At 72.0% G+C, this 56604-nt stretch carries 51 protein-coding genes and 1 riboswitch (2 of these 52 cut by a window edge); of the genes, 12 read left to right on the top strand and 39 right to left on the bottom strand.

The annotated features are described in order from the left end of the window. Window positions 1-917, top strand: partial view of an EamA family transporter RarD gene (gene rarD / locus ACIBR0_RS21555; protein WP_396718286.1) — the 3' portion only. It extends 94 nt beyond the left edge of the window; 917 of the gene's 1011 nt are visible here — the last part of the coding sequence; its start codon lies beyond the left edge, outside the window; the stop codon is at window positions 915-917. Between the two features lie 27 nt (window positions 918-944). Here rarD and ACIBR0_RS21550 read toward each other — a convergent pair whose 3' ends face one another. Beyond that, entirely contained in the window at window positions 945-1640 is a 696-nt protein-coding gene (locus ACIBR0_RS21550; RefSeq protein ID WP_396718284.1) for an anti-sigma factor family protein, read from the bottom strand. Next, window positions 1637-2203, bottom strand: a complete 567-nt coding sequence (locus tag ACIBR0_RS21545; protein WP_396718281.1) for a sigma-70 family RNA polymerase sigma factor — start codon at window positions 2201-2203, stop codon at window positions 1637-1639. The genes ACIBR0_RS21550 and ACIBR0_RS21545 overlap by 4 nt, the downstream gene beginning before the upstream one ends. A 181-nt stretch (window positions 2204-2384) precedes the next feature. Here ACIBR0_RS21545 and ACIBR0_RS21540 point away from each other — a divergent pair, with 181 nt between their 5' ends. Further along, complete coding sequence (locus tag ACIBR0_RS21540) at window positions 2385-4505, top strand: PhoX family protein (RefSeq protein ID WP_396718278.1); 2121 nt, start codon at window positions 2385-2387, stop codon at window positions 4503-4505. Window positions 4506-4609: 104 nt separating this feature from the next. Here the strand turns inward: ACIBR0_RS21540 and ACIBR0_RS21535 are convergent, their stop codons facing one another. Beyond that, window positions 4610-5392 carry an IclR family transcriptional regulator gene (locus ACIBR0_RS21535; protein WP_396718275.1) on the bottom strand — a complete coding sequence of 261 codons (783 nt, stop codon included), beginning with the start codon at window positions 5390-5392 and terminating at the stop codon, window positions 4610-4612. 154 nt (window positions 5393-5546) lie between these two features. Here ACIBR0_RS21535 and ACIBR0_RS21530 point away from each other — a divergent pair, with 154 nt between their 5' ends. Next, window positions 5547-6770, top strand: coding sequence for an MFS transporter (locus tag ACIBR0_RS21530; protein ID WP_396718273.1), 1224 nt, complete (start codon window positions 5547-5549; stop codon window positions 6768-6770). 103 nt (window positions 6771-6873) lie between these two features. Here ACIBR0_RS21530 and ACIBR0_RS21525 read toward each other — a convergent pair whose 3' ends face one another. From ACIBR0_RS21525 to paaA, 26 genes are all read right to left on the bottom strand, one after another. Beyond that, window positions 6874-7959 carry a polyprenyl synthetase family protein gene (locus ACIBR0_RS21525; RefSeq protein ID WP_396718270.1) on the bottom strand — a complete coding sequence of 362 codons (1086 nt, stop codon included), beginning with the start codon at window positions 7957-7959 and terminating at the stop codon, window positions 6874-6876. Window positions 7960-8056: 97 nt separating this feature from the next. Continuing rightward, entirely contained in the window at window positions 8057-9610 is a 1554-nt protein-coding gene (nuoN, locus tag ACIBR0_RS21520; RefSeq protein ID WP_396718268.1) for an NADH-quinone oxidoreductase subunit NuoN, read from the bottom strand. After that, window positions 9607-11142 carry an NADH-quinone oxidoreductase subunit M gene (locus ACIBR0_RS21515; protein ID WP_396718266.1) on the bottom strand — a complete coding sequence of 512 codons (1536 nt, stop codon included), beginning with the start codon at window positions 11140-11142 and terminating at the stop codon, window positions 9607-9609. Before ACIBR0_RS21515 ends, nuoN begins: the two co-directional genes overlap by 4 nt. A gap of 85 nt (window positions 11143-11227) precedes the next feature. Continuing rightward, a complete protein-coding gene (nuoL, locus tag ACIBR0_RS21510; RefSeq protein WP_396718333.1) occupies window positions 11228-13183 on the bottom strand; it encodes an NADH-quinone oxidoreductase subunit L in 1956 nt (651 codons plus the stop codon). A gap of 13 nt (window positions 13184-13196) precedes the next feature. Further along, window positions 13197-13496 (bottom strand): NADH-quinone oxidoreductase subunit NuoK, encoded by a 300-nt coding sequence (nuoK, locus tag ACIBR0_RS21505; protein WP_222954162.1) that lies wholly within the window; start codon window positions 13494-13496, stop codon window positions 13197-13199. Beyond that, window positions 13493-14263 carry an NADH-quinone oxidoreductase subunit J gene (locus ACIBR0_RS21500; protein WP_357031281.1) on the bottom strand — a complete coding sequence of 257 codons (771 nt, stop codon included), beginning with the start codon at window positions 14261-14263 and terminating at the stop codon, window positions 13493-13495. Before ACIBR0_RS21500 ends, nuoK begins: the two co-directional genes overlap by 4 nt. Next, window positions 14260-14901, bottom strand: coding sequence for an NADH-quinone oxidoreductase subunit NuoI (gene nuoI, locus ACIBR0_RS21495; RefSeq protein WP_396718263.1), 642 nt, complete (start codon window positions 14899-14901; stop codon window positions 14260-14262). Before nuoI ends, ACIBR0_RS21500 begins: the two co-directional genes overlap by 4 nt. A 1-nt stretch (window position 14902) precedes the next feature. Next, the gene (gene nuoH, locus ACIBR0_RS21490; protein ID WP_396718261.1) at window positions 14903-16249 is read right to left on the bottom strand and encodes an NADH-quinone oxidoreductase subunit NuoH; all 1347 of its coding nucleotides are present in this window, start codon (window positions 16247-16249) and stop codon (window positions 14903-14905) included. 64 nt (window positions 16250-16313) lie between these two features. Continuing rightward, window positions 16314-18836 carry an NADH-quinone oxidoreductase subunit G gene (locus ACIBR0_RS21485; RefSeq protein ID WP_396718258.1) on the bottom strand — a complete coding sequence of 841 codons (2523 nt, stop codon included), beginning with the start codon at window positions 18834-18836 and terminating at the stop codon, window positions 16314-16316. Continuing rightward, the gene (gene nuoF, locus ACIBR0_RS21480) at window positions 18836-20152 is read right to left on the bottom strand and encodes an NADH-quinone oxidoreductase subunit NuoF (protein ID WP_396718256.1); all 1317 of its coding nucleotides are present in this window, start codon (window positions 20150-20152) and stop codon (window positions 18836-18838) included. Before nuoF ends, ACIBR0_RS21485 begins: the two co-directional genes overlap by 1 nt. Then, window positions 20149-21318 carry an NADH-quinone oxidoreductase subunit NuoE gene (gene nuoE, locus ACIBR0_RS21475; protein WP_396718253.1) on the bottom strand — a complete coding sequence of 390 codons (1170 nt, stop codon included), beginning with the start codon at window positions 21316-21318 and terminating at the stop codon, window positions 20149-20151. The genes nuoF and nuoE overlap by 4 nt, the downstream gene beginning before the upstream one ends. Beyond that, window positions 21315-22640 carry an NADH-quinone oxidoreductase subunit D gene (locus tag ACIBR0_RS21470; RefSeq protein WP_396718250.1) on the bottom strand — a complete coding sequence of 442 codons (1326 nt, stop codon included), beginning with the start codon at window positions 22638-22640 and terminating at the stop codon, window positions 21315-21317. The genes nuoE and ACIBR0_RS21470 overlap by 4 nt, the downstream gene beginning before the upstream one ends. After that, the gene (locus ACIBR0_RS21465) at window positions 22637-23374 is read right to left on the bottom strand and encodes an NADH-quinone oxidoreductase subunit C (RefSeq protein ID WP_396718248.1); all 738 of its coding nucleotides are present in this window, start codon (window positions 23372-23374) and stop codon (window positions 22637-22639) included. Before ACIBR0_RS21465 ends, ACIBR0_RS21470 begins: the two co-directional genes overlap by 4 nt. After that, window positions 23371-24051, bottom strand: a complete 681-nt coding sequence (locus tag ACIBR0_RS21460; protein ID WP_396718245.1) for a NuoB/complex I 20 kDa subunit family protein — start codon at window positions 24049-24051, stop codon at window positions 23371-23373. Before ACIBR0_RS21460 ends, ACIBR0_RS21465 begins: the two co-directional genes overlap by 4 nt. Window positions 24052-24064: 13 nt before the next feature. Further along, the gene (locus ACIBR0_RS21455) at window positions 24065-24430 is read right to left on the bottom strand and encodes an NADH-quinone oxidoreductase subunit A (RefSeq protein WP_357030053.1); all 366 of its coding nucleotides are present in this window, start codon (window positions 24428-24430) and stop codon (window positions 24065-24067) included. 134 nt (window positions 24431-24564) lie between these two features. Further along, the gene (locus ACIBR0_RS21450; RefSeq protein ID WP_396718242.1) at window positions 24565-25839 is read right to left on the bottom strand and encodes a geranylgeranyl reductase family protein; all 1275 of its coding nucleotides are present in this window, start codon (window positions 25837-25839) and stop codon (window positions 24565-24567) included. Between the two features lie 136 nt (window positions 25840-25975). After that, the gene (locus ACIBR0_RS21445; RefSeq protein ID WP_396718240.1) at window positions 25976-26206 is read right to left on the bottom strand and encodes a hypothetical protein; all 231 of its coding nucleotides are present in this window, start codon (window positions 26204-26206) and stop codon (window positions 25976-25978) included. Window positions 26207-26286: 80 nt separating this feature from the next. Beyond that, window positions 26287-26997, bottom strand: coding sequence for a demethylmenaquinone methyltransferase (locus ACIBR0_RS21440; RefSeq protein WP_396718238.1), 711 nt, complete (start codon window positions 26995-26997; stop codon window positions 26287-26289). 110 nt (window positions 26998-27107) lie between these two features. Next, window positions 27108-27242 (bottom strand): LPXTG cell wall anchor domain-containing protein, encoded by a 135-nt coding sequence (locus ACIBR0_RS21435; RefSeq protein ID WP_396718236.1) that lies wholly within the window; start codon window positions 27240-27242, stop codon window positions 27108-27110. A gap of 275 nt (window positions 27243-27517) precedes the next feature. After that, complete coding sequence (locus tag ACIBR0_RS21430; RefSeq protein ID WP_396718233.1) at window positions 27518-28696, bottom strand: hypothetical protein; 1179 nt, start codon at window positions 28694-28696, stop codon at window positions 27518-27520. 287 nt (window positions 28697-28983) lie between these two features. Further along, on the bottom strand, window positions 28984-30174 hold the full coding sequence (gene mqnC / locus ACIBR0_RS21425; protein WP_357030064.1) for a cyclic dehypoxanthinyl futalosine synthase: 1191 nt from the start codon (window positions 30172-30174) through the stop codon (window positions 28984-28986). Window positions 30175-30338: 164 nt separating this feature from the next. Next, window positions 30339-31448, bottom strand: a complete 1110-nt coding sequence (gene paaE, locus ACIBR0_RS21420) for a 1,2-phenylacetyl-CoA epoxidase subunit PaaE (protein WP_396718230.1) — start codon at window positions 31446-31448, stop codon at window positions 30339-30341. Further along, window positions 31445-31921 (bottom strand): 1,2-phenylacetyl-CoA epoxidase subunit PaaD, encoded by a 477-nt coding sequence (gene paaD, locus ACIBR0_RS21415; RefSeq protein WP_396718228.1) that lies wholly within the window; start codon window positions 31919-31921, stop codon window positions 31445-31447. Before paaD ends, paaE begins: the two co-directional genes overlap by 4 nt. Next, window positions 31918-32643, bottom strand: coding sequence for a 1,2-phenylacetyl-CoA epoxidase subunit PaaC (paaC, locus tag ACIBR0_RS21410; protein ID WP_396718225.1), 726 nt, complete (start codon window positions 32641-32643; stop codon window positions 31918-31920). The genes paaD and paaC overlap by 4 nt, the downstream gene beginning before the upstream one ends. A gap of 55 nt (window positions 32644-32698) precedes the next feature. Beyond that, the gene (paaB, locus tag ACIBR0_RS21405) at window positions 32699-32989 is read right to left on the bottom strand and encodes a 1,2-phenylacetyl-CoA epoxidase subunit PaaB (RefSeq protein WP_357030074.1); all 291 of its coding nucleotides are present in this window, start codon (window positions 32987-32989) and stop codon (window positions 32699-32701) included. Then, entirely contained in the window at window positions 32986-34053 is a 1068-nt protein-coding gene (paaA, locus tag ACIBR0_RS21400) for a 1,2-phenylacetyl-CoA epoxidase subunit PaaA (protein WP_396718223.1), read from the bottom strand. Before paaA ends, paaB begins: the two co-directional genes overlap by 4 nt. Window positions 34054-34419: 366 nt before the next feature. On the opposite strand from paaA, the gene ACIBR0_RS21395 reads away from it, so the two are divergent. Both ACIBR0_RS21395 and ACIBR0_RS21390 read left to right on the top strand, forming a co-directional pair. Beyond that, window positions 34420-35379 carry a hypothetical protein gene (locus ACIBR0_RS21395; protein ID WP_396718221.1) on the top strand — a complete coding sequence of 320 codons (960 nt, stop codon included), beginning with the start codon at window positions 34420-34422 and terminating at the stop codon, window positions 35377-35379. Then, the gene (locus ACIBR0_RS21390; RefSeq protein ID WP_396718219.1) at window positions 35379-36335 is read left to right on the top strand and encodes a hypothetical protein; all 957 of its coding nucleotides are present in this window, start codon (window positions 35379-35381) and stop codon (window positions 36333-36335) included. The genes ACIBR0_RS21395 and ACIBR0_RS21390 overlap by 1 nt, the downstream gene beginning before the upstream one ends. A 36-nt stretch (window positions 36336-36371) precedes the next feature. Here ACIBR0_RS21390 and ACIBR0_RS21385 read toward each other — a convergent pair whose 3' ends face one another. The 3 genes from ACIBR0_RS21385 to ACIBR0_RS21375 form a co-directional block, all read right to left on the bottom strand. Next, window positions 36372-37223 carry a menaquinone biosynthetic enzyme MqnA/MqnD family protein gene (locus ACIBR0_RS21385; protein WP_396718216.1) on the bottom strand — a complete coding sequence of 284 codons (852 nt, stop codon included), beginning with the start codon at window positions 37221-37223 and terminating at the stop codon, window positions 36372-36374. A gap of 94 nt (window positions 37224-37317) precedes the next feature. Next, window positions 37318-37566 carry a hypothetical protein gene (locus ACIBR0_RS21380; RefSeq protein WP_357030084.1) on the bottom strand — a complete coding sequence of 83 codons (249 nt, stop codon included), beginning with the start codon at window positions 37564-37566 and terminating at the stop codon, window positions 37318-37320. Between the two features lie 5 nt (window positions 37567-37571). Further along, on the bottom strand, window positions 37572-38657 hold the full coding sequence (locus ACIBR0_RS21375) for an ADP-ribosyltransferase (RefSeq protein ID WP_396718214.1): 1086 nt from the start codon (window positions 38655-38657) through the stop codon (window positions 37572-37574). Between the two features lie 267 nt (window positions 38658-38924). On the opposite strand from ACIBR0_RS21375, the gene ACIBR0_RS21370 reads away from it, so the two are divergent. After that, entirely contained in the window at window positions 38925-40985 is a 2061-nt protein-coding gene (locus ACIBR0_RS21370) for a HelD family protein (protein ID WP_396718211.1), read from the top strand. 124 nt (window positions 40986-41109) lie between these two features. Next, on the top strand, window positions 41110-41883 hold the full coding sequence (locus ACIBR0_RS21365; RefSeq protein ID WP_396718209.1) for a VOC family protein: 774 nt from the start codon (window positions 41110-41112) through the stop codon (window positions 41881-41883). A 16-nt stretch (window positions 41884-41899) separates the two neighbouring features. Here ACIBR0_RS21365 and ACIBR0_RS21360 read toward each other — a convergent pair whose 3' ends face one another. The 4 genes from ACIBR0_RS21360 to ACIBR0_RS21345 form a co-directional block, all read right to left on the bottom strand. Continuing rightward, entirely contained in the window at window positions 41900-42694 is a 795-nt protein-coding gene (locus ACIBR0_RS21360) for an ABC transporter ATP-binding protein (protein ID WP_396718207.1), read from the bottom strand. Beyond that, window positions 42691-43812 carry a FecCD family ABC transporter permease gene (locus tag ACIBR0_RS21355; RefSeq protein ID WP_396718205.1) on the bottom strand — a complete coding sequence of 374 codons (1122 nt, stop codon included), beginning with the start codon at window positions 43810-43812 and terminating at the stop codon, window positions 42691-42693. Before ACIBR0_RS21355 ends, ACIBR0_RS21360 begins: the two co-directional genes overlap by 4 nt. 32 nt (window positions 43813-43844) lie before the next feature. Then, window positions 43845-44783, bottom strand: a complete 939-nt coding sequence (locus ACIBR0_RS21350; protein WP_396718203.1) for an ABC transporter substrate-binding protein — start codon at window positions 44781-44783, stop codon at window positions 43845-43847. Window positions 44784-44845: 62 nt separating this feature from the next. After that, window positions 44846-44983: riboswitch (adenosylcobalamin (AdoCbl) riboswitch) on the bottom strand. Window positions 44984-45122: 139 nt separating this feature from the next. Further along, entirely contained in the window at window positions 45123-47015 is a 1893-nt protein-coding gene (locus ACIBR0_RS21345; protein ID WP_396718201.1) for a M14 family metallopeptidase, read from the bottom strand. 213 nt (window positions 47016-47228) lie between these two features. Here ACIBR0_RS21345 and ACIBR0_RS21340 point away from each other — a divergent pair, with 213 nt between their 5' ends. After that, window positions 47229-48596: a C39 family peptidase gene (locus tag ACIBR0_RS21340; protein ID WP_396718198.1), complete on the top strand. Its 1368-nt coding sequence runs from the start codon at window positions 47229-47231 to the stop codon at window positions 48594-48596. A gap of 110 nt (window positions 48597-48706) precedes the next feature. On the opposite strand, the gene ACIBR0_RS21335 is transcribed toward ACIBR0_RS21340, so the two are convergent. Genes ACIBR0_RS21335 through mqnE form a run of 3 tightly spaced genes read right to left on the bottom strand, consistent with a single transcriptional unit; the run spans window position 48707 to window position 50681 of the window. Further along, a complete protein-coding gene (locus ACIBR0_RS21335) occupies window positions 48707-48991 on the bottom strand; it encodes a DUF4229 domain-containing protein (protein WP_396718196.1) in 285 nt (94 codons plus the stop codon). A 46-nt stretch (window positions 48992-49037) separates the two neighbouring features. Then, complete coding sequence (locus tag ACIBR0_RS21330) at window positions 49038-49460, bottom strand: hypothetical protein (protein WP_396718194.1); 423 nt, start codon at window positions 49458-49460, stop codon at window positions 49038-49040. A gap of 51 nt (window positions 49461-49511) precedes the next feature. Then, window positions 49512-50681, bottom strand: coding sequence for an aminofutalosine synthase MqnE (mqnE, locus tag ACIBR0_RS21325; RefSeq protein WP_357035041.1), 1170 nt, complete (start codon window positions 50679-50681; stop codon window positions 49512-49514). A gap of 239 nt (window positions 50682-50920) precedes the next feature. On the opposite strand from mqnE, the gene ACIBR0_RS21320 reads away from it, so the two are divergent. The 4 genes from ACIBR0_RS21320 to ACIBR0_RS21305 all read left to right on the top strand — a co-directional run. Next, window positions 50921-52525, top strand: a complete 1605-nt coding sequence (locus ACIBR0_RS21320) for a C40 family peptidase (protein ID WP_396718191.1) — start codon at window positions 50921-50923, stop codon at window positions 52523-52525. Window positions 52526-52684: 159 nt separating this feature from the next. Then, entirely contained in the window at window positions 52685-54190 is a 1506-nt protein-coding gene (locus ACIBR0_RS21315) for a hypothetical protein (protein ID WP_396718189.1), read from the top strand. A gap of 196 nt (window positions 54191-54386) precedes the next feature. Then, window positions 54387-56234: a DEAD/DEAH box helicase gene (locus ACIBR0_RS21310; protein WP_396718186.1), complete on the top strand. Its 1848-nt coding sequence runs from the start codon at window positions 54387-54389 to the stop codon at window positions 56232-56234. 99 nt (window positions 56235-56333) lie between these two features. After that, window positions 56334-56604: the beginning of a putative glycolipid-binding domain-containing protein gene (locus tag ACIBR0_RS21305; protein ID WP_357038568.1), read on the top strand. The gene runs 350 nt beyond the window's last position; 271 of the gene's 621 nt are visible here — the first part of the coding sequence; its start codon is at window positions 56334-56336; the stop codon falls past the right edge of the window.

Genomic DNA, 56604 nt, shown 5'->3' with positions numbered 1-56604 from the left:
GGGCGCTGGAGATCCTGGCCCACCGGATCGTCTGGTCGGTGGTCTTCGTGGCGCTCGTGCTCGGCGCGCTGCGCAACGTCGGGTTCCTGCGGGCGCTGGCCCGCCGCCCACGCACGCTGGCCGGGATCGGCGTGGCCGCCGCGTTGATCGCCGGCAACTGGGGCACCTACATCTACGGCGTCAACTCCGACCGGGTGGTCGAGACCGCGCTCGGCTACTTCATCAACCCCCTCGTCGTGGTGCTGCTCGGTGTCTTCGTGCTGCGCGAACGGCTCCGCCCCGCGCAGTGGGCGGCGCTCGGCACCGGCGGGCTGGCGGTGGCCGTCCTGACCGTCGACTACGGCCGGCTGCCCTGGTTGGCCCTGGTCCTGGCGTTCAGCTTCGCCGGGTACGGCCTGGTGAAGAAGAAGCTCGGGCTGCCCGCCGCCGAGGGCCTGTTCGTCGAGTCGGCGGTGCTGGCGCTTCCCGCGCTGGGGTACCTGGGCTGGCTCGCCGCCGCCGGTGAGGCCGCCTTCGGGCAGGTGTCGCTCGCGCACACCATCCTGCTGGTGCTGGCCGGCGCGGCCACCGCGATCCCCCTGCTGCTCTTCGCCGGCGCGGCCAACCGGCTCCCGCTCACCAGCCTCGGCATGATCCAGTACGTCGCGCCGATCCTCCAGCTCGGCTGCGGCGTGCTGATCTTCCACGAGCCGATGCCCCCCGCACGCCTGGCCGGCTTCGCCCTGGTCTGGCTGGCCCTGGCCGTCTTCACGATCGACGCGGTCCGAGCCGCCCGCCACACCCACCGCACCCGCGCCCACCCCCACCCCCACGCCACCACCACCACCGCCACGTCCCGCGATCTTGCACCTTCGGTCGCCGGATCGCGGAGAAAATCCCTTTCGCCGGGGCAGAAAGTGCAAGATCGCGGCGAGTGACGGGGGACGGGGGGGACCGGGGGGGGGTTAGCGGACGTTGTGGATTAGGACGGGGGTGTTGTCGGCTCGGAGGAGTTCTACGCGGACGAGTTCCGCGTCGGTGAACCTCGTCGCGCCGCTGATGCGCAGGTCGTCGCCGGGGGCGGCGAGCCAGGAGCCGATCTGCTCCGTGGCGCCGTCCGGGCCGTGCGCCACCAGCCGGAAGGTGTACGCCTTGCCGTAGCCGACCCTGGCGTCGTACCCGCACCGCATGGTCACCTCGGTCCCCCACTCGGTGCCGGTCAGCCCGATCTCGGCGTGCACCGGCACCGTGCCGGACACCGGCTGCATGGCGACCAGCCGGACGTCCCCGCCCGGCGGGACGGCCGGCTCCCGGGGCAGCAGGGCGGCCGTGCCGAAGCCGGCGAGCAGGGCCAGCGCGGCGGCGACCAGCGTCGTGAGGGCGTACCGGCGGCGGGTGGCCGACCGCTCGCGGCGCCGGCGTTCGCGGGCGGCGTCGAGCAGCGCGGGCATCCGCGACGACTCCGCCGGCGCCGGGAGGAACTGCTCCAGACCGGCCGGGTCGAGGCGGCCGAGCAGCCCCGGCAGCACGGCGATCTCGGCGACCGCCTGCCGGCAGTCGGCGCACCCGGCGAGGTGCCGCTCGTAGGCGGCCCGCTCCGCCGGAGCCAGCGCACCCAGCACGTACGCGCCGTCGTCGTGCGCGAACTCGCACCGGGTCATCCCGTCACCCCCATCTCGGCCAGGACCAACCGCAGTGAGCGCAGTGCGTAGTGCGTCCGGGACTTGACCGTCCCCGGCGGCACTCCCAGTCGCGCGGCCGCCTCGGCCACCGACCGTCCTCGGTAGAAGCACTCCACCAGAACTTCACGATGGGTGGGGCTCAGTCGGTTCAACGCCTCGGCGACGGTCCAGGCCTCCACGGCGCGCTCCGTCTCGTCCACGGTCTCCGGCGGCTCCGGCAACTCGTCGGTGAAGACCTCGCCGACCCGGGTGGATCGGCGGCGCCAGGCGTCGATGGCCAGGTTGCGGGCCGTCGTGAACAGCCAGGCGCGGACCGAGCCGCGCCGGGGATCGAGCGACTCCGGGTGCCGCCAGGCGCGCAGGAGGGTTTCCTGCACCAGGTCCTCGGCCCGCTGCCGGTCGCCGTTGACCAGGCGCAGGGCGTGCGCGTACAGCGCCTCCGCGTGCTCGTCGTGCAGGGCGCGGAGCAGTTGGGCGTCGTGGTCGCTGATGACGGTCTCCTCGCTGTCGACGCGAGTCCGGCGGTGCCTTCGCAGGGACATACGTGCGCGGCACCCGCATCGGTTCAGCCCCAGCTCATCGCGGTCGCCCCGGGCGAGTTGTTCATGCCGGGTTCACATCGAGGCCGACGACCGCTCACCGGCCCCTCCTAGCGTCCGGCGGGTACGCACGTCAGTTGCTGACCCCGGCGTGCGCCTGACCCCCTCCAGGAGGCTCCTCCACATGAGCGACCGTCCTCGGCTGCTCCCGCTGCTGGGCACCACCCGCCACGGCAGCCGTGACGCCATGACCTGTCTCTACCGGTGCGGCAACGCCTGCGACCACCCGGTGCCGAACACCTCCGACAACGCGTACTTCGGAGACGTCGTCAACGCGGAGGTCTCCCGCCGCGGCGTCGTCCGGACCGGCGCGGTCGGCGCACTGGTCCTCGGCTTCGGTGGCGCGGTGGCCGGCGCGCTGGCCGGGGCCGCTCCCGCCGCCGCCGCTCCCGAGGTGCCGGCCGACCTCGACGCCATCGGCTTCGGCCGGCCCGAGAAGGGCGTCGGCAACGGCGCGTTGACCTTCAAGCCGGTTCCGCCGAACACCCTCGACAGCTTCATCGTGCCCAACGGGTACGACCACGCCGTCGTGATCACGTGGGGTGACCCCGTCGAGCCGGGTGCCCCCGAGTTCGACCTGCACGGGCAGACCGCCGCCGCGCAGGCGAAGCAGTTCGGCTACAACAACGACTTCGTCGGGATCATCCCGCTCAACCGGCGTCGCGCGCTGCTCGTGGTCAACCACGAGTACACCAACGAGAACCTGATGTTCCCGGGCTTCACCAGCCAGGACGCCCTCTCGGTCGAGCAGCTGAAGATCGCGATGGCCGCACACGGCATGTCCGTCGTGGAGCTGGAGCGGGTCGGCGGCACCGGCCAGTGGCGACCGGTCGACTCGGGCCGCCGTCCGTACAACCGGCGGGTCACCGCCAACACCACCCGGTTCGAGCTGACCGGCCCGGCCGCCGGCTCGGCCTGGCTGCGGACCGCCGCAGACCCGAAGGGTCGTACGGTCGTCGGCACGCTGAACAACTGCGCCGGTGGCGTCACCCCGTGGGGCACCGTGCTCTCCGGCGAGGAGAACTTCAACCAGTACTTCGTCGGCGGCGACGCCGCGCCGGAGGACGCGAAGCCGAAGCTGGCCCGGTACGGCATCAGCACCACCGCCCGCTACCCGAGCGGCAGCCGGAAGTGGGAGCGTGCCGACGAACGCTTCGACCTGGCCAGGCACCCGAACGAGGCGAACCGGCACGGCTGGATCGTGGAGATCGACCCGCTGGACCCGGAGAGCCGCCCGCGCAAGCACACCGCGCTCGGCCGGTTCAAGCACGAGGGCGCCAACGTGATCGTCGCGAAGAGCGGCCACGTGGTGGCGTACATGGGTGACGACGAGCGGTTCGACTACCTCTACAAGTTCGTCTCCGACAAGAAGTACATGAAGGGCAACTCCTGGGTCGCCCGCCGGCACAACCTGACCCTGCTGGAGTCCGGCACGCTCTACGTCGCCAAGCTCGGCTTCACCAGCACCGGCGAGATCGACGGCTCGGGCGCGCTGCCGGCCGACGGCGCGTTCGACGGCACCGGCCAGTGGATCAAGCTGGTCAGCGGCAACCGCTCGTACGTCGAGGGCATGACCGCCGCCGACGTGCTCACCTTCACCCGGCTCGCCGGTGACAAGGTCGGCGCGACCAAGATGGACCGTCCGGAGGACGTCGAGCCGAGCCTGCTCACCGGCAAGGTGTACGTGGCGCTGACCAACAACACCGACCGGGGCAAGCCGGGCAAGGCCGCCGCCGACGAGGCCAACCCGCGCAACCTCAACAAGCACGGCCAGGTGCTGGAGCTGGTCGAGCACCGGGGCGACAACACGGCCGACACCTTCACCTGGTCACTGCCGATCGTGGCTGGCGACCCGACGGACGCGTCTACCTACTTCGCCGGGTACGACAAGACGAAGGTCTCCCCGATCTCCTGCCCGGACAACGTCGCCTTCGACGCCACCGGCAACCTCTGGATCTCCACCGACGGCAACGCGCTGGGCAGCAACGACGGCCTCTTCGCCACCGCCGTCGAGGGCCCGGAGCGGGGTCACCTCAAGCAGTTCCTGACCGTGCCGGTCGGCGCGGAGGCCTGCGGTCCGTTCATCACCTCCGACAACCGCTCGGTCTTCGTGGCCGTGCAGCACCCCGGTGAGCTCGACGGGGCGTCGGTCGAGAACCCCGCCTCGAACTGGCCCGACGGCGACTACGCCAAGCCGGCCGTCGTGGTCACCTGGCGTCTCGACGGCGGCCCGATCGGCAGCTGATCCCTCCCCGGGTCGGTCCGGCGCTGGACCGACCGGAAGGCCCCTCCCCCGGCCAGGGGGAGGGGCCTTCTCCGTCTCCGGGCAGCCGGTCGGCGGCCCGGCCGTCAGGCGTCGGCGGCGATGCTGTCCGCGATCGACCGGGCTGCGGTGAGCAGTTTCGCCCGGACCACCCGGGCCGACGTCATCATCTCGCCGGCCGGCAACGCGCACGCCAGGACCACCCGGCGCTCCATGTCCTTGTCCGGGCTGACCAGCACGGCGGCACAGGCCACCCCCTGGCGGTACTGACCCAGCTCCAGGTGCATGCCCCGCCGGTCACCGGCGGCCAGGTCCGCCTCAAACGCCTCCGGCGTGGTCAGGGTGGCGGAGGTGAACGGCCGCATGCCGTACTCCCGCAGGTAGCGGAAGCGCTGGTCGGCGGTGAGCGTGGCGAGCAGGGCCTTGCCCAGTGCGGTCGCGTGCGCGGCCTCGTCGAAGCCGGGCACGAGATCCTCCAGGTACGGCGAGCGGGGGCCCTCGGCGACCGCCGTGATCGCCACCTGGCCGCCGACGAACCGGCCCAGGAAGTGGCTGTAGCCCGTGTCCACCGCCGACCGGCGCAGGCACTCTCCGACGGCGGGCGGACCCCGGAACGCGGTGACGAGCTCCCGGTAGCGGTCCGCCACCTCCAGGCCGACGATGTACGTGCCGTCCTCCCGACGGATCACGTAGCCCTCGTACGCCAGGGTGCGGACCAGGTGGTACGTGGTGGCCACGGTCAGCTCGCAGCGCCGGGCGATCTGCTTGACGGTCAACCCCTTGGGGGCACGACCGACCGACTCGAGCACTCGTAGCGCGCGGGACACGCTCCGGATGAGGTCCGAAGGTTCCGCCAGGGGGTCGCGCACAACCACCTCCGCCGCCGGGGACTTACACCATATGAAATACATGCCTCCGGCGAAATGCCTGTTCGGGTGGAGGATGCCGAATTCTCATCCACGCCTTGTACCGCCACCGACACCCTCGGTTGTCGACGGAGCCCTCACGTAGGTTTGCCGGACCATGACCGACACCGCTCTCGCATCCGGCCCCGGCACCGCCCCGGCCCGCCCCGTACGCTCCGCGGCCGGTGCCGTGGCCGTCACGATCGCCTGCGTCCTCCCGGTCTTCCTGGTCGGCGGCCTCGCCGTGCAGATGAGTGAGGACCTCGGCTTCTCCCCCGCCGGTCTCGGCCTGGTCGTCTCGGTGTACTTCGGGGTGGGCGCGCTGGCCTCGGTGCCGTCCGGGAAGCTCACCGAGCGCCACGGACCGGCCGTGGTCGCGCGCGCCGGCATCCTGCTCTCCGCCGGCACCATGCTCGCCGTCGCGTCCGTGGCCCGCTCGTACCCGGTGCTGGTCGGGCTGCTCGCCGTCGCCGGCACCGCGAACGCCCTCGGCCAGCTTGCCAGCAACGCCGCCCTGGCCCGCCACGTGCCGCTCCACCGGCAGGGGCTGTCCTTCGGGGTGAAGCAGGCCGCGATACCGGTCTCCACGCTCCTGGCGGGCCTGGCGGTGCCCGCGATCGCGTTGACCGCCGGCTGGCGGTGGGCCTTCGTGGCGGCCGCCGTGGTGGCCCTGGCCGCGCTGCCCGCCGTACCGCCGAAGGAAGCCCGTCCCGACCGGAGGGCCGCACCGGCCCGTGGTGGCCGCGCCACCACGGCCCTGGTGGTCGTGGGGGTGGCGGCGACGCTGGCCGCCGCCGCCGCGAACGCCCTCGGGACCTTCGTCGTCGACTCGGCCGTCGACCGCGGCCTGGCTCCCGGCCTGGCCGGCCTCACCCTCACCCTCGGCAGCGCGGTCTGCGTCACCGCACGGGTCGGCGCGGGCTGGCTCGCCGACCGCCGGGCCGGCGGCCACGTGGCGGTCATCGCCGGCATGCTGGTGGTCGGCGCCGCCGGGCTCGCCCTGCTCGCGGTGGCCGGCCCGGTGCCGCTGACGGTGGGTGTCGTGCTCGGCTTCGGCCTCGGCTGGGCCTGGCCCGGCCTGATGAACTTCGCGGTGGTCCGGCTGCACCCGCAGGCACCGGCCGCCGCCACGTCGATCACCCAGACCGGCGTGTACGCGGGCGGCTGCCTCGGCCCGCTGGGCCTCGGCACGGTCGCCAGCCAGGCCGGCTACGAGACGATGTGGGCGGTAGCAGCACTCTCCATGCTGCTCGCCGCCACCCTGATGCTCCTCGGCAGCCGCCTCCTAACCCACCCCCACCCCCACCCTGACCCCCACCCCCACCCCCACCCATCGCGTTGATCAAGGGGTTTGCGTCATCCACCGGCCGGATCCCGGCGCAAACCCCTTGATCAACGGAGGAGGCGGAGGGCCAGGGGGGCGGAGGGGCGGAGGGGCGGGGGGATCAGCTGGTGCGGTCGGCGATGTAGTCGCAGAGGGACTCGAGGGCGCGGCGGGCCGGGCACTCGGGGAGCGGGGCGAGCTGCGAGCGGGCGTCCTCGGCGTAGCTGCGCACGGTCTCCCGGGCGCGCTTGAGCGCCGGGCTCTCCCGCAGCAGGCCGAGGGCCTCCGCGTGCAGGTCGTCGTCGGTGAGCGGGCCGGTGGCCAGGATCTCCCGCAGCCGCACCGACGAGGCGTCGGCGTCGTCCGAGGCCAGCGCGTACAGCACCGGGAGGGTGGGCACGCCCTCCCGCAGGTCGGTGCCGGGCGTCTTGCCGGACTGCACCGACTCGGAGGCGATGTCGAGCAGGTCGTCGGAGAGCTGGAAGGCCACGCCGATCGTCTCGCCGTAGCCGGCGAGCGCCTCGGTGTGCTCCGGCGTCGCACCACCGAACATGCCGCCGAAGCGGGCCGAGGTGGCGATCAGCGAGCCGGTCTTCTCCGCGATCACGGTGAGGTAGTGCGTCACCGGGTCGTCGCCGGCGCGCGGGCCGACGGTCTCGGCGATCTGGCCGTGCACCAGGCGGGCGAAGGTGCGCGCCTGGAGGCGTACGGCCTCGGTGCCCAGGTCCGCCGCGATGTCCGCGGCGCGGGCGAAGAGGTAGTCGCCGACCAGGATGGCCACCGAGTTGGTCCAGCGCGAGTTGGCGCTGGGGGCGCCCCGCCGCACGGCGGCCTCGTCCATGACGTCGTCGTGGTAGAGGGTCGCCAGGTGGGTGAGCTCCATCACCACCGCGGCCGGTACGACCTGCGCGCCGGTCGGATCGCCGAACTGGGCGCCCAGCGCCACCAGCAGCGGGCGGAAACGCTTGCCGCCGGCCTCCACGAGGTGCCGGGCGGCCTCGGTGACGAACGGGTCGGCGCTGGACACGCTGGCCCGCAGCTCGTCCTCCACCGAGGCGAGCAGACCCAGCACGGACGCCTCGACGCGCGGGTCGGCGAGATGCAGGCCGAGCGCGCCGAACTGACTCGTGCCCATCCGGTCCCGGCGACCGCCGGAGCCGGTGGCACCTGAACGCTCGCCAGCCGGATTCACCACGTCTTCAACCATGCCACACCCCTCAGACCTGCCCCTCCCCTGGGCGGGGGAAACGGCGCGGGGGCCGGCACGCCCGTGGCGTACCGGCCCCCGCGCGGAGGCGCGTCGGTCATCGGACAAATTCGGCGGCGCCGGTGGCCAGGTCCAGCAGCGGGGCCGGCGCGACGCCGAGAACCAGGGTGGCGATGACGCCGATCATCAGGGCGGCCGAGGTCAGCCCGCCCGGCACGGTCACCGTGGGGGTGGACTCGCCCGGCTCGGAGAGCCACATCATCACGACGACCCGCAGGTACGGGAAGGCCAGCACCATGCTGGTCAGCACGCCGGCGATCACCAGCCACGCCTGCCCGCCGTCGAGCGCCGGACCGAAGACCGCGAACTTGCTGGTGAAACCACTGGTCAGCGGGATACCGGCGAAGGCGAGCAGGATGAAGGTGAACACGCCCGCGTAGAACGGCGACCGGCGGCCCAGCCCGGCCCAGCGGGACAGGTGGGTGGCCTCCCCGTCGGCGTCCCGGACCAGCGTCACCACGGCGAACGCGGCGAGCACCGAGAAGCCGTACGCGACCAGGTAGAACATCGTCCCGGAGATGCCCTCGGAGTTCGGCGCGAGCACGCCGACGAGGAGGTAGCCGGCGTTGGCGATCGACGAGTACGCGAGCAGCCGCTTGATGTCGGTCTGGGTGACCGCGAGCACCGCGCCGATCAGCATGGTGAGCACCGCGACCACGCCGAGCACCGGGGTGAAGTCCCAGCGGGCCCCCTCGAAGGCCACGTGGAAGACCCGCAGCAGCGCGCCGAAGGCGGCGACCTTCGTGCAGGCGGCCATGAAGCTGGTGACCGGAGTCGGGGCGCCCTGGTAGACGTCGGGCGTCCAGACGTGGAACGGCGCGGCGGCCGCCTTGAACAGCAGGCCGATGGAGAGCATGGCCATGCCGGCGAAGAGCAGCACCGGGCTGGCCGGGGATTCGGCGACGGCGGCGTTCACGGTGGCGAAGTCGACGCCGGCCGGGCGCCCCGGGATACCGGCGGTGAAGCCGTAGACCAGGGCGACACCGAAGAGGAAGAACGCCGAGGCGTACGCGCCGAGCATGAAGTACTTCAGCGCCGCCTCCTGGCTCAGCAGGCGCCGGCGGCGGGCCAGCGCGCAGAGCAGGTAGAGCGGCAGCGAGAAGACCTCCAGCGCGATGAACATGGTCAGCAGGTCGTTCGCCGCCACGAAGATCAGCATGCCGCCGATCGCGAAGGTGGTCAGCGGATAGACCTCGGTGGCGCCGTTCTGCCCCTCGGCCTGCCGCCGGTCCTCGTCGGACTCGGCGGTGACCGCGGCCTGGGCCACGAAGTACCCGCCCCGCTCCACCGTGCGCTCACCGATGAGCAGCAGCGACATCGCGGCGAGCACCAGGATCGCGCCCTGGAGGAAGAGCGCCGGCCCGTCCACGGCGATCGCACCGCCGATGGTGACCAGCCGGTCGTCGGCGTGCAGGACGACCATGGTCAGCGCGGCGAGGACCGCCAGCAGCGCCAGCGACAGCTGGACGGCGTGCCGGTGCCGTCGGGGCACGAACGCCTCGACCAGGACGCCGAGCAGCGCGGCGCCCAGCATGATCAACGTCGGCGCGAGTGCCCCGTAGTCGATCGAGGGGAGTTGCAGCTCGTTCACTTCGCCGCCTCCTGGACGGTGCCGCCCGAGGTGGGGGCGGGATCGGTCCGGTCGATGTCCTGCATGGTCGCCTGCACCGCCGGGTTGATCACGTCGGTGACCGGCTTCGGGTAGAAGCCGAGCAGCACGATCAGCGCGATCAGCGGGGCGACCACGACCTTCTCGCGCAGGTTGAGGTCACGCTTCATGCCGTCGACCTCCGTCAGCGCTGGGTTGAGCGTGCCCTGCGTGGTGCGCTGCACCATCCAGAGCACGTACGCCGCCGCCAGGATGATGCCGAGCGTCGCGATCACCGCGACCGGCTTGTTCACCGTGAACGTGCCGATCAGCACCAGGAACTCGGAGACGAACGGTGCCGTGCCGGGCAGCGCCAGCGAGGCGAGACCGGCGAAGAAGAGCACCCCCGCCAGGACCGGCACCAGCTTGCCCGCGCCACCGAAGTCGCTGATCAGCGCCGAGCCCCGGCGGGCGATCAGCATGCCGACCACGAGGAAGAGCAGGCCCGTGGCGAGACCGTGGTTGACCATGTAGAGCACGGCCCCGGTGCCCGCCTGGGTGGTGAAGGCGAAGATGCCGACGCCGATGAACCCGAAGTGCGCGATCGAGGTGTACGACACCAGCCGCTTCAGGTCGTTCTGGCCGACCGCTAGCAGCGCGGCGTAGATGATGCCGATCACGCCCAGCGCCAGCGCCCACGGCGCGAACCACTTCGCCGCGTCCGGGAAGAGCGGCAGGCAGTAGCGCAGGATGCCGAAGGTGCCCACCTTGTCCAGCACGCCGACGAGCAGGGCCGCCGCACCGGCGGGAGCCGCGCCACCGGCGTCCGGCAGCCACGTGTGGAACGGGAAGAAGGGCGCCTTGATCGCGAAGGCGAGGAAGAAGCCCAGGAACAGCCAGCGCTCGGTGCCGGTGGTGATGTCCACCTGGGACAGCGCCTGCCAGTCGAACGTCTTCCCGCCGACCACCCAGAGGCCGATCACGGCGGCGAGCATGAACAGACCGCCGACCAGCGAGTAGAGGAAGAACTTCACCGCCGCGTACTGCCGCTGGTGGCCTCCGTAGCTGCCGATGAGGAAGTACATCGGCACGAGCATGACCTCGAAGAACACGTAGAACAGGAACACGTCGGCGGCAGCGAAGACGCCGATCATCGTGCACTCGAGGACGAGCAGCAGCGCGAAGTAGACCGGCACCGACCGCTTCGAGGCGTCCGCGTCGTGCCAGGACGCCAGGATCACCAGCGGTACCAGCACCGCGATCAGCATCAGCATCACCAGTGCGATGCCGTCGGCGGCGAAGGTGAAGTTGACGCCCCAGTTCGGGATCCACGGGTAGGACTCGCGGAACTGGAACCGCTCACCACCGGTCTGCCAGGTCACCCACATGACCACCGACAGCACCAGCACCAGCAGCGACCAGCCGAGCGCCACCTGCTTGGCCAGCTCCGGCCGGCTCCGCGGCAGGAAGGCCACCACCAGGGCACCGACCAGCGGCGCCACGGTGAGCACCGAGAGGAACGGGAAGTCGGACATTATGCGGCCTTACCTCCGTCGTCACTGCGCGGTCCGCCGACGACGGCCGCCTGGGAGATGGTTCCCGACCAGCTCTGAAGGTCGATCACGCGAGCCACCCCGCCTCGACGGCCAGGAACGCCGCCACCACCAGCAGCGCGCCGGCCAGGATCGAGGTGGCGTACGACCGGACGAAGCCGGTCTGCAGCCGCCGGAGCCGGCCCGAACCACCGCCGACACCGGCCGCCAGGCCGTTGACCAGCCCGTCCACGCCACGGTTGTCGAGGTAGACCAGCGCCCGGGTGAGGAAGATGCCCGGCTTCTCGAAGACCGCCTCGTTGACGGCGTCGGTGTAGAGGTTGCGGCGGGCGGCGGTGACCAGGATCCCGGCCGGCTGCGGCGCGGTCGCCGTGCCGGCCCGGAACAGGAACCACGCCAGCCCGGCGCCGACCACGGTGACCAGCAGCGAGAGCGCGGTGATCACGGCGTGCGAGAGGACCGCCTCGTGCGGCTCCTCCTGCGCGCCCAACCCGGCGGTCGCCCCCAGCCAGTCGGGCACGGAGGTGGACAGGAGGAAGCCGGCGCCGACCGACCCGATCGCCAGCAGGATCAGCGGGATCGTCATCAGCTTCGGCGACTCGTGCGGGTGCGCGATGTCCTCGGTCCACCGCTTCGGGCCGTGGAAGGTGAGGACGAAGAGCCGGGTCATGTAGAAGGCGGTCAGCCCGGCACCGAGCAGCGCGGCACCGCCGAAGAGCCAGGCCGTCCAGTCGTCCCGCTCGAAGGCGGCCACGATGATCGGCTCCTTGGAGAAGAAGCCGGAGAACGGGAACATGCCAATGATGGCCAGCCAGCCCATCATGAAGGTGATCCAGGTGATCTTCATGTGCTTCGACAGCCCGCCGAAGCGCCGGATGTCCACCTGGTCCTTCATGCCGTGCATGACCGAACCGGCACCGAGGAACATGTTGGCCTTGAAGAAGCCGTGCGCCAGCAGGTGCACGATCGCCAGCGCGTACGCCGCGCCGCCCAGGCCGACACCGAGGAACATGTAGCCGATCTGGCTGACGGTCGACCAGGCCAGCACCCGCTTGATGTCGTCCTTCGCGGCACCGATGATGCAGCCGATCAGCAGCGTCAGCGCGCCGACGCTCACCACGACGAGCTGGAGCGTCGAGTTCGCCGAGAAGATCGGGTTCGACCGGGCGATCAGGTAGACGCCCGCGGTGACCATCGTCGCCGCGTGGATGAGCGCCGACACGGGGGTCGGGCCCTCCATCGCGTCCGGAAGCCACGCCTGGAGCGGGAACTGGCCGGACTTGCCGGTCGCGCCGAGCAGCAGGAGCAGGCCGAGCACCAGCACCGTGGTGGCGGTCAGCGAGCCGACCCCGGTGAAGACCTCGTCGTACTGCGTGGTGCCGAGGGTGGCGAACATGATGAAGATGCCGATGGCCAGACCGGCGTCGCCGACCCGGTTCATCAGGAACGCCTTCTTGCCGGCCGTTGCGGCGCTCGGCCGCTCGTACCAGAAGGAGATCAGCAGGTACGACGCCAGACCGACGCCCTCCCAGCCGAAGTAGAGCATCACGTAGTTGTTGCCGAGCACCAGCAGGAGCATCGCGGCGACGAACAGGTTGAAGTACGCGAAGAACCGACGCCGGCCGGCGTCGTGCGCCATGTACTCCACCGCGTACAGGTGGATGAGAAAACCCACCCCGGTGATCAGCAGGACGAAGACACCGGCCAGCGGGTCGAAGAGCAGACCGAAGTCCACCCGCAGCTCGCCGACGGTGATGAAGTCCCAGAGGCTCAGCTCGACGGACTTGTTCTCCCGGCCGCGAAGCTGGAGGAAGTAGGTCAGGCCCAGCAGGAACGCGGCGCCGATGGCGCCCACGCCGAGCCAGTGGCCCCAGCGGTCGGCACGCCGGCCGAGCAGCAGCAGGATCGCGGCGCTCACCAGCGGAATCGCCACCAGCAGCCAGACGCTGCCGAGCAGTCCGTCCGCCGTGGCGTACGTGACGGTGCCCACCGGTTCGACCGGAGCGTTCGCCAGAATCTCCATCACCGCAGGCCCCTCAGTACTTCAGCAGGTTGGCGTCGTCGACGCTCGCGGAGCGCCGGGTCCGGAAGATCGACATGATGATGGCGAGCCCGACCACGACCTCGGCCGCCGCCACCACCATCACGAAGAACGCCATGATCTGGCCGTTGAGGTCACCGTTGATCCGGCTGAAGGTGACCAGCGTCAGGTTGGCGGCGTTGAGCATCAGCTCGACGCACATGAAGAGCACGATCGCGTTGCGCCGGATGAGCACCCCGGCGGCGCCGATGGTGAACAGCACCGCGGCGAGGACGAGGTAGTAGTCGGGTGTCACTTGTCCGTCCCCTTCAGCGAGGTCTCCTGCGCGGAAAGCTCGCGTACCGGCAGGATGTCCGGCGTGCTCCGGTCGGTCAGCCGGCCGTCGGGCAGGCGGGCCGGGGTGGCCACCGAGGAGGACGTGGCGAACACACCCGGGCCGGGCTTCGGGCCGGGGTAGTTGCCGGGGGCGAACCGCGCCTTCATCGTGGCGATCTGGTCCATCCGGTCCTCCTTGCGCCGCTCCACGTGCGCCAGGACCATTGCGCCGACCGCCGCGGTGATGAGCAGCGCCGAGGTCAGCTCGAAGGCGAAGACGTACTTGGTGAAGAGCAGCCGGGCGATGCCCTGCACGTTGCCCTCGGCGTTGGCCTGTTCCAGGCCCACCGCGGTGGTGCCGTCCAGCGCGCGCCACAGGCCCCCGCCGACCAGGCCGGCGAAGCCGAGCCCCAGCGCGATCGCCGCGACCCGCTGACCCCGCAGGGTCTCGATCAGCGAGTCGGAGGCGTCCCGGCCGACCAGCATCAGCACGAACAGGAACAGCATCATGATGGCGCCGGTGTAGACGATGATCTGCACCATGCCGATGAACGGCCCGGCCTGGAGGACGTAGAACACGCCCAGGCAGAGCATGGTGAGCACCAGCCACAGGGCCGAGTGCACCGCGTTGCGGGCGGCGACCATGCCGATCGCGCCGAGCAGCGCCAGCGGGGCGAGGATCCAGAAGGTGACCTGCTCACCGCCGGACACCTCGCCCGCCGCGGCGAGCACCGTCTGCGTTGTCATGCGTCGTCTCCCTTGGCGGCGGCGGCCCGCTGGGCGTGCTGCTCGGCACCGGGGAAGGTCACCCCGGGGTGCTCCTCGACCTGGTAGTGGCCGGGGCCCATCGGGGAGCGTTCCGCGCCGGCCGAGGTGCCCGGGTTGGTCAGCGAACCGACGTAGTAGTCCTTCTCGCTCTCGCCGAGGCGCATCGGGTGCGGCGGCTGCTCCATCCCGGGCAGCAGCGGCGCGAGCAGCTGCTCCTTGGTGAAGATCAGGTCCTGCCGGTTGTCCCGGGCCAGCTCGTACTCGTTGCTCATGGTCAGCGAGCGGGTGGGGCAGGCCTCGATGCAGAGGCCGCAGAAGATGCAGCGGGCGTAGTTGATCTGGTAGACGCTGGCGTACCGCTCACCCGGGGAGAAGCGCTGCTCCTCGGTGTTGTCGCCACCCTCCACGTAGATCGCGTCCGCCGGGCAGGCCCAGGCGCACAGCTCGCAGCCGATGCACTTCTCCAGCCCGTCCGGGTGCCGGTTGAGGATGTGCCGCCCGTGGTAGCGCGGCGCCGAGACCGGCGGCTTGAACGGGTAGTCGGTGGTGACGACCTTCTTGAACATGTGCGAGAAGGTGACACCGAAGCCCTTGAACGTTCCGGTGATCGCGCCCACGTCACACCTCCTGAGAGTCCGGGCCGGCGGCGACGTTGGCCGGCTCCCGCTCGGCGACCACGCGCCGGGTGCGCGGGCTCGGGGGTACCTGCAGGTCCATCGGCGGCAGCGGGAAGCTGCCGGGTGGCCGGTTGTCGACCTGTTCCTGGACCGTCGGCTGCACCGTCGGCTTCCGGCTCGGCCAGAAGAGCGTGGCCAGCAGCAGGATGCCGGCCGGGATGCCGACCGCGATCACCTTGCCGCGGGTGTCCCAGTCCTCGATCGAGCGCAGGCCACCGAGGACCAGGAGCCAGACGAGGTTGATCGGGAGCAGGACCCGCCAGCCCAGGCGCATGAACTGGTCGTAGCGCAGCCGGGGCAGCGTGCCCCGCAGCCACACGAAGACGAACACCAGCAGGACGACCTTGCCGAAGAACCACAGCAGCGGCCACCAGCCGGAGTTGGCGCCCTCCCAGAGGGTGATCGGCCAGGGCGCCCGCCAGCCGCCGAGGAACAGCGTCACGGTGAAGGCCGACATGGTGACCATCGCGACGTACTCGGAGAGCATGATGAGCGCGAACTTCAGCGAGCTGTACTCGGTCATGAAGCCGGCCACGAGCTCCGACTCCGCCTCCGGCAGGTCGAACGGCGCCCGGTTGGTCTCGCCGACGATCGAGATGAAGAAGATGACGAAGCTCGGGAAGAGCAGGATCGCGTACCAGCCGGGGGCCGGGATGTCGGCGCCGAACACGCTCAGCTGGTTGCCGCTGCCCTGCGCGGCGACGATGCCGCTGGTGGACATCGTGCCGGCGGACATGAAGACCGCGACGACGGAGAGGCCGAGCGCGATCTCGTAGGAGATCAGCTGGGCGCTGGACCGCAGACCACCGAGCAGCGGGTACGTCGAGCCGGACGCCCAGCCGGCCAGTACGACGCCGTAGACGGCCATCGACGAGCACGCCAGCACCAGCAGCACCGCGACCGGCACGTCGGTGACCTGCAACGGCGTCTGGTGGCCGAAGATGCTGACCATCGGGCCGAACGGGATCACCGAGAGCGCGGTGACCGCGCACACCACCGAGATGACCGGCGCGAAGAAGTAGACGACCTTGTCCGCCGACTTCGGCAGGATGTCCTCCTTGAAGGCCATCTTCAAGCCGTCGGCGAGGGTCTGCAGCAGGCCGAACGGGCCGACCTGGTTGGGGCCCGGCCGCACCGCCATCCGACCGACGACCCGCCGCTCGAACCAGACGCCGAGCAGGGTGGCGAGCAGGCCGAACGCGAAGGCGAAGACGATCTTTCCGAGGACCAGCCACCACGGGTCCCGGCCGAAGTCGGCCAGGGTCGGGTCCTGTGCGAGGAAGGTCATGACCGGACCCACCTTTCGTTCGCGACTGCGGGGCTCACTCGCTGCGCTCCTTCACTCCTCGCGCTCACCGGTTACCCCCGGAGTTGAGGAGCGGACCGGGACGGCCGGCCGCGTCCGCCGCGACCGGCTCGGTCGCGTCGGCCTGGTGGGGAAGGTCGGCCGCCACCGTGGAGGCCGAGACCCGGACGACCGCGCCGGCCGGCACGCCGAGGCTGCGCCGGACGGTCGAGCCGGGCGAGTTGGTCGGCAGCCAGACGACCCCGTCGGGCATTTCGGTGACCGCCGCCGGCAGGGTGACCCCGCCACGGTCGGTCCCGACCGTGACCGGGTCGCCGTCGGTGACGCCGAGCGCCTCCGCCGTGCCCTTGCCCAGCCGGACCACCGGCGGGCGGGCGGTGCCGGCGAGGTGCTCGTCGCCGTCGATCAGGCTGCCCAGGTCGACCAGCTGGTGCCAGGTCGCGAGCACGGCCTCACCGGCACCCGGGTGCGGCACCGGGCCCGGCTCCACCGACGGCGGGGCCGGGCGGTCGGTGCGGGTCCGGGGCAGGGCGCCCAGCTCACGCCGGATGCTCGGCACGTCACCGGTGCCGAGCCGCACGTCGAGCTGCGCGGCGATCGCGTCCAGGATCCGGGCGTCGGTCATCGCGGCGGTGTTCAGCACCGCCTCGAAGGTGCGCAGGCGGCCCTCCCAGTCCAGGAAGCTGCCGGCCTTCTCGACCACCGGGGCGACCGGGAAGACCACGTTCGCCCGCCGGGCCACGGCGCTGTTGCGCAGTTCCAGGCTGACCAGGAACGGCACCGCGTCCAGGGCGGCCTCGGCCAGCCTCGGGTCGGCCAGGTCGGCCGGGTCGACCCCGGCCACCACCAGCGCGCCCAACTGGCCGTTCGCCGCCGCGGTGAGGATGGCGTCGGTGTCCCGGCCCGCCTGGCTCGGGATGACCCCGGCCGGGATGTCCCACGCCTCGCCCAGCTCGGCCCGGCCGGCCGGCTCGGTCACCAGGCGTCCGCCGGGCAGCAGGTTGGGCAGGCAGCCGACGTCGACCGCGCCGCGGTCACCCGCCCGGCGCGGCACCCAGGCCAGCTTCGCACCGGTACGCCGGGCGACCGCCGCCGCCGCGGAGAGCCCGCCCGGTACGCCACCCAGCCGCTCGCCGACGATCAGGATCGCGCCCGGCTGGCCCAGCGCCTCGGCGACCGTCGCGTGCTCGGCGAGCACGCTGGCCTCCTCGCCCGGCACCACCCGGGCCAGCTTGGCGCCGAGCTTCTCCAGGCCCCGCGTGGCGAACGGCGCGATCGCGTACACCGTCAGGGTCTTCTTCAGGTACGCCTTGCGCAGCCGCAGGAAGAGGATGGGGCACTCCTCCTCCGGCTCCAGGCCGACCAGCACCACGGCGGGAGCGTTCTCCACGTCGGCGTAGGTCACGTCGGTGGCCCCGGCGACGCTGCTGGCCAGGAAGTCGGCCTCCTCGCGGGAGACCGGGCGGGCGCGGAAGTCGATGTCGTTGGTCTGCAGGGCGACCCGCGCGAACTTGCCGTACGCGTAGGCGTCCTCGACGGTCAGCCGGCCGCCGGTGAGCACCGCCGTGCCCTGCCCGCCGTCCCGGGCCGCACGCAGCCCGTCGGCGGCGACGCTGAGCGCCTCGCTCCAGGAGGCCTCGCGCAGTTCACCGGTGCGCTCGTCACGGACCAGCGGAGTGGTGAGCCGGTCGAAGGCGCGGGTGTACTGGAAAGCCCACCGGCCCTTGTCGCAGTTCCACTCCTCGTTGACCGCCGGGTCGTCGCCGGCCAGCCGGCGCATGACCTTGCCGCGCCGCCAGTCGGTGCGCTGCGCGCAACCGGCCGAGCAGTGCTCGCACACGCTGGGGCTGGAGACCAGGTCGAACGGGCGGGCCCGGAACCGGTACTGGGCCCCGGTCAGGGCACCCACCGGGCAGATCTGCACGGTGTTGCCGGAGAAGTACGAGTTGAACGGCACGTCACCGGAGTCGCCCTCCTCGCCGTACGCCTCGTCCCGGTAGATGTTGATCTCCTCGGCGGACGACCGGCCCATCAGGTCGATGAACTTGTCGCCGGCGATCTCCTCGGAGAACCGGGTGCAGCGCTGGCAGAGCACGCAGCGCTCGCGGTCGAGCAGCACCTGGGTGCTGATCGGCAGCGGCTTCGGGTACTCCCGCTTGTGCTCGTGGAACCGCGAGTCGGTGCGGCCCGTGGACATCGCCTGGTTCTGCAGCGGGCACTCGCCGCCCTTGTCGCACATCGGGCAGTCGAGCGGGTGGTTCATCAGCAGCAGCTCCATGACCCCCTCCTGCGCCTTCTTGGCGACCGGGGAGGTGAGCTGGGTGCGGACCACCATGCCGTCGGCGACCGTCTGGGTGCAGGAGGCGACCGGCTTGCGCTGCCCCTCCACCTCGACCAGGCACTGCCGGCACGCGCCGGCCGGGGCCAGCAGCGGGTGGTCGCAGAACCGGGGGATCTCGGTGCCCAACTGCTCGGCGACCCGGATCAGCAGCGCTCCCTTGGGGGCGGTGACCTCGACGCCGTCGATGGTGAGCGTGACCGTCTCGGTCTGCTTGACTACGTCCGTCATCAGTGGGCTCCAACCAGCTGCTTGTCGGAGAGCTTCGGCGCGGTACGACCCTCGATGTAGTCGAGGTAGTCCTGCTTGAAGTACTTCAGCGACGAGGTCACCGAGCTGGTAGCGCCGTCACCCAGGCCGCAGAACGAGCGGCCGAGGATGTTGTCGCAGGTGTCGAGCAGGGTGTCCAGGTCCTCGTGGGTGCCCTGGCCGGCGAGGATCCGCCGGTAGACCCGGACCATCCAGTAGTTGCCCTCGCGGCACGGGGTGCACTTGCCGCACGACTCGTGGTGGTAGAACTCCAGCCACCGGTACGTCGCGTACACCGGGCAGTCCTGGTCCGAGAAGATCTGCGTGGCCGTCGTGCCGAGGATGGAGCCGGCGGCGGCCACCCCCTCGAAGTCCAGCGGCACGTCGAGGTGCTCGGCGGTCAGCAGCGGCGTCGACGAGCCGCCCGGAGTCCAGAACCGTAGGTTGTGGCCCGGTCGCATCCCGCCGGCCAGCTCCAGCAGCTCCCGCAGCGTCACGCCCATCGTGCACTCGTACTGCCCCGGGTTGGCGACCCGGCCGGACAGCGAGTAGATCATCGGCCCGGAGGACTTCTCCGTGCCCATGGTCTTCCACCAGTTTGCGCCGCCCAGCACGATGTACGGCACGCTGGCGATGGTGCCGACGTTGTTCACCACGGTCGGGCTCGCGTACAGGCCGTGGGTCGCCGGGAACGGCGGGCGCAGCCGGGGCTGACCCCGGAAGCCCTCCAGCGAGTCCAGCAGCGCGGTCTCCTCACCGCAGATGTACGCCCCGGCACCCGAGTGCACCACCAGCTCCAGGTCGAAGCCGCTGCGCATGATGTTCTTCCCGAGGTAGCCCTTGGCGTACGCCTCCTGCACGGCGTTGCGCAGCCGTCGGGCGGCGTGCACCGCCTCGCCCCGGATGTAGATGTAGGCCCGGTTGGCGCGGATCGCGTACGACGCGATGATCACGCCCTCGACCAGCGAGTGCGGGTCGTGGGTCATCAGCGGCAGGTCCTTGCAGGTGCCCGGCTCGCCCTCGTCGGCGTTGACCACGAGGTAGTGCGGCTTGCCGTCGCCCTGCGGGATGAAGCCCCACTTGAGACCCGTGGGGAAGCCGGCGCCGCCCCGGCCGCGCAGGCCGGAGTCCTTGACCAGCTGGATCAGGTCGTCCGGGTGGGCCTTCAGCGCCTTGCGCAGCGCCGCGTACCCGTCGAGCTTCTCGTAGGTGCCGATCCGCCAGGCGTCCGGCGAGAGCCAGCGCTTGGTCAGCACCGGGGTGAGCTTGGCCAGCGTCTCCGGCCGAGGAGCGGTCACTTCTGGACCCCCGTTTCGCTCGCGACGGCGGAGCCCGGGCCACCGGTGCCCGTCCCTGCTTCCGCTTCCTTCAGGTTGCGCTCCTGCGCCGCGGCCTCGTCGCCGGCGGGCTTGCCGTCACCGGCGGGCGCGTTGGCGGCGACACCGGCGGCCTCGGCCTCCTGCGCGTCCCGTGGCGCCGGGGCGGTGCTGTCGGTCGGGACCTTCGTGCCGGGGGCGTCCGGGACGGCGGTGTGCGCGTCCGGCTGCCGCGTCTCGGCGGCCCGGATCTCCGGCGACTTGTCGTCGGGGGCCTTCACGTCCGGGGCGGTGCTGCCGGTGGCCGCGGCGGCGGGAGCCGGCTCGCCGACGCCGGCGTTGCCGGGCGTACCCGTCGGGGCGGACGCGCCGTCGCCGCCGCGGACCGGGGCGACGGCGGGCGCGGCGGCCGGCTTCGCGGCCTCGGCCTTCGCCTTCGCCTCGGCGGCGGCCTGGTCGGACTCGGCCTTGCTGCGGATGGGCGTGTTCGGGTCGAAGCCCGGCACCGAGATGCCGTGCTGCTCGGCCAGGCGCAGGCCCCGCAGGGTCGGCTCCCCCGGCTCGCCGTCGGCGACCGCGCCGTCACGCTCGTCGGCGAAGCCGGCGAGTTGCACGGCCATCTCCTTGAGCGTGCAGAGCCGGGCGCCGCGGGTCGGCATGGGCCGGCCACCCGCGCGAAGCTCGTCGACGACGCCGACCGCGGTGCCCGGGTCCACGTTGTCGAAGAAGTCGTAGTTGACGGTCATCACCGGGCCGTAGTCGCAGGCCGCCAGGCACTCGGCGTGCTCCAGGGTGATCGTCCCGTCGGCGGTGGTCTCGTCGTGCCCGACGCCCAGGTGCTCGGCGAGGGTGTCGTAGACCTCCTGGCCGCCGAGCACGTTGCACATCGTGTTGGTGCAGACGCTGACCAGGTAGTCACCGGTCGGACGGCGCTTGTACATCGTGTAGAAGGTCGCCACCGCGCCGACCTGGGCCTTGTTGAGGCCCAGCACCTCGGCGCAGAACGCGACACCGGCCGGCGAGACGTAGCCCTCCTCCGCCTGCACCAGATGCAGCAGCGGCAGCAGCGCCGAGCGGGACCGGTCGGCCGGGTAGCGGGCGACGATCTCCCGCGCCCGCTCCCGGGTCTCTTCCGTGAAAACAGTCATCGGTCACAACCACCCATCACGGGGTCCAGCGAGGCGCCACCGGCGATCACGTCGGCGATCAGGCCGCCCTCGGCCATCGCCGGGAGGGCCTGGAGGTTGATGAAGCTCGGCTCCCGGTAGTGCACCCGGTAGGGCCGGGTGCCACCGTCGGAGACGGCGTGCACGCCCAGCTCGCCGCGGGGCGACTCGATGCCGATGTAGACCTGGCCCGGCGGCACCCGGAAGCCCTCGGTGACGAGCTTGAAGTGGTGGATCAGCGACTCCATCGACTGACCCATGATCTTGGCGACGTGCTCCAGCGAGTTGCCCATGCCGTCCACGCCGATGGCGAGCTGCGCCGGCCAGGCGATCTTCTTGTCGGCGACCATCACCGGGCCCGGCTTCAGCCGGTCCACCGCCTGCTCGACCAGCTTCAGCGACTCCCGGATCTCCGCGAGACGCACCAGGTAACGGCCCCAGACGTCGCCGTCGGCGTGCGTCGGCACGTCGAACTCGTACGTCTCGTAGCCGCAGTACGGCATGGTCTTGCGCAGGTCCCAGGCGAGACCGGCGGACCGCAGGACCGGGCCGGTCACGCCGAGCGCGAGGCAGCCGGTCACGTCGAGCACCGCCACCTGCTGCGTCCGCTCCAGCCAGATCACCTGGCCGGAGAGCAGGTCCTCGTACTCCTTGAGCCTCTTCGGCAGCAGCTTGAGGAACTCGCGGATCTTGACGATCGCCTGGTCCGGCACGTCCTGGGCGACGCCGCCCGGCCGGACGTACGCGTGGTTCATCCGCAGGCCGGTGATGATCTCGAAGATCTCGAGGATGTACTCCCGCTCGCGGAAGCCGTACAGCATCATGTTGATCGCGCCCAGCTCCATGGCCGTGGTGGCCAGCCAGACCAGGTGCGACGAGATCCGGTTCAGCTCCATCATGAGCACCCGGATGGTGGTGGCCCGCTCGGTGATCTGCTCCTCGATGCCGAGCAGCTTCTCCACCGCGAGGCTGTACGCCGTCTCGTTGAACAGCGGGGACAGGTAGTCCATCCGGGTCACGAAGGTCGAGCCCTGGACCCAGTTGCGGTACTCGAGGTTCTTCTCGATGCCCGTGTGCAGGTAGCCGACGACCGAGCGGGCCTCGCGGACCGTCTCGCCCTCCAGCTCCAGGATCAGCCGCAGCACGCCGTGCGTCGACGGGTGCTGCGGACCCATGTTGACGATGATGCGCTCTTCGTTGATCGGGTCGGTGCCGGAGACGACCTCGTCCCAGTCCCCGCCGGTGACGGTGAAGACCCGACCCTCGGTGGTCTCGCGCTCGGTGGCGTAGTTCGGCGTTGTCACTGGTACGACCTCCGCTGGTCCGGCGGCGGGATCTCGGCGCCCTTGTACTCGACGGGCACGCCGCCGAGCGGGTAGTCCTTGCGCTGCGGGTGGCCCTCCCAGTCGTCCGGCATGAGGATCCGGGTGAGGTTGGGGTGGCCGTCGAAGACGATGCCGAACATGTCGTACGCCTCCCGCTCCTGCCAGTCGGCGGTCGGGTAGACGGCGGTGACGCTCGGCAGGTGCGGGTCCTCGGCGGAGACCGCGGCCTCCAGCCGGATCCGGCGCCGGTACGTCATCGAGGTGAGCTGGTAGACGGCGTGCAGCCGGCGCTCTTCCGCGCCGAGGTAGTCCACGCCGGACACCGAGGAGCACAGCTCGAAGCGCAGCGCCAGGTCGTCCCGGAGCACCTGGCACACCTCGGCGATCCGCTCGGGGCGTACGTGCAGGGTCAGCTCGCCCCGGTCGACCACGACCTTCTCGATCGCCTCGCCGAAGGCCGGGTACGCCTCCTCCAGCGCGTCCGCGACCTCGTCGAACCAGCCGCCGTACGGCCGGGCCGCGTCCTCGATCGCGCGGCGCGGACGGACCAGGCCGCCGTAGCCGGAGACGTCGCCGGAGCCCTGGTTGCCGAACATGCCGCGACCGGCCGGGCTGGCCGGCGGGTACTCGGCGGGAGCGGTGCTGCTCGCACCGGCCGGCGTGGTCGGCACCGGTACGCCGCCGCCGTCGACCCGGTCGTTGGGTGCGGTCACTTCTGGACACCCCCGTGCTCGTGCAGGTGGTTCTGGGCCTTCATCCAGTTCTCGATCCGCAGCTGCTCCTCGCGCCCCTCACGGACCGCCTTGGTCCACTCGGCGCGCCGGGCCTTGTCGCTGCGGTACGACGACGGCATCGAGCCGTACGGGACGACCGGGACGTCACCGCGCTCCTGGCGGGCCTGGAGCATCTTGCGGCCGTTCGCGCCCAGCGGCTCGTACATGATCTTCTCGCGGAGCTTGAGCACCGCGTCGATGAGCATCTCCGGCCGCGGCGGGCACCCCGGGAGGTACATGTCGACCGGGACGATGTGGTCGACGCCCTGGACGATCGCGTAGTTGTTGAACATGCCGCCGCTGCTGGCGCAGACGCCCATCGACAGCACCCAGCGGGGCTCGGCCATCTGGTCGTAGATCTGGCGGAGCACCGGGGCCATCTTCTGGCTCACCCGACCCGCGACGATCATGAGGTCGGCCTGCCGGGGCGAGGCCCGGAAGACCTCCATGCCCCAGCGGCCCATGTCGTAGTGCGGGCCACCGGCGGCCATCATCTCGATCGCGCAGCAGGCGAGGCCGAACGTGGCGCCCCAGACCGACGACTTCCGCGACCAGTTGACGAGCTTCTCCACCGAGGTGAGCAGGACACCGGCGGGGAGCTTCTCCTCGATACCCATCTGAGTTCCTCCCTCAGTCCCAGTCCAGGCCGCCGCGCCGCCAGACGTAGGCGTAGGCGACGAAGACCGCGACGATGAACAGGACCATCTCCACGAAGCCGAAGATCGGCAGGGCGTCGAACGAGACCGCCCAGGGGTAGAGGAAGATGATCTCGATGTCGAAGACGATGAAGAGCATCGCCGTCAGGTAGAACTTGACCGGGAACCGGCCGCCGCCGACGGGCTGCGGGCTGGGCTCGATGCCGCACTCGTACGCCTCGAGTTTGGCCTTGTTGTAGCGCCGGGGGCCGGTGAGCCGGGCGGCGGCCACGGAGAACAGCGCAAACCCCGTGGCGAGGGCGAACAGCCCGATGATCGGTGCGTAAGGCGAGAGCGACATCTTTTCTCCTGCTCGTCCTTCCCTGCCCCTGGTGCTTGACGAAAATCACACTATTCACGTCCCGCGTGACGACCGCCAGCGGGGGTCGATCTTTGTACCGTGCCCGGGGCCGGAAGCGGCCCTGAGCAGGACGTCTATACCGCTGGTGCCACCTTCGTCATCGCGTTGATGACCCGGTCCATCGCGTCCCCGCCGCGCGGGTCGGTCAGGTTGGCCAGCAGCTTGAGCACGAAGCGCATCAGCATCGGGTGCGGCATGCCGTGCTTGGTCGCCATCCGCATCACCTCGGGACGGCCGATCAGCTTCACGAAGATGCCGCCGAGCCGGTAGTAGCCGCCGAAGCGCGCCTTCAGCTCGGTCGGATACGCCATCAGCGCGCGCTCCCGCTCCGGACCGGCCGGCCGCGCGAGGGCCTGCACCGCGATCTCCGCGGCCAGCTCGCCGGACTCCATCGCGTACGCGATGCCCTCGCCGTTGAACGGGTTGACCATGCCGCCGGAGTCGCCGACGAGCATCACCCCGCGGGTGTAGTGCGGCACCCGGTTGAAGCCCATCGGCAGCGCGGCGCCGAGGATCGGCCCCTCCGCGTTCGTCTCGTCGGTCATGCCCCACTCGGGCGGCGTGTTGGCCAGCCAGTCGGTGAGCAGGCGGCGGTAGTTCGTCTTGCCGAACGCCGACGACGAGTTGAGCACGCCGAGGCCGACGTTGACCCGGCCGTCCCCGAGGCCGAAGATCCAGCCGTACCCGGGGAGCAGGGCGTCGCTGTCCCGGCCGCGCAGCTCCAGCCAGGACTCCAGGTAGTTGTCGTCGTGCTTGGCCTCGCAGCGGTAGTAGCGCCGCACGGCCACGCCGATCGGCCGGTCCTCGCGCTTGGCCAGCCCGAGGGCCAGCGGGAACCGGCCGGAGACGCCGTCCGCCGCGACGACCAGCGGGGCGTGGAAGGTGGCCGGCTCCTTGTCCGGCCCGACCTCGGCCGTCACGCCGATCACCCGGTCGTCGGCGTCGAGCACCGGACCCATGACGTTCACGCTGGTGCGCAGCTTCGCGCCGGCGGCGAGGGCCCGCTGGGCGAGCAGGTCGTCGAAGTCGAGCCGGGTGCGGACCAGGCCGTAGTTGGGGTAGCTGGCGAGATCGGGCCAGTCCAGCTCCAGCCGGACGCCCCCGCCGATGACCCGCAGGCCGCGGTTCTGCAACCAGCCGGCCTCCGGGGACGTGTCGACGCCCATCCGGATGAGCTGCCGCGTCGCGCGGGGGGTCAGCCCGTCGCCGCAGACCTTCTCCCGGGGAAACTCGGTCTTCTCCAGCAGCAGCACCCGTACGCCGTGCCGGGCCAGGTGGTACGCGGTAGCCGACCCACCGGGACCGGCGCCCACGACGATCACGTCGGCGTCGTTCTCCACCGAGGTCATCTCGCGCCTCCTCCCGCACGCTCGTGAAATGCTTCACAAGCCAGACGCTGAGGAGTCTATGACCGGCGTTACACCGGTGCCCGGTGAGGGGTACCTAACTTGCCGGAAACAGGCCGGTCGACGTCCACTTCGGGGGTCAGCGGCGCGCCCGCACGGTGGTGTCCAGACCGGCATCGGCCCGGATCGTCTCCGGGAGGTGCTCGCGGAGGGCTCCGCCGGCCGCGCGGTCCAGCGCGGCGAGTACCTCGGCCACGACCTGACGGACATCGGCCGGGTCGGCACCGGCCAACTCCTTGAGCTGCGCGATGAGTTCCGCGGCGTCGTCGTCGGTCGCCACCGGGAGGTCCGTCCGGTTTGGTCCCGTCATGGAGGGCAGCCTACGGAACAAACTGGACTAAAGCGGTGCATTCCTGAAGATGCACCGCCGCACCCCGTGACTTTCCGTGATTAGTCGCGCACCCCACGGTGCAGGGCGACCACCCCGCCGGTCAGGTTGCGCCACGCCACCCGACCCCAACCGGCGCCGGCGACCCGCGCCGCCAGTGCCGACTGGTCGGGCCACGCACGGATCGACTCCGCCAGATAGACGTACGCGTCGGGATTGCTGGACACCGCGCGGGCCACCGCCGGCAGCGACCGCATGAGGTACGACAGGTAGACGGTGCGGAAGGCCGGGTTGACCGGCGTGCTGAACTCGCACACCACCAGCCGGCCGCCCGGACGGGTCACCCGGGCCAGCTCACGCAACGCGGCGTCGGTGTCGTTGACGTTGCGCAGCGCGAAGGAGATGGTGACCGCGTCGAAGCTGGCGTCGGCGAACGGCAGCCGCAGGGCGTCCCCGGCCAGCAGCGGCACGCCGGGACGGGTCCGCTTCCCCGCGTACAGCATCCCGAGGGACAGGTCGGCGCCGACGGCGTACGCCCCGGACTGGGCCAGTTCCTCGGTCGACACGCCGGTGCCGGCACCCACGTCCAGCACCCGCTCCCCCGGCCGCAGGTCCAACGCGGCCCGGGTCGCCCGCCGCCAGGCCCGGTCCTGCCCGAACGACAGGACGGTGTTGGTCAGGTCGTAGCGGGCGGCCACACCGTCGAACATCGCGGCGACCTCGTGCGGCTGCTTGTCCAGGCTGGCGCGCTGGCCCTGCGGGGTACGGCTCACCCCTCCACTCTGCCAGCCCCCGCCGAAACCGAAGGAAGGGCCCCTTCCTAACGCCTCCGGTAGAGGAAGGGCCCCTTCTTAACGTCCGGCCGCCGTGCGCAGCGCGACTGTCAGTCGGCCTTCTTCTCGTCGCCCGGGTTGACCAGGACGACCTTCCGTCGCCGGGAGAGCAGCAGGAGCGCGCCGCCGGTCAGCAGCACGCCGGCGCCGACGCCGCCGATCAGGCCGACCTGCACGCCGGTCACCGGCAGGCCGCCGTCTCCGCCGCCACCGCCGGTGCCGGGCGTGGTCGGGACGACGGTGGGCGTGCCGGTCGGGCCTGCCGTCGGTTCCCCGCTCGGCGTCGGGTCGGGAGTGGGCTGCGCGGTCAGCGAAGCTCGTCCCCGTACGCCAGGGTCGGAAGGCGTGTCCGGCCCGCGCGATCGGGCCGGGACACAGTACGGGCGGGATGGTGACCCATCCCGCCCGTACTGCCGTGCATTTATATGAACGACCCTCGCGGGTCGATGGAGGACAGCGGTCAGACCGCCGACTTCTCGTCGCCCGGCGTCACCAGGACGATGCGCCGACGGCGCGCGACCATGAACATCACACCACCGGCGAGGAGCACCGCGCCGCCGATCCCGCCGATCAGGCCGGCCTGCGGGCCGGTGACCGGGAGACCGCCACCGTTGTCGCCGCCACCGGTGCCGCCCTTGCCGGCCACGATCACGGAGAAGTCGTCGGTGTTGTCGCTGGCGTCCACGTCCTTGTCGGACACGCCCTCGGCGTTCTGCGGCAGGTTGGAGGTGGTCGCCTTGGTCGCGTTGCTGGCCGCGGCGCCCTCCTTCCACAGCGGGTCGATGGTGACCTCGCCACCGGTCAGGCTGCTCGGCTTGACGCCGGCGTCGACCTTGACCAGGTTGTAGAAGCGGGCACCCGCGTAGAGCTTGTCACCGTCCTTGTCCTGCGAAGCCGGGACCAGAACGGCCTCGTACTGGCAGGTCAGGGCAGTCATCGCGTCGTTGTAGGTGCAGTCCTCCTCCTTCTCCGCGAAGGTCGCGCCCTTCGGCAGCTTCACGGAGATGCGGAGACCGGTCGTGGCCTGGTCACCCTGGTTGAACGCGCTGTAGATGAGCTGGCCGGTGTTACCAGCCTGGAGGTCACCGACCTGGGTGATGGAGCCACCCTCGACCTTGACCGCCTTGCGCACGTCGTCGGCGACGACCGAGAGGTCCGGCCCGGTGCCCTCGACCTTGACGTCGACGGTCACCAGGTTGTTGGACTCGTCGGGGTCGTCGCCCTCGTGCAGGATCAGGGCGCTGATGGAACCGGCCGGGCCGGTCCCGTCGCCCTTGCGGGTCAGCGGGAAGGCCCAGTCGACGTCCTCACCGGCACCGATGGTGTCGCCCTCGATGCCACAGAGGATCCAGCCGTCCTCGCGGGTGTTGCAGCCGCTCTCGTTGATGTCGACGAGCTTGGTGTCCAGCTTGCTGATGTCGAGGCCGACCAGAACGCCCTTGGCGTCGACGGCGCTCTTGTTCAGCAGCGAGACGCTGGCGAACTTGCCCGGCGCGCCGACCGCGATCGTGGTGCCGGTCGCCTTGATGGCGAGGTCCGCGGTGTTGTCGGCCAGGGCCGGCGCGGCGAACGCGCCCGCGGCGACCAGCCCGGCGGCGCCGGCGCCCAGGTACGCGGCAGCACGGTTACCGAAGATCATGAAAGGTCCCCCCGTTGGGGTGAAGGAAACGTACGGGCGGGGACGTTAGCGCTCCGCGATCATCGCCGCCAGCCCCGTCGCACGGCGGGTCGGCCTGCCGATCTAAGGACGACTTAAGGATTGTCCGGATTGATGGTGGTTGTGATCCCGCGCGGCCTACGGGAATCGACACAACGTTCATCGAATCGATATCTGCGGACCCGCCAGGATGACCAAACGGTCCATCAGCGATGATCACGTAGAGTGATCGATCGTTGATGGACCGTGGGACACCCGGCTCGGAGGGGTCAGCGGGCCTCGACCAGCGGCAGGGTCTTCCCGGCGCCACCGCCGGGAAGGGCGATGGAGGAGAAGTGCGACACGACCCGCTCGTCGGTCGGGTCGTCCGCCGGGGTCCGGTGCACCGCGAGCCGGTTGTAGAGCGTGTCCCGCTGGGCCGGGATCCGGTCCGCCGAGCGGATCATGCCGATCAGCTCGTGCAGGTTCGAGCGGTGCCGCGCGCCGGCCGAGGAGATCACGTTCTCCTCCAGCATGATCGAACCGAGGTCGTCCACTCCCATGTGCAGGGCGAGCTGCCCGACGTCCTTGCCGGTGGTCAGCCAGGACGCCTGCAGGTGCGGCACGGTCTCGAAGAACAGCCGGGCCACGGCGACGAGCCGCAGGTACTCCAGGGTGGTGGCCTGGGTGCGGCCCTTGAGGTGGTTGTTCTCCGGCTGGTACGTCCACGGGATGAAGGCCCGGAAGCCGCGCGTACGGTCCTGCACGTCGCGGATCATCCGCAGGTGCTCGATCCGCTCGGCGGCCGTCTCGCCGGTGCCCATCATCATCGTGGCGGTCGACTCGACGCCCTGCCGGTGGGCCAGCTCCATGACCTCCAGCCAGCGCTCGCCGGACTCCTTGAGGGGCGCGATCGCCCTACGGGGTCGCTCCGGCAGCATCTCCGCGCCGGCGCCGGCGATCGAGTCCAGGCCGGCGGCCTTGATCCGGGAGATCGCCTCGTCCAGGCTCACACCGGAGACCTTGGCCATGTGCAGGATCTCGCTCGGGCCGATCGAGTGGATGGCCAGCTGGGGGTACGCCTGCTTGACCGAGGAGAACAACTCCTCGTAGTACTCGACGCCGTAGTCCGGGTGGTGCCCGCCCTGGAGCATGACCTGGGTCGCGCCCAGCTCCACCGCCTCGCCGCAGCGGCGCAGGATCTCCTCGGTCGGGTGGGTCCAGCCCTCCTTGTGCTTCGGCGCACGGTAGAAGGCACAGAACTTGCACGCCGTCACGCAGACGTTCGTGTAGTTGATGTTGCGGTCGATCAGGTACGTGACGATGTTGTCCGGATAGCGCCGCCGACGGACCGCGTCGGCCGCCTCGCCCAGGGCGTGGAAGGGCGCCTCGGTGTAGAGCAGCAGGGCCTCCTCGGGCGTGATCCGCCCGCCGTCCGCGCCACGCTGCAGGATGTCGTCGATCTCCCGGCTCACCGTCACGCCTCCGAGCCTACGTCGCCCCCGAAGCGTCAGCCCACGGGTGCCTTCCTGTGTCGTCCAGCCCACCGCCACCTCCGCGATCTTGCACTTTCGGCCCCCTGTTCGCCCCGATATGCGCGGGATGTCAAGGCAGAAAGTGCAAGATCGCGCTGATGGCGGGGTCTCTACGCGTCGTAGTCGACCGTCAGCCGCTCGGTGGTGGGGCTGGACTGGCAGGTCAGCACGTACCCGTTGGCCACCTCGTCGGGCTCCAGCGCGTAGTTGCGCGCCATGGTCACCGCGCCGTCGACGACCTTGGCCCTGCACGTCGAGCAGACGCCACCCTTGCAGGCGTACGGCAGCTCACCGCGCACCTTCAGCGCCGCGTCCAGCACCCGCTCCTCGCGGCCCATGGTGAAGGTTGAGGACCGGCCGTCCAGCACGATCGTCACCTCGGCGCCGGCGCCCGGGGTGTCACCGGGGCGGCGCACCGGCTCCGGCGGCGCGTCGACGTGGAACAGCTCGGTCCGCACCGCGGACTCCGGGACTCCCCGCGCGGTCAGGACCTCCCGGGCGTCGACCACCATGGCGTACGGGCCGCAGAGGAACCACTCCTCGATGGCCTCGCCGGGCACGATCGTGTCCAGCAGTCGACCGAACCGCTCGGCGTCGATCCGCCCGGACAGCAGCGGCGACTCACCCTGCTCCCGGGAGAGCACGTGCACCAGGTGCAGCCGGGTCGGGTACCGGTCCTTCAGGTCGGCCAGTTCCTCGGAGAACATGACGGTGTTCGCCGTGCGGTTGCCGTACACCAGGGTGAACGTGCTGGCCGGCTCGACGGCCAGGGCGGTCGCGACCAGCGACAGCACCGGGGTGATGCCGGAACCGGCGACGACCGCGCCGTAGTGGCGGACCCGGTCCGGCGCGAACGCCGTGGTGAAGTGCCCCAGCGGGGGCAGCACCTCGACGGTGTCGCCGCCGCGCAGCGCGCCGCAGGCGAACGCGGAGAACGCGCCACCGGGGATCTCGCGCACCCCGATCCGCAGCCGGCCGTGCCGCGCCAGCTCCTCCGGAGTGGAGCAGATGGAGTACGAGCGCCGCACGTCCTCCCCGCCCTCACCGGCACGCCGGACGGTCAGGTGCTGGCCGGCGGAGAACGCGAAGGTCTCCCGCAGCTCCTCGGGCACGGCGAAGGTGATCGCCACGGCGTCGGCGGTGAGCCGGTCGACGGCGGCGACGGGCAGCGGGTGGAAGACCGGCCGGCGACGGACCGGACGGGTGATGGTGACAGTCACAGCGCCTTCAGGTGGTCGAAGGGTTCGGAGCAGGAGCGGCAGCGCCAGAGCGCCTTGCACGCGGTGGAACCGAAGCGGCTGATCTGCTCGGTCTCCGGGGACCCGCAGCGCGGGCAGCGGACCGCGAGGGTCAGCGGGACGACGTTGCCGGCCCGGACCGGGGCCGGCGGGGCGATGCCGGCGGCGGCCAGCTTGGCCCGGCCCTCCTCGGAGATCCAGTCGGTGCTCCAGGCCGGGCTGTAGGTCGTGCGGACCTCGGCGTCGGGGTGCCCGGCGCCGGCCAGCGCCCGGCGGATGTCGGACCGGATCACGTCCATCGCCGGGCAGCCGGTGTAGGTGGGGGTGATGGTGACGACGACCCGGCCGGTGGCCGGGTCCTCGTCCACCGACCGCAGGATGCCCAGCTCGTCGATGGTGATAACCCGGATCTCCGGGTCCACCACCGCCGCGACGGCCGCCCTGGGATCGGTCACCACCGCGCTCCGGGATGGGCGCGGTGCAGCACCTGCATCTCGGCCAGCAGGTACGACAGGTGCTCGGTGTGCACCCCGTCCCGCCCGCCGCCCGGCGCCCAGGTCGTCTCCGGCCGGGCCAGCGTCGCCTCGTCGAGCACGGTCGACACCACGGCGTCGAAGTCGGCCCGCAGGGTGGCCGGATCGACCGGAGCCGCCGGGTCCGCCGTGAACAGCTCGTGGGTGTACGGCCAGACCTCGTCCACGGCCGCCTGCATCCGGCGGTGCGACTCCTCGGTGCCGTCGCCGAGCCGTTTCACCCACAGCGAGCTGTGGTCCAGGTGGTACGCCGACTCCTTACGGGCCTTCCCGCCGATCGCGGCCAGCCGCTCGTCGCCGCACCCGGCCAGCGCCGTGTAGAGCGGAAGCTGGTACGCCGACAGGAAGAGCAGCTTCGCCATGGTCACCGCGAAGTCGCCGTTGGGCAGCTCGACCAGGAGGCAGTTGCGGAACTCCCGGTCGCTCCGGAGGAACGCCAGCGCGTCCTCGTCCCGGCCGGCGCCCTCCAGCTCCCCCGCGTACGTGAGCAGCAGCCGCGCCGCGCCGAGCTGGTCGAGGGCGATGTTGGACAGCGCGATGTCCTCTTCCATCTCCGGCGCGCGGGTCGACCACTCGCCGAGCCGCTGCGCCGCGATCAGCGCGTCGTCGCCGAGCGCGAGGACGAAGTCGAAGGGACCGTTCACAGCGCCGTCTCCGTTCGCGACTGCGGGGCTCGCAAACCCGGCTCACTCCTCGCGCTCACAGGTGGGCCACGCCTTCTGGCACCTCGTAGAAGGTGGGGTGGCGGTACACCTTGTCGGCGGCCGGGTCGAAGAAGGCGTCCTTCTCGTCGGGGCTCGACGCGGTGATCGCACTCGCCGGCACCACCCAGATCGACACGCCCTCCTGTCGGCGGGTGTAGAGATCACGGGCGTTACGCAGGGCCAGCTCCGCGTCCGGCGCGTGCAGGCTGCCGACGTGGGTGTGCGACAGCCCACGCCGGGCCCGCACGAAGACCTCCCAGAGCGGGGTGTGTTCCTGGCTGCTCACGCCGCCACCTTCTCCTTCGTCGCGGTCCGCTTGGCGGCGTACGCCGCGGCGGCCTCCCGGACCCAGGCGCCCTCGTCGTGGGCGCGGCGCCGGTGTTCCATCCGCTGGCGGTTACACGGGCCGTCGCCCTTGATCACCCGCATCAGCTCGTCGTAGTCGGGCTGGGTGTAGTCGTACGACTGGCGCTCGTCGTTCCAGCGCAGGTCCGGATCGGGGATGGTCACCCCGAGCACCTCGGCCTGCCCGACGCACATGTCCACGAAGCGCTGGCGCAGGTCGTCGTTGGAGAAGCGCTTGATCTTCCACGCCATGGACTGCGCCGAGTGGGTGGAGTCGGTGTCCGGCGGGCCGAACATCGCCAGCGACGGGTACCACCAGCGGTCCACCGCGTCCTGCGCCATCGCCTTCTGCTCGGGGGTGCCGTGCGCCAGGGTGTGCAGGATCTCGTAGCCCTGCCGCTGGTGGAACGACTCCTCCTTGCAGACCCGGATCATGGCCCGCGCGTACGGCCCGTAGGAGCAGCGGCAGAGGGGGACCTGGTTGACGATGGCCGCGCCGTCCACCAGCCAGCCGATCGCGCCGACGTCGGCCCAGGTGAGCGTGGGGTAGTTGAAGATCGAGCTGTACTTCTGCCGCCCGTTGAGCAGCATGTCGACCAGCTCGTCCCGGCTGATGCCGAGGGTCTCCGCGGCGGCGTACAGGTAGAGGCCGTGGCCCGCCTCGTCCTGGACCTTGGCCAGCAGGATCGCCTTGCGCTTCAGCGAGGGGGCCCGGCTGATCCAGTTGCCCTCGGGCTGCATCCCGATGATCTCGGAGTGGGCGTGCTGGGCGATCTGCCGGATCAGCGTCTTCCGGTACCCCTCGGGCATCCAGTCGCGGGGTTCGATCTTCTGGTCGGCCTCGACGACCTCGGCGAAGTACGCCGCCAGGTCCTCGTCCGGCCCGGCCGCGCCGGCACGGCGCCCCCGGGCAGCCGCCTCGCGCAGCGCCGCCTCCGCCGCCTCGACCTCGCCGAGAAGGCCGCCGCCGGCAGTGTCCTCGGCGCCGAAGTCGTTGCCATACATGAGGACAAGTGTTACAGCTATCCACTTCGCGCACCAGAGGGTGTAACAAGAAATCCGGAACGGGCCCGTGATGGACCGACAACGGCCGGTAGCGGTGAGGGCTATGAGTTGGGTCACGGCGCAAAAATGAATCCCACCAGAAAACGCATACCGGCCCTATGTCCCGACTTCATGGCAAGTTGCCAGGTGGCGGGTCCTGGCGTGGCACCGATCCGGACGTAGACTTCCCCCGGCACACCGATCGGCGCCCGACGATCGCCCCCAGCACCAGCGGAGGCCGCCCCCCCGGCCCCACGGCGGTCCACCGATCCGTCCGGACAACGTGAAGCCGGCCCCCCGGCCCTGACATCTGGAGCTCATCCACTCATGCGATCCCGCGTGACCCTGGTGCTCGCCGTGGTGGCGGTCCTTCTCGGTGGCGCCCTGGTGGTGCCCGCCGCGTACGCCCGGCTCGCCGACGGCGGCGCCGACGGCGGGAGCGGCGGTGGCGCCGAGAGCGTCGCGGCGCCCGCACCCCAGGCGCCACCGCCCCCGACCCTGGCCGCCGGGACGGTGTCGGTGAACTTCAAGGGCGAGTTCTTCTCCTGGGCCCTCCTGGACCGCGAGACCGGCACGATCTCCGGCTCGAAGAACATGACGGCGACCAGCTCCACCGAGTCGATGATCAAGTCCTGGTTCGCCGCCGACTACCTGCGGCTGCTGGGCGACAAGCCGATCCCGGCGGCGATGAAGAAGAACATCACCACCGCCATCCGGGACAGCAACGACGACGCGGCGAACGCGCTCTACGCGGCGGTCGGCAAGTCCGCCACCATCAAGCGGATGGTCGGCACCTGCGGGCTGACGGACACCGGTCCCGGCAAGGTTCCCGGCTACATCGGCTGGTGGAGCTTCACCCGGATGTCTCCCCGCGACGCGGTCCGGCTCGGTGACTGCATCGGCGACGGCAAGGCCGCCGGCCAGAAGTGGACCGCCTATCTGCTGGACGAGATGAGCAAGGTCCGGGGCACCACCGCCGCCAAGGACCAGAAGCTTCGCTCCGGCGGTGGCCGCTGGGGCATCATCGACGGCCTGCCCGAGCCGATCACCAGCCAGGGTCCGGTCAGCATCAAGAACGGCTGGACGCCGCTGAGCTACGACGGCAACTGGCACGTCAACTGCCTCGCGGTGACCGACCGGTGGAGCCTCGCGGTGATGCTGCGCTACCCGCAGAAGAGCGGCCTCAAGTACGGCGCCCAGGTCTGCGCGAGCGTCGCCAGCCAACTGGTCACCCCGCAGCCCGGCGCCGCCCTCAAGGTGCCGCAGCAGCCGGTCGGGAAGCTCTGATGGCCCGCCGCCGCGCCGCCGCGCCCACGTCCCGCGGGACGTCACCCGGGAAGCTCATCGCGGTCGCGGCCATCCTGATCGGACTGGTGCTCGTGTCCCTGCGCCTGCTGCCGGGGTCGCCGTTCGAGTCCACGGCCGCCGCCCGCTGGGGCGAGCCCGTCGCCCCCGCCGAGCGTTCCACCGGCTCTCCCACCGACCGCAGGGAGCGCCCCACCCCCGCGCCCAGCCCGTCGCCCGAGGCAGAGCTCGAACCCCTGCCCTTCGCGGCGAAGGACCTCGACCTCGACATCGACGGCTGGTACTCGTGGAGCGTGCTGGACCGGCGCACCGGCGAGATCATCGGCTCGGACAACATGGGCGAGACCAGCACCACCGCGTCGCTGATCAAGTCCTGGATCGTCGCCGACTACCTGCGCCGGACCGCCGACGCGGGACAGACCCCAAGCGACGGGAAGCTCGCCGACGCCACGAAGATCATTCGGGACAGCGACAACACCCGCACCGAGCAGTTCTACAACTCGCTCGGCCGCTCCGCCTCGATCACCCGACTGCTCTCCCTGTGCAAGCTGACCGACAGCAGTGTCGCCGCCGACCGCGGCTGGAGTCGTACGAACCTGTCGCCCCGCGACACCGCGCGGCTCGGCCAGTGCATCGCCGACGGGCGGGCCGCCGGCCCGAAGTGGACGAAGTGGCTGCTCAACGAGATGAAGCAGGTACGCGGGACCGGTGACTTCGGCATCCGCAAGGCGTTCCCGCCCGCCGAGCAGAAGACGATCGCGATCAAGAACGGCTGGGTCGACCGCACCCGCGAGCAGGAGATGCATATCAACTGCCTCGCCATCGGCGACACCTGGACGATGGGCGTGATGGTCCGCTACCCGATCACCAAGGGCTACGAGTACGGCATGAAGAACTGCGAGAAGATCACCGAGGCCCTCCTCCGCGACCCGAACTGAGGCCCGCGCCCCGACGCGCGAGCGCCACCGCGGCGATCAGCCGGCGAAGAACTCCGGGCCGGTGGGCGGGAGGTCAGGGGCCGCACCGAGGGCGGCGGCGCGGCGGGCGAACTCCCGCAGGCCGGCGACCTGCCGCTCGCCGAGGGAGAAGTCCAGGACCCGGAAGTACGAGGCCAGCGTCTCCGCGTCGAACGGCTCCCAGCGCGCCGCCGCCTCGGCGACCTGGTCCAGCTCGGCCAGGCAGAGGTCCCGGGAGCGCAGGAACGCCTCGTGCACCTCCTTGACCAGCCCCGGGTGGGCGGCGGCGAAGTCGCGGCGTACCGCCCACACGGCGAAGACCATCGGCAGACCGGTCCACTCCCGCCACGCCTGCCCGAGGTCGGTGACCGCCAGGCCCCGTCGCGGCGCCTCGTAGAGGGCGCGCAGGGCCACGTCGCCGATCAGCACCGCGGCGTCGGCCTCCAGCAGCATCTGGGTGAGGTCCGGCGGGCAGCGGAAGTACTCGGGGTTCACGCCGTACCGCTCGCCGAGCAGGAGCTGCGCGAGCAGCACGCCGGTCCGCGACGTCGAGCCGAGCGCGACCTTGCCGTGGTCCAGTTCGTCGAGAGGCCGGGTCGAGACCACGTTGACCGACAGCACCGGGCCGTCGCTCCCCACCGCCAGGTCGGGCAGGAGCAGCAGCTCGTCGGCGTGCCGCAGGTACTCGACGTGGGAGATCGGGCCGATGTCCAGGTCGCCCGCGACGAGGGCGGCGCTCAGCCGGTCCGGCGAGTCCTTGTGCAGGTCGACGTCGATCAGGGCGCCGGACCGCATCAGACCCCAGTAGATCGGCAGGCAGTTCAGGAACTGGATGTGTCCGACCCGGGGGCGTGCGACGCGCTCAGCCATGTCCCGACCGTATCCCCGGCCCGGTTCCCGGACTCAGCGGGACGGCACCGGAGTGGCCAACCCAACCCCGTAGCCTGCGGAACCGCCGCGTCGGTCAGCGCTCGCCGGAGTCCTCGGTGGCGCGGCGGCGGACCTCGTCGAGGTGTGCGCGCTCCCGCTCGTCGAGCGGGCGCTGGTAGTTGCCGTCGCGGTCCAGGCCGACCGGGTCGCTGAACTTCCCCGGGTCGGTACGGGACGGCGCCGGCCGGTCGGACGCGGCGGCGAGATCACGCTTGAGCTGCTCGACCGCGCGGGCGGCGCGCTCCCGCTCCTCGTCGCTGACCGGCTCCCGGGATGGCGTCACGCCGCTCACATCTCCTCCATCGTCACGACCCACTTGCCGAGGTCAGCATCCCACGCCTTGCTGGTCACCTTGAAGTTCGTCGCCTGGTCGTACAGGATCTCCGCCTCGTCCGGGTACTCGGAGTACGGCGCGACGTCGCGCCCGTTCCGGCCCGAGATGACCATGACGGTGTTGCCGTCGAACGCGCCCTGGGCCACCCGTGGATCGGTGGAGGTGCTGGTGAAGGCACGTTCGGTGACGACCTGTCCCGGTTCGTAGCGGGCCAGCAGGTCGTCGGGGTACTGGCCACCCCGGTAGGTGGTCCCCGGCCGCTCGGGCAACTTGGCGAGGGCCTCGGAGACCCGGTCGGCGCGGACCTGGAGGGCGGCGGCCTCGTCCGGGGTGTACCTACCGGGATCGCGCAGGAAGGGGTTCATCGCCCGATAGCCGGGGCCGGTGTAGTCGGTCAGGGCCACCCGGTCGGCGTCGGTGAGCGCACGACCCGGGGGAGCGCCGACCGGCGTCGGGTCGGGGCCGGGAGTGCGCGGAGGCCGGGCCGTACCGGGCCGCCTCCGGACGATCTTGAGGAGGCTCTTCGCCCGCTCCAGGATCTCCTTGAGCAGCGTCCGCACCTGGTCCACGAGCATCCGGACCAGGCGTTGGCAGACGATCCGCGTCGCGGCGATGAAGCCCGGCACGGCGGCCGTCGACGCCCCGGCGGTCGGTACGGCGGCGGCGATCGCCATCGACACCTGCACCAGCAGGACCACCAGTTGGACGAAGAAGGCGATCTTCATGGCCAGGGTCAGCGCCGCGAAGGCGATCAGTGCCGCGCCGATGAGCTGCGCCGCGATCGCGTCCTCCCGCAGCCGCAGCCGTGGGCCGTCGTCCCGTTGCCACCACTGCTGGAAGGCGTCGACGGTCGCACCGACGTTGGCCTGCCAGATTGCCTGCGCCGCCGCCTCGGCCCGGTCGGCGGCCTGCTGCAGGTGCAGGCCGAACTCCAGCCAGCGTTGCCCCGCGGCGAAGAGCAGTTCCTCGTCGGCCTGCGGCCATTCCAGGCCGATCCAGCTCAACGGCTCGGTCAGCTCGGCGGGCAGCTCCAGCCCCATGCTCGGCCCTCCGACTCGGCACCGGGTCCGGTGCGACGCGGTCGACAGTGGATCATCAGGTCGGACCGGAGCGTAGCGGGCGGGACCAAACCCGGCCAGCCCGCCCGGGCGGGACCGGCGGAAATGCGGTTGCAGGTGTCCGGGACCGCAGTAAACTGCTTCCTTCCCGCCCGACGGCCGAGGTGTGTAGCACCGCAGCGGACGTCCCCGCGCCGACCGGCAGGTCGGACACGCGAGCGGCAGAGTTCTTCTTCGAGAGGCACGAGGATGACCCTGCACGCCCCTGAACAGTCACTGGACACCGAGCTCACCGCCGAGCGGGAGCATCTGAGGGAGTCCCGCGCCGCGCTGCGCCGGATGCGCGAACGCGCCGAGGCGCTCTTCGCCACCGGCGACAAGGTCGCCGGGGACGCGTACACGGCCGAGCAGCTCGGCCGGCACATGGCCCGGCGGGTCGCCGAGCTGGCCGACGACCCGACCACGCCGCTTTTCTTCGGCCGTCTCGACTTCGGCGGGGTGGCCGGGAGCGGACCGCCCGACGAGGACGCCGACCACGCCGGTCGGGCGTACCACGTCGGTCGGCGACACGTCACCGACGAGCGGGGCGAGCCGCTGGTGCTGGACTGGCGGGCCCCGGTCTCCCGGTCGTTCTACCGGGCCAGTGCCCGCGAACCGCAGGGCGTGGCCGTCCGCCGCCGCTTCGGCTTCAACGGCGGTGACCTGACCAGCTTTGAGGACGAGCACCTGGACCGGGGCGAGGAGCTTGGTACGGCCAGCCGGATCCTCACCGCCGAGATCGAGCGACCGCGCGTCGGGCCGATGCGGGACATCGTCGCCACCATCCAACCCGAGCAGGACGAGCTGGTCCGGGCCGACCTGGCCGACTCGATCTGCGTCCAGGGCGCTCCCGGCACCGGCAAGACGGCGGTCGGCCTGCACCGGGCCGCGTACCTGCTCTACCTGCACCGGGAGCGGCTGCGCCGCTCGGGCGTGCTGATCGTCGGTCCGAACCGGGCCTTCCTGTCGTACATCGCGGCGGTGCTGCCGGCGCTCGGTGAGGTGGAGGTCGACCAGGCCACGGTGGAGGACCTGGTCGAGCGGGTGCCGGTGCGGGCGGTCGAGGACCCGGTGGTGGCGGCGGTCAAGCACGACGCGCGGATGGCCGAGGTGCTCCGGCGCGCGGTGGACGCGCACATCGGCGAGCCGACCGAGCCGATCGTCATGTCCGACGGGTCCTACCGCTGGCGGATCGGCCTGGAGCCGCTGCACCGGATCGTCCAGGAGACCCGACGGGAGGGCCTGCCGTACGGCACCGGTCGGGAGCGGGTGCGGGCACGGGTGGTGAGCCTGCTGCAGCGGCAGGCCGAGGCCCGGCGGGCCGAGTCACCCGGCGACGCCTGGCTGCGCCGGGTGGGGAGGTCCCGCCCGGTGGTCGGTCTCCTCGACGCGGTCTGGCCGGCGCTCACCCCGGAAGGGCTGGTGCACCGCCTGCTCACCGACCCGGACGCGCTGGCCGCCGCGGCCGACGGGTTGCTCACTCCCGACGAACTGGTGCTGCTCCGGCCGGCGAAGCCGGCCCGCACCCCGAAGGCGATGCGCTGGACCGCCGCCGACGCCGTGCTCGTCGACGAGGCTGCCGGCCTGATCGAGCGCCCGGCCGGCTACGGGCACGTGGTGGTCGACGAGGCGCAGGACCTCTCCCCCATGCAGTGCCGGGCGCTGGCCCGCCGCAGCGAGCACGGATCGGTCACCCTCCTCGGCGACCTGGCGCAGGGCACCGCACCGTGGGCGGCGACGGACTGGCGGGAGTCGCTGCGCCACCTCGGCAAGCCGGACGCCGTCGTGGTGCCGTTGACCGTCGGCTTCCGGGTGCCCGCCGCCGTGGTCACGTTCGCCAACCGGCTGCTGCCGGCGCTCGCCGTCGACGTGCCCCCGGCCGAGTCGCTGCGCCGGGACGGCGCGCTCGACGTGCGTACCGTCGGCGACCTGGTGTCCGCGACGGTGCTCGAGGTGCGCGCGGCCCTGGCGTACGACGGCTCGGTGGGTGTGATCGCGGCGGACGCCGCGGTCGAGGGCCTGCGGTCGGCGTTGGCCGCCGCCGGGATCCCGACCGCGACCGCTGACGACCCGGCGTCCGCGGCGCGCGTCACGGTGGTGCCCGCGACCCTGGTCAAGGGATTGGAGTACGACCACGTCGTGGTCGTCGAGCCGGCCGCGATCGTGGCCGCCGAGCCGCGCGGGCTGCACCGCCTGTACGTGGTGCTGACCCGGGCCGTGTCCCGACTCGCCGTGCTGCACACCGCGCCGCTGCCCGACCCGCTGGGCTGAGCCGGCCGGGGGTCGCCGGTTCAGTTGACGTTTCGCCCGTTCCCGCCCCGGACGGCGGGTCGGCGGTGCCACGATGCCGGCAGGGCGTGCCGAGGAGTGGCCGCCCCCGCCGAGAGGGGTCGACGTGAGCACCGTCCCGCCGGGCACGCCCTGCTGGACCGACCTGGCCACGCCGGGGCTGGCCGACGCCCGGCGCTTCTACCCCGAGCTGTTCGGCTGGACCGGGCGGATCACCCCGGAGCCGGAGGCGGGCGGCTACACGGTCTTCCTGCTCGGCGGCCGGTCGGTGGCGGGGGTGGGCCCGCCGGCGATCCCCGACCAGGTGCCGATCTGGTCGGTGTACGTGGCCACCGACGACGCGGACCTGGTGGCCGGCCGCGTGGAGCGGGCCGGTGGGCAGGTGGTGGTGCCGCCCTTCGAGGTGTTCGACCGGGGTCGGATGGCGGTCTTCGCCGACCCGGCGGGCGCGAGTTTCAGCGTCTGGCAGCCGATGGCCATGACGGGTGCCGAGGTGTTCGACGTGCCCGGCGCGCTGAGCTGGACCGAGCTGGTCACCCCCGACCCGGACGGCGCGAAGGTCTTCTACGAGCTGGTCTTCGGCTGGCGGCCCGACGACCAGCCGATGGGGCCGATCACCTACACGGGCTGGCGGCTGGGCGAGCGCATCGTGGGCGGGATGATGCCGCGCCTGGGTGACGACGTCCCGGCCGACTCGCCCGCGTACTGGACGGTCTACTTCGGCGTGGACGACGCCGACGCGGCGGCGGCCCGCGCGTCGGAGCTGGGCGGCACCATCCTGGTCCCACCCCGGGACATCCCGGCCGGCCGCTACGCCGCCCTCTGCGACCCCCAGGGCGCCCTCTTCAACACCATCGCCCTGACCACCCCCGACAGCTGACCTCGGGAGCGCGGGGTCAGGAAGGGCGAATGGGAACTACCAGGGGGCCGTGGTCGCCGTACACGACCTTGACCGTGGCGCGGTAGTAGCGGGCCAGGTGCTCCTCGGTCAGGACCTCGCGGGGCGGGCCGGTGGCGACCACCCGGCCGTCGGAGAGCAGCACCATGCGGTCGGCGTACTCGCCGGCGATGGAGAGGTCGTGCATGGTGGCCAGCACCGTCAGGCCGTGCTCGCGGCGGAGCTGGTCGACGAGTTCCAGCACCTCCTGCTGGTGGCCGATGTCGAGCGCGCTGGTCGGCTCGTCGAGGAGCAGCAGCGTGGCGCCCTGGGCGAGCGCGCGGGCGAGGAAGACGCGCTGCCGCTCACCGCCGGAGAGGGTGGCCAGTTCCCGGGCGTGGAACCCGGTCAGGTCGAGCCGGTCCAGCACGTCGTGCGCGACGGCGAGGTCGGCGGCGGACTCCCGCCCGAGCGGGGGGATGTACGGGGTCCGGCCGAGCAGCACGTAGTCCAGCACCGACATGCCGGCCGGCACGACCGGGGACTGGGCCACGGTGGCGACGACCCGGGCGCGGTGGCGGCGGGGCAGCGCCTCGCTCGGCGTACCGAAGAGGGAGGTGGCGCCCGCCGCGGACAGCAGGCCGCCGACGGCGCGCAGCAGGGTCGACTTGCCGGCGCCGTTCGGGCCGATCACGGTGACCCACTCCCCGGCGGCGACCGTCAGGTCGACGCCGGTCAGGATCGGCACGCCGTCCAGGCGGACGTGCAGGTCGCGAACCTCGACGGCGGGCGCGGCCGGAAGCGGGGCGGTCATCCGAGGATCCGCCGGGAGGTACGCAGGACGAGGACGAAGAACGGGCCGCCGAGCAGGGCGGTGACCACGCCGATCGGGATCTCCTCGGGGGCGGCGGCGGTACGGGCGACCACGTCGGTCAGCGCCAGGAACGCGCCGCCGAACAGCAGCGACAGCGGCAGGATCACCCGGTAGCTCGACCCGGCGAGCAGGCGTACGGCGTGCGGCACGATGATGCCGACGAAGCCGATCAGGCCGGAGGCGGAGACGGCGGCGGCGGTGCCCAGCGAGGCGGCGGCGATGAGCAGGTACCGGGAACGCTGCGGGTGCAGGCCGAGGCTGGCCGCCTCGTCGTCGCCGAGGGAGAGCACGTCCAGCTCCCGGCGGTGCAGGAGCACGACCACGGCGGTGAGCAGGAAGTACGGCAGGACCAGCCGGACGTCGTGCCAGCCGGCGGTGGCGAGCCGCCCCAGCAGCCACGAGTAGACCTGCTGGATGCTGTCGGAGTTGCGCTGCAACAGGTAGGTCTGCCCGGCGGAGAGGAACGCGGAGACCGCCACGCCGGCCAGGATGAGGGTCGCCGGGGAGCGGCCACGCCCGGACGAGGCACCGAGCAGGTACGTCATGGCGACCGCACCGATCGCCCCGACGAACGCGGCCAGCGGGACACCGACCGGCAGGCCGGTCAGGGCACCGCCCGCCCCGACGCCGAGGGTGAGCACGACCGTGACCGCGAGGCCGGCGCCGGCCGCCACCCCGAGCAGGTACGGGTCGGCCAGCGGGTTGCGGAACACGCCCTGGTAGGCGCCGCCGGCCAGGGCGAGCAGCCCACCGACGAGCAGGCCGAGCACCACCCGGGGCAGCCGCAGCTCGGTGACGATGGCGATCTCCCGCTCGGTCAGCCCGCTGTCGAGGCGTACGCCGGGAATGAGGTTGAGCAGCTCGGCGGCGACGCTGCCCGGCGGCAGGCTGACCGCGCCGAACGACACCCCCGCGACCAGGGCGACCAGCACCGCGGCGACGCCGGCGACGAGCCAGCGTGGCCGCAGCCCGGCCGGCCGGGACGCGGGTGGCGTCCCGGCCGGTCGGGCGAGCGGTGCTGCGGGCAAGGAAGGGCCCCTTCTTAACGCCTGCTGCATGGAAAGGGTCCCCGGTTAACGGTGGGCGAGCGTCACGCGGGCACCTTGGCGGTCGCGTCGACGATGGCGCGGAGCAGGTCCACGACGCGCGGGCCCCACCGGGAGGCGATGTCGTCGTCGAGGCCGACGACCTGGTTGTTCTTCACCGCGGTGACGCCGGCCCAGCCGGCCCGGGCCTTGACCGTGTCGGCACTCTGCTGGCAGCACTTGGTGTCGGCGAGGAACACGAAGTCCGGGTTGGCCTTGACGATGACCTCCTGCGAGAGCTGCGGGTAGCCACCGTTCTTGCCGTCGGCGTCGGACGGGTCGGCGATGTTCTCCAGGCCGGCCAGCGCGTAGATGGAGCCGATGAAGGTCTTGCTGGTGGCGGTGTACAGCTCCGGGCCCAGCTCGTGGAAGTAGGTGAGCTTCTCCGACCGCTTCGGCAGGTCCGCGACCAGCTTGGCGATGTCGTCCTTCATCCGCTTCGTCACGTCGGCGGCCTCGGCCGGGTGCCCGGTGAGGGTGCCCAGCTCGGTGATCTGCCGGTAGGAGTCGTCCAGCGTGGTGGCCGCCGGGGTGAGGAACACCGGGATCTTGAGCGCGGTGAGCTGTTCGACGATCTTGTTGCGGTCGTCGGAGAGCACCACCAGGTCGGGGCTCTTGGCGGCGATCGCCTCGGCGTTCGGCTGGAAGCCGGAGAGGTCGGTCTTCGGCGCCTCGGCCGGGTGGTTCGAGTTGTCGTCCACGGCGGTGACCTGCTTGCCGGCACCGATCGCGAAGAGCATCTCGGTGGCGGTCGGCGACAGCGACACGATCTTCTCCGGCCGCTCGGCGAGGGTCAGCGAGCCGACGGTGACCGGGAAGCTGGCGGCGGCCGACGGGCTGCCGCCGGCCGCGGGGGTGTCGGTGGTCTTCTCGGCGCAGGCGCCGAGGGCGAGCGCGGCGACCGCGAGGGTCGCGGCGAAGAGCCGGGGGGTACGTCTGGACATGGGTCCTCCTGTCGGTCGAGGAGCGTGGTGCTTCGCCGACAGGGAGCGGATGCGCCCGTCCGCGAGGCGCCCTTCCTCGAAGGCGCGTGTCGCGACCACACCGCAGGCGACCTGGCTCGTCCCCGATCAGGGGCATCACAGTTGCGGGACAGCGCCGGTTTCGCACCGGCTTCGCTGCGGGATGGTCGGTAAGACGGTAGCGCACGCCCCGCACGCGCCTCGCCGATCCGGGACCGGTCGCTGCTCGGCGATCGTGAGCAGCGCCGTTATGTCCCGGATCGGCGAGGGATGGGAGGTGGGTGGGGCCCCGCTGGGGGCTGCGCGGGGCCCCACCGGCTCTCAGGAGCTGGTGATGGTGACGTTGTCCACAGCCGCCTCGACCAGACTCGCGCCCGAGGCGTCCGCGGCCTCGACGAGGATGCGGACCGACTGACCCGCGTACGGGGTCAGGTTGAGGTTGGACACCGCCCAGGAGCCGTTGCGGTTGGTCGCCGCCCCGGACTGGGTGAGCAGCGCGGTGGTGCCACCGTTGTGCACGACGCTGACCCGGAGGTAGTCCGCCGAGCTGGCGTTGGAGCCGTGCGCGAGGTACCAGGCCAGGGAGAGGGTCAACGTGCCCGAGGACGGCAGGGTCACCGCCGGGGACCGGGCGCTGGTCACGCCGCCGTCGACGTCGTAGTCACCCGCCCCGGTGCCGGCCAGCCGGCCGGTGACCAGGTCGTTGCTCCCGGCGTACGGGGTGAGCTGCTTCGCCCCGCTGGAGGTGGTCGCCTGGGCGGCGCCCCGCTCCCACGCCCCGAGGGTCGCGGTGTCGGTGCCCGACGGGTTGATGGTCCAGCCGGTGGCGGTCTCGAAGGTGTCCGACCAGACCGTGGTGCCACCACCACCGCCGCAGTACTGCGCCTGCTTGCCGATCGCCCGGTACGGGCAGTCGGCGTACTCGCTGAGGAGCAGCACAGCGTCCCGGTTGCGCGAGGTCTGCTGCGGGATCACCTCGTCGGGCGGGTAGAAGCCGCCGCCGGTGGCCGAGCCCGGGTACAGCTCGAAGGTGTACGCCCAGATGCCGTGGGTGGCCCACATCCAGTCGATGCTGCCGCCGTCGGTGATGTACAGGTCGCTGGCCTGCTCCGGGGTGTAGCCGTTGGTGTTCGCCATCTGCTGGCCGATGGTGGCGAACGTGTTGTACTGGTCGGCCGTCATCCCCGTGGTCGTGTTGGCGGTCGTGTGGCCGAACGGCCAGAGGATCAGCTGCGAGTACGTGTGGAAGTCGATGTTCGCCTTGATCTGCTGGGCACCGCCGACCACCCGGCTGTTGACGAAGTTCCGCAGCGCCTGGGTCTCCGGCGCGGAGAACGCCGACGGGCCCCGGTAGGTGTCCGACGAGGTGGAGCCGGACGAGCCGCCGCAGCAGCCCCACAGGTAGCCCCAGTTCCGGTTCAGGTCGGTGCCGACATACGTCGAGCCGCTGTTGGGCTGCCGGTTCTTCCGCCAGGACCGGTACGAGCCGGTGGCGATGTCGTACTCGCTGCCGTCCGGGTTCACCGTCGGCACGATCCACAGTTCGCGGCCGTTGACGAGGTTGGTGATCCGGGAGTCGGTGCCGTAGTTGTCGGTGAACAGGTTGAGCAGGTAGATCGCCATCTCGACGGTCAGGTGCTCCCGGGCGTGCTGCTGGGCGTTGAAGAGGATCTCCGGCTCCGCCTCGTCGGTGGCGACGTTGTCGGAGATCTTCACCGCCATCAGGTCACGTCCCTCGTACGACGTCCCGATGCTGATCTTCCGGGCGATCGTCGGGTGGTCGGCGACGACCTTGTTCACCACGGCGGTCAGCTCGGCGTAGTCGTGGTAGTTGGAGTCGGCCGGCGGGAAGGCGAGCGTGCCGACGTCCCCCTCGGCGTGACCGTGCGGGTCGGCCCCCCGGTCGGTGGGGAGCGCGGTGGTCGCCTCCAGCCGGAAGCCGAGCCGGGTGATCGCGGCGGCCTCCGCGCGGGTGGCGGAGACGTTCAGCACGCCGTGTTCGGAGTAGTCGATCGACGCGCCGGTGCGGGCGACGGCGTTGCGGTCGGCGAGCGTACGCGGGCCGAGCACCCGGTACGGCACGGCGGCCGGTTCGCCGGAGCGGTCCGGTCCCGGGCGGGCCGAGACCGGTGGCGCGGCGAGGGTGAGGACGCCGAGGGCACCGGCGACGGCGAGGGCGAGACGGCGACGGAGGGTGGAGTTGCGGAAGGCCATGGACAACCTCCTCGGGGCGCGGGAGAGATCCCGCACGGTGGAGGACACTCCACCACCCGCCACATGGTCATATCAACATCCGTCGTTGAATTGATCCATGCCAGCCTGATCCTCACGTTGGCAAGGATTTTCTATCGGTCGACCTCTGGCGAAACTTCCCTCCAGGCGGGACACTGACCGCCAACGATCCGCCCGTCAGGAAGCGGAGGACCAGTGACCACCCGACCTCGCCTTCGTGCCGCCGCCCTCGCCGGCGCCACCACCCTCACCCTGCTCGGCACCCTCACACCCGCCCCCGCCGGGGCCGCTCCCCTGGCCGCGCCCACCGGCGTCGTCGGCACCACCGCGATCGTCGGCCACGACGAACAGATCGCCTTCCACGACTGGGCCGGCGAAACGGAGTGGCGGGCCGGCAGCGCCGCCGGCACGGTGGCCACCCCGGCCGGACTCACCCTCGGCACCCCCCTCGGCACGACCCTCTACAAGGACCCGCACACCGGCAAAAAGCGCACCTGGGCGTACGGGACCTGGACCTCGCCGGTCACCGCGATCGGCTTCGACGCCACCGAGCTGATCACCTCGTGGAACGCCGACACGCCCGCCGGGACCTGGCTCCAGGTGGAACTCCAGGCCGCGTACGGCACCGGCACCCGCACCCCCTGGTACGTCATGGGCCGCTGGGCCGCCGGCGACACGGACATCAGGCGGACCAGCGTCGACAAGCAGGGCGACAAGACCTCCCGCGTCTGGACCGACACCCTCGCGGTCGACAACCCGGCCGCCGGGGTGCTGCTGCGGTCGTACCAGCTCCGGGTGACCCTCTACCGGGACCCGGCGACCACCGCGACCCCGACGGTCCGGATGGTCGGCGCGATGGGCTCCCGGGTGCCGGACCGGTTCACCGTGCCGCCGAGCACCGGAGGCATCGCCTGGGGCACCGAGCTCCCGGTCCCCCGCTACTCGCAGAACGTCCACGCCGGCCACTACCCCGAGTACGACGGCGGCGGCCAGGCGTGGTGCTCCCCCACCTCCACGACGATGGTGGTCGAGTACTGGGGACGACGGGCGTCCGCCGAGGACACCGCGTGGGTCGACCCGACCTATCCGGACCCGACGGTCAACCACGCCGCGCGGATGGTCTACGACTACACCTACGAGGGCGCCGGAAACTGGCCGTTCAACACCGCGTACGCGGCCACCTTCGCCGGGCTGGAGGCGCGGGTCACCCGGCTGCACTCCCTGGACGACGTGGAGCGTTTCATCGCCGCCGGCATCCCCGTCGTGACCAGCCAGTCCTTCGTCGCCAGCGAGCTGGACGGCGCGGGCTACGGGACCGCCGGGCACCTGTTCGTGGTGGTCGGCTTCACCGCCGACGGCGACGTCATCGTCAACGACCCGGCCTCGTCGAGCAACGACGCGGTACGCCACGTCTACCCACGGGAGCAGTTCGAGCAGATCTGGCTGCGGACGAAGCGGACCACTGCCAGCGGCGGCACCGGCAGCGGCTCCGGCGGCGTGGTCTACCTGATCAAGCCCACGGACGTCCCCTGGCCGTCCGCCCCCGACTCGACCACCTGGTAGCAGACCCGACCAACACCCGTTGATCAAGGGGTTTGCGTCGGCCAGGAGCCGGACCCTGACGCAAACCCCTTGATCAACACGAGCAGCGCCCCCGGGGGGTTAGCGGGGGGTTAGCGGGGGGTGGGTGGGGAGTCGGGCTCGGTGGGGGGCTGGTCCTCGCCGGCCAGGGCGGAGCGGAGGCGTTCCTTCTCGGCGCGGCGGCGCTCGGCGGCGGCGGCCATCTCCTCGGCCATCTCGTCCCGCCAGCCCCGCAACAGGAAGAAGGACGCGGCGGCCGAGAAGGCCAGCGCCACGATCAGCTTGAGGAAGATGTCCAGGTCGGTGGGCAGGAGGGCCGCCAGCACGACGACGAACAGCCCGATCCGGCCCAGCGTGTACTTGACCGCCGCGCTCACTTCTCCGCACTCCGTTTCTCGCCGCCGGGTCACCCGGGCGGAGGGTTCAGCCCGTCCTGCGGGCCAGCCAGCGGACACCGGGAAACCAGACCACCGCGTATCCGACGGTGAAGGCCGCCGCGCCCAGCCCACCGGAGAGCAGTGGCGGCGCCCCGGCGACGAGACCGGCCACCGCCAGCCCGGCGGCACCCGCCAGCACGCCGGCCGTCAACGCGGCCACCACCCGGGCGGCGCCGAACTCCCAGGCCCGGAAGTCGTCCCAGTAGAGCCACGCCGGCAGGATCACCGACAGCCAGCCGTTGGCCCGACCGAACTCGCCGGCGCCGAACGACACGAACGCAAAGTCGAACAGCACCAGCGCGACCAGGCCGACGACCAGGCCCGCCAGGCCGACCCCGAGCAGGTCACCCAGGCTGAGGACACGCCCCTCGGCGTCGCGCCGGGGGAATCCGCTCCGCTGCTCCGTCATGGCCCTACGAGGGTACGCGAGCCGCCACCCGCCACCGGTGCCGGCGGCCCGTCAGGCCCAGACCTGCTGCGGCTCGGCGCGGCGCTCGGCCAGCGACGGGGCCTTGTCGTACTCACGGACCACGTTGTACCGGGTGTCCCGCTCGACCGGCTGGAAGCCGGCGTCCCAGATCAGGTTGAGCAGGTCGTCCCGGTGCATCGTGTTCGGGGTGCCGTACGAGTCGGCGTCATGGGTGATCTTGTATTCCACGACCGAGCCGTCCAGGTCGTCCACGCCGAAGTTCAGCGAGAGCTGGGCCACCGACAGGCCGTGCATCACCCAGAAGTTCTTGAGGTGCGGGATGTTGTCGAAGAGCAGCCGGGACACCGCGAAGGTCTTCAGCGACTCGGCCGGCGAGGCCATCGTGGTGCGGGCCTGGATCCGGTTACGGATCTTGCCGTCCGCCGAATCCACGAAGTCGTGCTGGTAGCGCAGCGGGATGAAGACCGCGAAGCCACCGGTCTCGTCCTGCAGCTCCCGCAGGCGCAGCACGTGGTCGACCCGGTGCCGGGGCTCCTCGATGTGGCCGTAGAGCATCGTGGACGGCGTCTTCATGCCCTTGGAGTGGGCCAGCCGGTGGATGCGCGACCAGTCCTCCCAGTGGCAGGCGTGGTCGACGATGTGCTGGCGGACCTCCCAGTCGAAGATCTCCGCGCCACCGCCGGTCAGCGACTCCAGACCGGCGTCCATCAGCTCGTCGAGGATCTCGTCGGCGCTCAGGCCGCTGATCTTCTCGAACCACTGCACCTCGGTGGCGGTGAAGCACTTGAGCTTGACGTTCGGCAGCGCCGCCTTCAGCTCGCGCAGCACCTTCGGGTAGTAGCGCCACGGCAGCGTCGGGTGCAGGCCGTTGACGATGTGCAGCTCGGTGAGCTGCTCGTCCTCCATCTCCTTGGCCTTGCGGACCGCCTCGTCGATGCGCATCGTGTAGGCGTCCTTCTCACCCGGCTTGCGCTGGAACGAGCAGTACGCGCACGACGCGGAGCAGACGTTCGTCAGGTTGAGGTGCCGGTTGACGTTGAACATCACCCGGTCGCCGTTGAGCTCCGTGCGGCGGTGGTGGGCCAGCCGGCCCAACCAGGTCAGGTCGTCGCTCTCGTAGAGGGCGATCCCGTCCTCACGGGTCAGCCGCTCGCCGGCGTACACCTTCGCTTCGAGCTCACGCTTGAGTCCGGCGTCCATCTCCAGCCACGTCCTTCCACCCCGGTGTCCCGATCGAGCCTACGTCGGCCGCCCGACGGACCGTCGGCACGGTCTCCCGCAGCGATGTACTTCACCGGACTCTCAGCCTTCCGTTACCCGCCGACACATCGACATCGTTGCCGGCGTGCGGTAAGACAGTATGGGGCGTTTCACACCACTGATAGCGTCCTGACGCCGCGCGCACCGGTCGCGGCGACGCCGGTCGGACGGGGAGCGGAATGGTCGACAACGGGTACGGGCGACAACGGCGTCGGCGGAGCCCGGTGATCTCACCGGTGCTGCGTCCGAGGCTCTGGTCGGCCCTGCTCGGGGCGGTCGTCGCCGCCGTGCTGGCCGCTCCCGCGTACGCCGAGCCGGGCCTGCCCACCACCGTCCCGGACACCGGCGCCCGCCCGGTCGTCGCCGGCGCCCTGAACCTGCCCGGCGGCGCACCGACCGCTCCCGCCCTTCCCGGCAGCGTCACCACGCCGGTCGCCGGCGTGGGCAGCGGCCCGCTCGCCGCGCAGATCTACGCCCTCGAGGCGCGGGTCGGGCAACTCGGCGACGGGCTGCTCAAGCTGCGTCAGGAGCGCACCGAGGCGGAGGCGCAGCTCGCCGCCGCCGAGCGGGAGCTGGCCCTGGCCCGCGACGCGCTGGCCCGGGCGCAGGACATCGCCGACGCCACCGCCAGCGAGGCGATCAAGGCCGCCGCGGCACTGCCGCCGGGCGACTTCGCGAGCGACCTGCACGACCTCAGCCAGCTCTCCCGGATCACCCGGGGCGAGCGGGTCGAGGGCGGCGACACCACCGAGGCGAAGCAGGAGATCACCCGGGCCCGCACCGGCGAGCAGGCCGCCCAGCAGGCCTTCGTGGCCGCCGAGGGCCGGGTCACGACGGCCCGGCAGGCGTACGTGGCCGGCGAGCGCACCCTGCGCTCCGAGGAGGCGAAGCTGGTCCAGCTGCGCAAGGACAACGCCGCGCAGCTCATCGTCATCGAACGCCAGCAGGAGGCGGCCGAGCAGCAGCTCGGCGCCGGCTACGTGGCCAACGAGACCGCCAACGGGCTGGCCGCGCACCCGACCGCGCTGGCCGCCGTCGCCTACGCGAAGGCACAGCTCGGCGACCCGTACCTCTGGGCCGCCGAGGGCCCGGACCGGTTCGACTGCTCCGGCCTCATCTGGGCCGCGTACCGGTCGGCGGGCTACGACGACCTGCCCCGGGTGTCCCGCGACCAGTACTACGCGACCCGCTCCCGCACGGTCCCTCCGGCGGCACTGCTCCCCGGCGACCTGGTCTTCTTCGCCTCGGGCACGAGCTGGACGACGATCCACCACATGGGCATGTACATCGGCGGCGGCAAGATGATCCACGCGCCCACCACCGGCGACTTCGTCAAGATCTCGAACGTGCGTTGGTCCCGGCTCTACGCCGCGACCCGGGTGGTCGGCGCGGTACCCGCCCCGACCACGCCGACCGTGCCCACCACGCCGACCGTGCCGACCGTGCCGACCGTGCCGAGCAACCCGACGACGCCGAAGCCGACGACCACTCCGAAGCCGACGCCGTCGGCGACCCGGTCGCCGCTGCCGACGACGTCGCCGAGCCCGACGACCTCCCCGAGCCCGACGACGTCGCCGAGCCCGACGACGTCGCCGACGCCGTCGACGTCCCCGTCGCCCACCACCTCACCGTCGCCCACGGCCACGACGCCGCCGCCGGCTCCCGACCCCACCACGCCGTCGCCGCAGGTCACCAGCAGCAGCGCCAGCCCGACGACGGGGGCGAGCAGCGCGGCGCCCTCCGGCAGCGTCTCGGCCACCGCGTCGGCGAGCACCGGCAGCTGACCTCGTCCGACCCGACCGTTCCCCGGTCGGTGCGGCTCGCCGTACCGCCCGGGGAATGCGCTCCGACTGTGCCGTAGGGGCGGAATGTGGCACGGTGAGACTCAGGCACTCCCGGGCCGACCGCACGGCTCCGGGCGCGAGCGTGGCGCGGAGGCGAGCATGGTCGATCAGCAGGTCCCGGCGGAACCGGGCGACCGGAGGTCCGCGCCCGTCGACCCGTCACCCGGCGTGGCCGGTTCCAGCCCCGACGTCGTACGACCGCACCAGCCCGCCGCCGCACCGGCCCGGGCACGGGCGACCGTCGCCACCGCCGTCGCCCCTCCCGAGGACGGGGTCGACCCGTCACCCGCCCGTTCGGGAAGCACGACCTACCGGGCCACCGGCAGCGCCGAACCGATGCCCCCGGTGCCCGCCCAGCGGGGCGCCACCCAGCCGGTCGGCGCGTCCGACCCCCCGGCCGTGCCGTCGTCGGAGCCGCCCGCCGGTCCCGCCCGGGCCAGCTTCACGGTTCCGGACACGAGCCGGGTCTCCGCCGCCGAGGCGGCGGCCATCCGATCGCACACCGGCGAGGCCCGGATCTACCGGGCCGGCCCGGTCAACCCGGAGCCGCCGGAGCCCGCCCAGCCGCCGGAGCCGGCGAAGCCGCCGACCCCACCGACCCCGGAACCGGAGCCCGCGCCGGCTCCGATCCCTCCCGTACCCGGGCCGAACCCGCCCTCCCCGACGCCGCCGGTGCCGGCGCCGCCCGTGCCGACACCGACGCCGCCCCTGCCTGGCCCGGTGCCGCCCCGCCCGGTGCCGCCACCCGGCCCGACCCCGCCGGGGCCCGTGCCGCCGCTGCCCGGTCCGCCGGCGCCCCCGCCCGGCCCACCGGTACCCGCGCCCCCGCCGCCGCCCGGCCCCGCCCCGGCACCGCCGTTCCCCCCACCACCGGCGGTGTCCGGCGCACCGGTCTCCGCACCGCCGGGCCGCCTCACCGGCCGCGCCGCCGTGCCGGTCTCGGCACCACCCGCCACCGCCCCGCCGGTCTCCGCACCGCCGGCCTTCGCGCCTCCTGCCTCCGCGCGGGCCGCCCCCTCCGCGCGGGCCGGCGCCCCGGTCTCCGCGCCGCCGACCCCCGCGCCGTCCGGCGCCCCGGTCTCCGCGCCGCCCTCCGGGTGGAGCGTCGCGCCGGGCGCCGCTCCTCCGACGGTGCCCGCACCGGCCCTGCCCGCCTGGCCGCCGTCGACCGACCCGGTCGACCGGCGCTCCGGCAGCGCGGGCACGGGCAGCGCCTGGTCACCTCCCGCGTCGCCGGGCGGCAGTGCCGCCACGCCCGGCCTGCCCGCGGGCAGGCCCCCCGCGCGAGACGGGTCCGTCGGCGGTGGGCCCGGCCGGTACGACGGTGGCCCCGACCTGGGCACCCTCTACGGCGGCACGGAGGGGCCCGGATTCGCGACCGTCGCTCTGCCCGGTAACCCGGCATTGGACAACTCCGGCTCGCTGACCGGGCACATCCTGGCCCAGGGCTGGGCCGCGAGCCCGGCCGAGGAGCGGTCCCGGACGGCCCGGGTCGTGATCGTGCTGGTCGCCGCGCTGGGGTTGCTCGTGGGGATCAGCGTGCTCGTCGTCCTGCTGGCGGGCGACGCGATGGACGGGCTGGTCGGCGGCGTCCTGAAGAACTGAGCGGAGCCCACGACCGGGTGAGCCCGCCCACTACACGTCCGCGGCACGGTGGCGGGTTTCCCGAACCGCCGTACACTGGTGTAGATCACTGACCTGGCGCGCGCCGTGCGCGCCCCTGGGCGGTCTTGCGGGCGATTCGGCGGCACTCAGCTGCGGCAGGCCATCGCGAAGATGCGCCCCGCTCGAAAGGCATTTCTTGACCATCATTGCTGATCCCGGCACGACTCCGTCCGCCCTCGACTCCACCGCCCCACTGACCGACGAGACCGTCGCCGGGGGGCCGGCCACCGCCGAGGAGACCGAGACCGTCGACTTCGCCGCGCTGGGCCTGCCCGAGCCGCTGGTCCGCGTGCTCGCCCGCCAGGGCATCACCACCCCCTTCGAGATCCAGCGCGCCACCATGCCGGACGCGCTCGCCGGCCGGGACGTCCTCGGCCGCGGCCAGACCGGCTCCGGCAAGACCCTCGCCTTCGGCCTGCCGCTGCTCGCGCGCATGGCCGAGCGCAACCGGGCCCGTCCGCTGCACCCCCGCGCGCTGGTCCTGGTGCCCACCCGTGAACTGGCCATGCAGGTGAACGACGCGCTGGTTCCGCTCGGCAAGGCGGTGGGGGTCTTCCTCAAGACCGCCGTCGGCGGTGTGCCGTACGACCGGCAGATCGACGCGCTCCGGCGCGGCGTGGAGATCGTCGTGGCCACCCCGGGCCGGCTGGGCGACCTGATCAACCGGGGCGTGTGCCACCTCGACGACGTCGAGATCACCGTGCTCGACGAGGCCGACCAGATGGCCGACATGGGCTTCCTCCCGGAGGTCACCGACCTGCTGGCGAAGACGCCGGCCGGGACCCAGCGACTGCTGTTCTCGGCCACTCTGGACGGTGACGTGGACGCGCTGGTCAAGCGGTTCATGACCGATCCGGTCACCCACTCGACCGCCCCGTCGACCGCATCGGTGTCCACCATGGACCACCACATGCTGCTGATCCCGCCGCACGACAAGTTCCCGGTGGCGGCGTCGATCGCCGCCCGGGACGGTCGGACCATGGTGTTCGCCCGCACCCAGCTCGGTGTCGACCGGCTGGTCGAGCAGCTCGCGGCGGTCGGCGTACGCGCCGGTGGCCTGCACGGTGGCAAGACCCAGCGGATGCGGACGAAGACCCTGGCCGAGTTCAAGGAGGGCCGGATGAACGTGCTGGTCGCCACGGACGTGGCGGCCCGGGGCATCCACGTGGACGGCGTCTCGCTGGTGCTGCACGTCGACCCGCCGAAGGACCCGAAGGACTACCTGCACCGGGCGGGACGCACCGCACGGGCCGGCGAGTCCGGCGCGGTGGCCACCCTGGTGCTGCCGAAGCAGCGCCGGACCACCCTCGCGATGCTGGAGAAGGCCGGCGTGGAGCCGGCGGAGACCCGGGTGCGGGTCGGCGACCCGGCTCTGGCTGAGCTGATCGGTGCCCGCGAGCCCAGCGGTGTCCCGGTGCGCGAGGAGCCCGAGTCGCGCCGGCACGGCGACCGGTCGGGCGGCCCGCGCCGCTTCGGCGACCGGGGTGACCGCCGCTTCGGCGACCGGTCCGGTGAGGCCCGGAGCTACGGGGACCGCCCCCGCGCCTACGGTGACCGCTCGGAGCGCCGCCACGGCGACCGGCCCACCGACGGCCGCGGCTACGGTGACCGCCCGCAGGGCGACCGTCGCTACGGCGACCGCCCGCAGGGCGACCGCGGCTACGGCGACCGTCCCCAGGGCGAGCGGCGCTATGGCGACCGCCCGCAGGGCGAGCGGCGCTACGGCGACCGGCCCACCGACAGCCGGGGCTACGGCGACCGGCCCCAGGGGGACCGCTCCACGGACGGCCGGACCTACGCCGACCGGGGCCCGCGCGCCTACGGTGACCGGCCGCAGGGCGAGCGCCGCTACGGCGACCGGCCGGCCGAGGGCCGTGGCTACGGGGACCGGGGAGGCTTCCGGTCCGACGGGCGGGGTCGGGACGACCGGCCGCGCGACGAGCAGCGGGGCTACGGCGGCCGGCCGCCGGCGCGTACCCACTGATCACGAGCATCACCGACGACGCCGCCGCGGAGCCCCGGCCCCGCGGCGGCGTCGTCGCATGCCGTGCCGGTCGCGGGCCGGTCGCGTAACGTCCGGTACATGCCGACCATGCCGAAGTCGTTCCTGTGGACGCGCACGGACACCGCTGGCGCCGAGCACGTGCTCGTCGACGACAGGCAGGGTCTGACGGCGCGTGGCACCCAGGTGGCCGTCGACCCGGTCCCCTACACGTGCCGCTACCAGCTCACCACCGACCCCGACTGGGCGACCACCCGGCTGGGGGTCGAGGTGGAGGGCGCGGGGTGGCTGCGGAGCGTACGCCTGGAACGGGCCGCCGACCGGTGGCGGGTGACCACCGCCGAGCAGGGTG

It is taken from the genome of Micromonospora sp. NPDC049497 (assembly GCF_044465805.1).
Classification (GTDB): Bacteria; Actinomycetota; Actinomycetes; order Mycobacteriales; family Micromonosporaceae; genus Micromonospora.
This window is presented reverse-complemented; position numbering and strand designations above follow the sequence as displayed.

What these genes read in the sequence shown, in the direction of transcription:
- ACIBR0_RS21550 (WP_396718284.1), bottom strand. Translation starts at nt 1,640, where the DNA reads ATGACCCGGTGCGAGTTCGCGCACGACGACGGCGCGTACGTGCTGGGT.
- ACIBR0_RS21545 (WP_396718281.1), bottom strand. Translation starts at nt 2,203, where the DNA reads ATGTCCCTGCGAAGGCACCGCCGGACTCGCGTCGACAGCGAGGAGACC.
- ACIBR0_RS21540 (WP_396718278.1), top strand. Translation starts at nt 2,385, where the DNA reads ATGAGCGACCGTCCTCGGCTGCTCCCGCTGCTGGGCACCACCCGCCAC.
- ACIBR0_RS21530 (WP_396718273.1), top strand. Translation starts at nt 5,547, where the DNA reads ATGACCGACACCGCTCTCGCATCCGGCCCCGGCACCGCCCCGGCCCGC.
- ACIBR0_RS21525 (WP_396718270.1), bottom strand. Translation starts at nt 7,959, where the DNA reads ATGGTTGAAGACGTGGTGAATCCGGCTGGCGAGCGTTCAGGTGCCACC.
- ACIBR0_RS21515 (WP_396718266.1), bottom strand. Translation starts at nt 11,142, where the DNA reads ATGTCCGACTTCCCGTTCCTCTCGGTGCTCACCGTGGCGCCGCTGGTC.
- nuoL (WP_396718333.1), bottom strand. Translation starts at nt 13,183, where the DNA reads ATGGAGATTCTGGCGAACGCTCCGGTCGAACCGGTGGGCACCGTCACG.
- ACIBR0_RS21500 (WP_357031281.1), bottom strand. Translation starts at nt 14,263, where the DNA reads ATGACAACGCAGACGGTGCTCGCCGCGGCGGGCGAGGTGTCCGGCGGT.
- nuoH (WP_396718261.1), bottom strand. Translation starts at nt 16,249, where the DNA reads ATGACCTTCCTCGCACAGGACCCGACCCTGGCCGACTTCGGCCGGGAC.
- ACIBR0_RS21485 (WP_396718258.1), bottom strand. Translation starts at nt 18,836, where the DNA reads ATGACGGACGTAGTCAAGCAGACCGAGACGGTCACGCTCACCATCGAC.
- nuoE (WP_396718253.1), bottom strand. Translation starts at nt 21,318, where the DNA reads ATGACTGTTTTCACGGAAGAGACCCGGGAGCGGGCGCGGGAGATCGTC.
- ACIBR0_RS21460 (WP_396718245.1), bottom strand. Translation starts at nt 24,051, where the DNA reads ATGGGTATCGAGGAGAAGCTCCCCGCCGGTGTCCTGCTCACCTCGGTG.
- ACIBR0_RS21455 (WP_357030053.1), bottom strand. Translation starts at nt 24,430, where the DNA reads ATGTCGCTCTCGCCTTACGCACCGATCATCGGGCTGTTCGCCCTCGCC.
- ACIBR0_RS21450 (WP_396718242.1), bottom strand. Translation starts at nt 25,839, where the DNA reads ATGACCTCGGTGGAGAACGACGCCGACGTGATCGTCGTGGGCGCCGGT.
- ACIBR0_RS21445 (WP_396718240.1), bottom strand. Translation starts at nt 26,206, where the DNA reads ATGACGGGACCAAACCGGACGGACCTCCCGGTGGCGACCGACGACGAC.
- ACIBR0_RS21430 (WP_396718233.1), bottom strand. Translation starts at nt 28,696, where the DNA reads ATGATCTTCGGTAACCGTGCTGCCGCGTACCTGGGCGCCGGCGCCGCC.
- paaA (WP_396718223.1), bottom strand. Translation starts at nt 34,053, where the DNA reads ATGTATGGCAACGACTTCGGCGCCGAGGACACTGCCGGCGGCGGCCTT.
- ACIBR0_RS21395 (WP_396718221.1), top strand. Translation starts at nt 34,420, where the DNA reads ATGCGATCCCGCGTGACCCTGGTGCTCGCCGTGGTGGCGGTCCTTCTC.
- ACIBR0_RS21390 (WP_396718219.1), top strand. Translation starts at nt 35,379, where the DNA reads ATGGCCCGCCGCCGCGCCGCCGCGCCCACGTCCCGCGGGACGTCACCC.
- ACIBR0_RS21385 (WP_396718216.1), bottom strand. Translation starts at nt 37,223, where the DNA reads ATGGCTGAGCGCGTCGCACGCCCCCGGGTCGGACACATCCAGTTCCTG.
- ACIBR0_RS21375 (WP_396718214.1), bottom strand. Translation starts at nt 38,657, where the DNA reads ATGGGGCTGGAGCTGCCCGCCGAGCTGACCGAGCCGTTGAGCTGGATC.
- ACIBR0_RS21370 (WP_396718211.1), top strand. Translation starts at nt 38,925, where the DNA reads ATGACCCTGCACGCCCCTGAACAGTCACTGGACACCGAGCTCACCGCC.
- ACIBR0_RS21360 (WP_396718207.1), bottom strand. Translation starts at nt 42,694, where the DNA reads ATGACCGCCCCGCTTCCGGCCGCGCCCGCCGTCGAGGTTCGCGACCTG.
- ACIBR0_RS21355 (WP_396718205.1), bottom strand. Translation starts at nt 43,812, where the DNA reads ATGCAGCAGGCGTTAAGAAGGGGCCCTTCCTTGCCCGCAGCACCGCTC.
- ACIBR0_RS21350 (WP_396718203.1), bottom strand. Translation starts at nt 44,783, where the DNA reads ATGTCCAGACGTACCCCCCGGCTCTTCGCCGCGACCCTCGCGGTCGCC.
- ACIBR0_RS21345 (WP_396718201.1), bottom strand. Translation starts at nt 47,015, where the DNA reads ATGGCCTTCCGCAACTCCACCCTCCGTCGCCGTCTCGCCCTCGCCGTC.
- ACIBR0_RS21330 (WP_396718194.1), bottom strand. Translation starts at nt 49,460, where the DNA reads ATGACGGAGCAGCGGAGCGGATTCCCCCGGCGCGACGCCGAGGGGCGT.
- mqnE (WP_357035041.1), bottom strand. Translation starts at nt 50,681, where the DNA reads ATGGACGCCGGACTCAAGCGTGAGCTCGAAGCGAAGGTGTACGCCGGC.
- ACIBR0_RS21320 (WP_396718191.1), top strand. Translation starts at nt 50,921, where the DNA reads ATGGTCGACAACGGGTACGGGCGACAACGGCGTCGGCGGAGCCCGGTG.
- ACIBR0_RS21315 (WP_396718189.1), top strand. Translation starts at nt 52,685, where the DNA reads ATGGTCGATCAGCAGGTCCCGGCGGAACCGGGCGACCGGAGGTCCGCG.